The sequence below is a fragment of the Bradyrhizobium semiaridum genome, assembly GCF_020329505.1.
In the GTDB taxonomy this organism is placed as follows: domain Bacteria; phylum Pseudomonadota; class Alphaproteobacteria; order Rhizobiales; family Xanthobacteraceae; genus Bradyrhizobium; species Bradyrhizobium semiaridum.
This window is the reverse complement of the sequence record NZ_JAGKJJ010000004.1, coordinates 1-53,141: the sequence shown is the minus strand read 5'-3', so window position 1 is coordinate 53,141 and position 53,141 is coordinate 1. Positions and strand designations below refer to the sequence as shown.

At 65.8% G+C, this 53,141-nt stretch carries 66 protein-coding genes; 31 read left to right on the top strand and 35 right to left on the bottom strand.

The genetic code is table 11. The annotated features are described in order from the left end of the window. Positions 1–169 precede the first annotated feature (169 nt). A complete protein-coding gene (locus J6500_RS06485) occupies positions 170–1,183 on the bottom strand; it encodes an acyl-CoA desaturase (protein WP_225711859.1) in 1,014 nt (337 codons plus the stop codon). 188 nt (positions 1,184–1,371) lie between these two features. Beyond that, positions 1,372–1,959: an exopolysaccharide biosynthesis protein gene (locus tag J6500_RS06480; protein WP_225711858.1), complete on the bottom strand. Its 588-nt coding sequence runs from the start codon at positions 1,957–1,959 to the stop codon at positions 1,372–1,374. A gap of 89 nt (positions 1,960–2,048) precedes the next feature. Between J6500_RS06480 and J6500_RS06475 the strand changes: the two genes are divergently transcribed. Further along, positions 2,049–2,588, top strand: coding sequence for a hypothetical protein (locus tag J6500_RS06475; protein WP_225711857.1), 540 nt, complete (start codon positions 2,049–2,051; stop codon positions 2,586–2,588). A gap of 146 nt (positions 2,589–2,734) precedes the next feature. Further along, positions 2,735–3,724, top strand: a complete 990-nt coding sequence (locus J6500_RS06470) for an LLM class flavin-dependent oxidoreductase (protein ID WP_225711856.1) — start codon at positions 2,735–2,737, stop codon at positions 3,722–3,724. A gap of 195 nt (positions 3,725–3,919) precedes the next feature. Here the strand turns inward: J6500_RS06470 and J6500_RS06465 are convergent, their stop codons facing one another. The 5 genes from J6500_RS06465 to J6500_RS06445 form a co-directional block, all read right to left on the bottom strand. Beyond that, complete coding sequence (locus J6500_RS06465) at positions 3,920–5,203, bottom strand: cystathionine gamma-synthase family protein (protein ID WP_225711855.1); 1,284 nt, start codon at positions 5,201–5,203, stop codon at positions 3,920–3,922. Positions 5,204–5,424: 221 nt separating this feature from the next. Next, the gene (locus J6500_RS06460) at positions 5,425–6,153 is read right to left on the bottom strand and encodes an ROK family protein (protein ID WP_225711854.1); all 729 of its coding nucleotides are present in this window, start codon (positions 6,151–6,153) and stop codon (positions 5,425–5,427) included. A gap of 142 nt (positions 6,154–6,295) precedes the next feature. Next, positions 6,296–6,556, bottom strand: coding sequence for a PepSY domain-containing protein (locus tag J6500_RS06455; protein ID WP_225711853.1), 261 nt, complete (start codon positions 6,554–6,556; stop codon positions 6,296–6,298). Between the two features lie 420 nt (positions 6,557–6,976). Further along, on the bottom strand, positions 6,977–7,222 hold the full coding sequence (locus J6500_RS06450; RefSeq protein ID WP_225711852.1) for a hypothetical protein: 246 nt from the start codon (positions 7,220–7,222) through the stop codon (positions 6,977–6,979). A gap of 275 nt (positions 7,223–7,497) precedes the next feature. Beyond that, positions 7,498–8,142: an FMN-binding negative transcriptional regulator gene (locus tag J6500_RS06445; RefSeq protein ID WP_225711851.1), complete on the bottom strand. Its 645-nt coding sequence runs from the start codon at positions 8,140–8,142 to the stop codon at positions 7,498–7,500. 457 nt (positions 8,143–8,599) lie between these two features. On the opposite strand from J6500_RS06445, the gene J6500_RS06440 reads away from it, so the two are divergent. The 7 genes from J6500_RS06440 (at position 8,600) to J6500_RS06410 (ending at position 11,773) form a co-directional block, all read left to right on the top strand. After that, entirely contained in the window at positions 8,600–8,773 is a 174-nt protein-coding gene (locus tag J6500_RS06440; protein ID WP_225711850.1) for a hypothetical protein, read from the top strand. Positions 8,774–8,783: 10 nt separating this feature from the next. Next, positions 8,784–9,641 (top strand): pyridoxal kinase PdxY, encoded by an 858-nt coding sequence (gene pdxY, locus J6500_RS06435; protein WP_225711849.1) that lies wholly within the window; start codon positions 8,784–8,786, stop codon positions 9,639–9,641. A gap of 17 nt (positions 9,642–9,658) precedes the next feature. Next, a complete protein-coding gene (locus tag J6500_RS06430) occupies positions 9,659–10,285 on the top strand; it encodes a LysE family translocator (RefSeq protein ID WP_225711848.1) in 627 nt (208 codons plus the stop codon). Between the two features lie 6 nt (positions 10,286–10,291). After that, positions 10,292–10,636 carry a tRNA-binding protein gene (locus J6500_RS06425; RefSeq protein ID WP_225711847.1) on the top strand — a complete coding sequence of 115 codons (345 nt, stop codon included), beginning with the start codon at positions 10,292–10,294 and terminating at the stop codon, positions 10,634–10,636. Between the two features lie 151 nt (positions 10,637–10,787). Next, complete coding sequence (locus J6500_RS06420; RefSeq protein ID WP_225711846.1) at positions 10,788–11,018, top strand: DUF6894 family protein; 231 nt, start codon at positions 10,788–10,790, stop codon at positions 11,016–11,018. A 9-nt stretch (positions 11,019–11,027) separates the two neighbouring features. Continuing rightward, the gene (locus J6500_RS06415) at positions 11,028–11,192 is read left to right on the top strand and encodes a hypothetical protein (protein ID WP_225711845.1); all 165 of its coding nucleotides are present in this window, start codon (positions 11,028–11,030) and stop codon (positions 11,190–11,192) included. A 344-nt stretch (positions 11,193–11,536) separates the two neighbouring features. Then, positions 11,537–11,773, top strand: a complete 237-nt coding sequence (locus tag J6500_RS06410; protein ID WP_225711844.1) for a hypothetical protein — start codon at positions 11,537–11,539, stop codon at positions 11,771–11,773. A gap of 20 nt (positions 11,774–11,793) precedes the next feature. On the opposite strand, the gene J6500_RS06405 is transcribed toward J6500_RS06410, so the two are convergent. The 3 genes from J6500_RS06405 to J6500_RS06395 form a co-directional block, all read right to left on the bottom strand. Next, positions 11,794–13,383, bottom strand: coding sequence for a hypothetical protein (locus J6500_RS06405; protein ID WP_225711843.1), 1,590 nt, complete (start codon positions 13,381–13,383; stop codon positions 11,794–11,796). A gap of 220 nt (positions 13,384–13,603) precedes the next feature. Beyond that, the gene (locus tag J6500_RS06400) at positions 13,604–14,125 is read right to left on the bottom strand and encodes a DUF1993 domain-containing protein (protein WP_225711842.1); all 522 of its coding nucleotides are present in this window, start codon (positions 14,123–14,125) and stop codon (positions 13,604–13,606) included. 148 nt (positions 14,126–14,273) lie between these two features. Beyond that, complete coding sequence (locus J6500_RS06395) at positions 14,274–14,459, bottom strand: hypothetical protein (RefSeq protein ID WP_225711841.1); 186 nt, start codon at positions 14,457–14,459, stop codon at positions 14,274–14,276. 175 nt (positions 14,460–14,634) lie between these two features. Between J6500_RS06395 and J6500_RS06390 the strand changes: the two genes are divergently transcribed. Next, complete coding sequence (locus J6500_RS06390; RefSeq protein ID WP_225711840.1) at positions 14,635–15,363, top strand: class I SAM-dependent methyltransferase; 729 nt, start codon at positions 14,635–14,637, stop codon at positions 15,361–15,363. Between the two features lie 2 nt (positions 15,364–15,365). Here J6500_RS06390 and J6500_RS06385 read toward each other — a convergent pair whose 3' ends face one another. Next, a complete protein-coding gene (locus J6500_RS06385) occupies positions 15,366–15,551 on the bottom strand; it encodes a hypothetical protein (RefSeq protein WP_225711839.1) in 186 nt (61 codons plus the stop codon). Between the two features lie 363 nt (positions 15,552–15,914). Continuing rightward, positions 15,915–16,388, bottom strand: a complete 474-nt coding sequence (locus J6500_RS06380) for a septal ring lytic transglycosylase RlpA family protein (protein ID WP_225711838.1) — start codon at positions 16,386–16,388, stop codon at positions 15,915–15,917. A gap of 884 nt (positions 16,389–17,272) precedes the next feature. On the opposite strand from J6500_RS06380, the gene J6500_RS06375 reads away from it, so the two are divergent. Further along, on the top strand, positions 17,273–18,148 hold the full coding sequence (locus J6500_RS06375; RefSeq protein WP_225711837.1) for a hypothetical protein: 876 nt from the start codon (positions 17,273–17,275) through the stop codon (positions 18,146–18,148). A gap of 51 nt (positions 18,149–18,199) precedes the next feature. On the opposite strand, the gene J6500_RS06370 is transcribed toward J6500_RS06375, so the two are convergent. Continuing rightward, entirely contained in the window at positions 18,200–18,829 is a 630-nt protein-coding gene (locus J6500_RS06370) for a L,D-transpeptidase (RefSeq protein ID WP_225711836.1), read from the bottom strand. A gap of 175 nt (positions 18,830–19,004) precedes the next feature. Between J6500_RS06370 and J6500_RS06365 the strand changes: the two genes are divergently transcribed. Further along, complete coding sequence (locus J6500_RS06365) at positions 19,005–19,385, top strand: hypothetical protein (RefSeq protein ID WP_225711835.1); 381 nt, start codon at positions 19,005–19,007, stop codon at positions 19,383–19,385. Positions 19,386–19,391: 6 nt separating this feature from the next. Here J6500_RS06365 and J6500_RS06360 read toward each other — a convergent pair whose 3' ends face one another. Together J6500_RS06360 and J6500_RS06355 are read right to left on the bottom strand one after the other, a co-directional pair. Beyond that, positions 19,392–20,171 carry an SDR family NAD(P)-dependent oxidoreductase gene (locus J6500_RS06360; protein ID WP_225711834.1) on the bottom strand — a complete coding sequence of 260 codons (780 nt, stop codon included), beginning with the start codon at positions 20,169–20,171 and terminating at the stop codon, positions 19,392–19,394. A gap of 17 nt (positions 20,172–20,188) precedes the next feature. Then, positions 20,189–20,779 carry an NADPH-dependent FMN reductase gene (locus J6500_RS06355; RefSeq protein WP_225711833.1) on the bottom strand — a complete coding sequence of 197 codons (591 nt, stop codon included), beginning with the start codon at positions 20,777–20,779 and terminating at the stop codon, positions 20,189–20,191. 189 nt (positions 20,780–20,968) lie between these two features. Here J6500_RS06355 and J6500_RS06350 point away from each other — a divergent pair, with 189 nt between their 5' ends. The 3 genes from J6500_RS06350 (at position 20,969) to J6500_RS06340 (ending at position 23,958) form a co-directional block, all read left to right on the top strand. Beyond that, a complete protein-coding gene (locus J6500_RS06350; protein WP_225711832.1) occupies positions 20,969–21,208 on the top strand; it encodes a hypothetical protein in 240 nt (79 codons plus the stop codon). Between the two features lie 172 nt (positions 21,209–21,380). Further along, a complete protein-coding gene (locus J6500_RS06345; protein ID WP_225711831.1) occupies positions 21,381–23,462 on the top strand; it encodes a methyl-accepting chemotaxis protein in 2,082 nt (693 codons plus the stop codon). 247 nt (positions 23,463–23,709) lie between these two features. Next, entirely contained in the window at positions 23,710–23,958 is a 249-nt protein-coding gene (locus tag J6500_RS06340; RefSeq protein ID WP_225711830.1) for a hypothetical protein, read from the top strand. 235 nt (positions 23,959–24,193) lie between these two features. Here the strand turns inward: J6500_RS06340 and J6500_RS06335 are convergent, their stop codons facing one another. Further along, positions 24,194–25,069 (bottom strand): MBL fold metallo-hydrolase, encoded by an 876-nt coding sequence (locus tag J6500_RS06335; RefSeq protein ID WP_225711829.1) that lies wholly within the window; start codon positions 25,067–25,069, stop codon positions 24,194–24,196. 186 nt (positions 25,070–25,255) lie between these two features. Between J6500_RS06335 and J6500_RS06330 the strand changes: the two genes are divergently transcribed. After that, complete coding sequence (locus J6500_RS06330) at positions 25,256–25,888, top strand: DapH/DapD/GlmU-related protein (RefSeq protein WP_225711828.1); 633 nt, start codon at positions 25,256–25,258, stop codon at positions 25,886–25,888. A gap of 78 nt (positions 25,889–25,966) precedes the next feature. Here the strand turns inward: J6500_RS06330 and J6500_RS06325 are convergent, their stop codons facing one another. After that, positions 25,967–27,589 carry an ABC-F family ATP-binding cassette domain-containing protein gene (locus J6500_RS06325; RefSeq protein ID WP_225711827.1) on the bottom strand — a complete coding sequence of 541 codons (1,623 nt, stop codon included), beginning with the start codon at positions 27,587–27,589 and terminating at the stop codon, positions 25,967–25,969. A 163-nt stretch (positions 27,590–27,752) separates the two neighbouring features. On the opposite strand from J6500_RS06325, the gene J6500_RS06320 reads away from it, so the two are divergent. Next, positions 27,753–28,196 (top strand): DMT family transporter, encoded by a 444-nt coding sequence (locus J6500_RS06320; RefSeq protein WP_225711826.1) that lies wholly within the window; start codon positions 27,753–27,755, stop codon positions 28,194–28,196. 19 nt (positions 28,197–28,215) lie between these two features. Here J6500_RS06320 and J6500_RS06315 read toward each other — a convergent pair whose 3' ends face one another. Next, positions 28,216–28,923 carry a hypothetical protein gene (locus tag J6500_RS06315; protein ID WP_225711825.1) on the bottom strand — a complete coding sequence of 236 codons (708 nt, stop codon included), beginning with the start codon at positions 28,921–28,923 and terminating at the stop codon, positions 28,216–28,218. A 270-nt stretch (positions 28,924–29,193) separates the two neighbouring features. Here J6500_RS06315 and J6500_RS06310 point away from each other — a divergent pair, with 270 nt between their 5' ends. From J6500_RS06310 to J6500_RS06295, 4 genes are all read left to right on the top strand, one after another. Next, on the top strand, positions 29,194–30,285 hold the full coding sequence (locus J6500_RS06310; protein ID WP_225711824.1) for a hypothetical protein: 1,092 nt from the start codon (positions 29,194–29,196) through the stop codon (positions 30,283–30,285). A 150-nt stretch (positions 30,286–30,435) separates the two neighbouring features. Next, positions 30,436–33,210: a xanthine dehydrogenase family protein molybdopterin-binding subunit gene (locus J6500_RS06305; RefSeq protein WP_225711823.1), complete on the top strand. Its 2,775-nt coding sequence runs from the start codon at positions 30,436–30,438 to the stop codon at positions 33,208–33,210. Further along, the gene (locus tag J6500_RS06300) at positions 33,207–33,731 is read left to right on the top strand and encodes a (2Fe-2S)-binding protein (protein ID WP_225711822.1); all 525 of its coding nucleotides are present in this window, start codon (positions 33,207–33,209) and stop codon (positions 33,729–33,731) included. The genes J6500_RS06305 and J6500_RS06300 overlap by 4 nt, the downstream gene beginning before the upstream one ends. A gap of 41 nt (positions 33,732–33,772) precedes the next feature. After that, complete coding sequence (locus tag J6500_RS06295) at positions 33,773–34,354, top strand: Isoquinoline 1-oxidoreductase subunit (RefSeq protein ID WP_376707760.1); 582 nt, start codon at positions 33,773–33,775, stop codon at positions 34,352–34,354. A gap of 152 nt (positions 34,355–34,506) precedes the next feature. Here J6500_RS06295 and J6500_RS06290 read toward each other — a convergent pair whose 3' ends face one another. From J6500_RS06290 to J6500_RS06280, 3 genes are all read right to left on the bottom strand, one after another. Then, positions 34,507–34,656 (bottom strand): hypothetical protein, encoded by a 150-nt coding sequence (locus J6500_RS06290; RefSeq protein ID WP_092086355.1) that lies wholly within the window; start codon positions 34,654–34,656, stop codon positions 34,507–34,509. A gap of 126 nt (positions 34,657–34,782) precedes the next feature. Next, positions 34,783–35,601, bottom strand: coding sequence for a tetratricopeptide repeat protein (locus J6500_RS06285; RefSeq protein WP_225711821.1), 819 nt, complete (start codon positions 35,599–35,601; stop codon positions 34,783–34,785). Between the two features lie 243 nt (positions 35,602–35,844). Continuing rightward, entirely contained in the window at positions 35,845–36,879 is a 1,035-nt protein-coding gene (locus J6500_RS06280) for a glutamine synthetase beta-grasp domain-containing protein (protein ID WP_225711820.1), read from the bottom strand. 545 nt (positions 36,880–37,424) lie between these two features. Between J6500_RS06280 and J6500_RS06275 the strand changes: the two genes are divergently transcribed. Beyond that, positions 37,425–37,625: a DUF2735 domain-containing protein gene (locus J6500_RS06275; protein WP_225711819.1), complete on the top strand. Its 201-nt coding sequence runs from the start codon at positions 37,425–37,427 to the stop codon at positions 37,623–37,625. A 103-nt stretch (positions 37,626–37,728) separates the two neighbouring features. Here J6500_RS06275 and J6500_RS06270 read toward each other — a convergent pair whose 3' ends face one another. Then, the gene (locus J6500_RS06270) at positions 37,729–38,022 is read right to left on the bottom strand and encodes an MliC family protein (RefSeq protein ID WP_225711818.1); all 294 of its coding nucleotides are present in this window, start codon (positions 38,020–38,022) and stop codon (positions 37,729–37,731) included. A gap of 110 nt (positions 38,023–38,132) precedes the next feature. Between J6500_RS06270 and J6500_RS06265 the strand changes: the two genes are divergently transcribed. After that, positions 38,133–38,876 carry a tyrosine-protein phosphatase gene (locus tag J6500_RS06265; RefSeq protein ID WP_225711817.1) on the top strand — a complete coding sequence of 248 codons (744 nt, stop codon included), beginning with the start codon at positions 38,133–38,135 and terminating at the stop codon, positions 38,874–38,876. Here the strand turns inward: J6500_RS06265 and J6500_RS06260 are convergent, their stop codons facing one another. Further along, positions 38,877–39,080, bottom strand: coding sequence for a hypothetical protein (locus tag J6500_RS06260; protein WP_139484072.1), 204 nt, complete (start codon positions 39,078–39,080; stop codon positions 38,877–38,879). A 105-nt stretch (positions 39,081–39,185) separates the two neighbouring features. Further along, entirely contained in the window at positions 39,186–39,884 is a 699-nt protein-coding gene (locus J6500_RS06255) for an SGNH/GDSL hydrolase family protein (RefSeq protein ID WP_225711816.1), read from the bottom strand. 121 nt (positions 39,885–40,005) lie between these two features. Between J6500_RS06255 and fabG the strand changes: the two genes are divergently transcribed. After that, positions 40,006–40,686: a 3-oxoacyl-ACP reductase FabG gene (gene fabG, locus J6500_RS06250; RefSeq protein ID WP_225711815.1), complete on the top strand. Its 681-nt coding sequence runs from the start codon at positions 40,006–40,008 to the stop codon at positions 40,684–40,686. A gap of 36 nt (positions 40,687–40,722) precedes the next feature. On the opposite strand, the gene J6500_RS06245 is transcribed toward fabG, so the two are convergent. Then, complete coding sequence (locus J6500_RS06245) at positions 40,723–41,418, bottom strand: GrlR family regulatory protein (RefSeq protein ID WP_225711814.1); 696 nt, start codon at positions 41,416–41,418, stop codon at positions 40,723–40,725. A 6-nt stretch (positions 41,419–41,424) separates the two neighbouring features. After that, on the bottom strand, positions 41,425–41,610 hold the full coding sequence (locus tag J6500_RS06240; RefSeq protein WP_225711813.1) for a hypothetical protein: 186 nt from the start codon (positions 41,608–41,610) through the stop codon (positions 41,425–41,427). A gap of 102 nt (positions 41,611–41,712) precedes the next feature. Here J6500_RS06240 and J6500_RS06235 point away from each other — a divergent pair, with 102 nt between their 5' ends. From J6500_RS06235 to J6500_RS06225, 3 genes are all read left to right on the top strand, one after another. Next, positions 41,713–42,396, top strand: coding sequence for a DUF2161 domain-containing phosphodiesterase (locus J6500_RS06235; protein WP_225711812.1), 684 nt, complete (start codon positions 41,713–41,715; stop codon positions 42,394–42,396). A gap of 9 nt (positions 42,397–42,405) precedes the next feature. Then, positions 42,406–42,705 carry a putative quinol monooxygenase gene (locus tag J6500_RS06230; protein WP_225711811.1) on the top strand — a complete coding sequence of 100 codons (300 nt, stop codon included), beginning with the start codon at positions 42,406–42,408 and terminating at the stop codon, positions 42,703–42,705. Between the two features lie 89 nt (positions 42,706–42,794). Next, entirely contained in the window at positions 42,795–43,103 is a 309-nt protein-coding gene (locus J6500_RS06225; protein WP_211985123.1) for a hypothetical protein, read from the top strand. Positions 43,104–43,188: 85 nt separating this feature from the next. Here the strand turns inward: J6500_RS06225 and J6500_RS06220 are convergent, their stop codons facing one another. Both J6500_RS06220 and J6500_RS06215 read right to left on the bottom strand, forming a co-directional pair. Next, the gene (locus J6500_RS06220; protein ID WP_225711810.1) at positions 43,189–43,812 is read right to left on the bottom strand and encodes a GNAT family N-acetyltransferase; all 624 of its coding nucleotides are present in this window, start codon (positions 43,810–43,812) and stop codon (positions 43,189–43,191) included. 144 nt (positions 43,813–43,956) lie between these two features. Beyond that, complete coding sequence (locus tag J6500_RS06215; RefSeq protein WP_225711809.1) at positions 43,957–44,355, bottom strand: PaaI family thioesterase; 399 nt, start codon at positions 44,353–44,355, stop codon at positions 43,957–43,959. 128 nt (positions 44,356–44,483) lie between these two features. Between J6500_RS06215 and J6500_RS06210 the strand changes: the two genes are divergently transcribed. After that, positions 44,484–45,272 (top strand): cobalamin-binding protein, encoded by a 789-nt coding sequence (locus J6500_RS06210; RefSeq protein ID WP_225711808.1) that lies wholly within the window; start codon positions 44,484–44,486, stop codon positions 45,270–45,272. Between the two features lie 42 nt (positions 45,273–45,314). Here the strand turns inward: J6500_RS06210 and kynU are convergent, their stop codons facing one another. The 5 genes from kynU to J6500_RS06185 all read right to left on the bottom strand — a co-directional run bounded on the left by kynU (position 45,315) and on the right by J6500_RS06185 (position 50,431). Continuing rightward, positions 45,315–46,529, bottom strand: a complete 1,215-nt coding sequence (kynU, locus tag J6500_RS06205; RefSeq protein ID WP_225711807.1) for a kynureninase — start codon at positions 46,527–46,529, stop codon at positions 45,315–45,317. A gap of 10 nt (positions 46,530–46,539) precedes the next feature. Next, complete coding sequence (kynA, locus tag J6500_RS06200) at positions 46,540–47,379, bottom strand: tryptophan 2,3-dioxygenase (RefSeq protein ID WP_225711806.1); 840 nt, start codon at positions 47,377–47,379, stop codon at positions 46,540–46,542. A gap of 26 nt (positions 47,380–47,405) precedes the next feature. Continuing rightward, the gene (locus J6500_RS06195) at positions 47,406–48,215 is read right to left on the bottom strand and encodes a hormone-sensitive lipase (RefSeq protein WP_225711805.1); all 810 of its coding nucleotides are present in this window, start codon (positions 48,213–48,215) and stop codon (positions 47,406–47,408) included. Positions 48,216–48,374: 159 nt separating this feature from the next. Then, on the bottom strand, positions 48,375–49,652 hold the full coding sequence (locus J6500_RS06190) for an ArgE/DapE family deacylase (protein ID WP_225711804.1): 1,278 nt from the start codon (positions 49,650–49,652) through the stop codon (positions 48,375–48,377). Positions 49,653–49,705: 53 nt separating this feature from the next. Then, positions 49,706–50,431, bottom strand: coding sequence for a pyridoxamine 5'-phosphate oxidase family protein (locus J6500_RS06185; protein WP_225711803.1), 726 nt, complete (start codon positions 50,429–50,431; stop codon positions 49,706–49,708). 73 nt (positions 50,432–50,504) lie between these two features. Between J6500_RS06185 and pdxR the strand changes: the two genes are divergently transcribed. From pdxR to J6500_RS06170, 3 genes are read left to right on the top strand one after another with little or no spacing between them, the layout of a single operon-like run. After that, positions 50,505–52,004, top strand: coding sequence for a MocR-like pyridoxine biosynthesis transcription factor PdxR (pdxR, locus tag J6500_RS06180; RefSeq protein WP_225711802.1), 1,500 nt, complete (start codon positions 50,505–50,507; stop codon positions 52,002–52,004). 44 nt (positions 52,005–52,048) lie between these two features. Continuing rightward, the gene (locus tag J6500_RS06175) at positions 52,049–52,201 is read left to right on the top strand and encodes a hypothetical protein (protein WP_225711801.1); all 153 of its coding nucleotides are present in this window, start codon (positions 52,049–52,051) and stop codon (positions 52,199–52,201) included. 10 nt (positions 52,202–52,211) lie between these two features. Continuing rightward, entirely contained in the window at positions 52,212–52,457 is a 246-nt protein-coding gene (locus J6500_RS06170) for a DUF6719 family protein (protein WP_225711800.1), read from the top strand. Positions 52,458–52,510: 53 nt separating this feature from the next. On the opposite strand, the gene J6500_RS06165 is transcribed toward J6500_RS06170, so the two are convergent. After that, positions 52,511–52,819, bottom strand: a complete 309-nt coding sequence (locus tag J6500_RS06165) for a hypothetical protein (protein WP_225711799.1) — start codon at positions 52,817–52,819, stop codon at positions 52,511–52,513. 127 nt (positions 52,820–52,946) lie between these two features. Then, positions 52,947–53,141, bottom strand: a 195-nt coding sequence (locus tag J6500_RS06160; RefSeq protein ID WP_225711798.1) for a hypothetical protein, incomplete at its 5' end; no start/stop codon positions are given.

Below are 53,141 nucleotides of genomic sequence, written 5' to 3'. Positions count from 1 at the left end.
TGAATGAGGTCGTGAAAATGCAAGCAAAGAGATGACCAATGTCTTAAGCGCGGCCGCGATCGGCGTGCCGCCTTGCGGGCTTCTGCGACCGGCAATTCCCGGGCATGACCAGGCTATGGGATGTGGCCGACAACCATGTGCGATAGCCCTGCGGAACGTGCAGGCAAATCTACCTCACGCCTGACACATCGAGGTCCTCTGCGGCGGGCTCGACCGGAGTCTTGCTCACGGCCCCGGCGGCAGATACCGGGCTGAGGAAGATGTCGTGCACGAGTCCGAGTTTGCCAAGTCCCAAAATGATCAGGCCGTTGATGTCGATCTCGTACCAGGCGTGCGACAGATAGGCGTCGCGCGGAAAGCGGTGATGGTTGTTGTGCAGCCCCTCGCCGAAGGTGAGGAACGTGGTCACCAGTTCGTTGGTGGTGCCGTCATTGGTCTCGAAGCGGCGATAGCCGTAGCGGCCGTCGCTGTGGCAGACCGAGTTCACCAGCGAGGTGGCCATGGTCATGAGATAGCTGCGCAGCAGGCCGGCAAACAGGACGCAGCCGATCATCGCGTGCACGCCGCCGAACCCGTAGCCGATAACGCCCGGGATGATCACCGCCGACAGCGCGTACCAGTACCAGCGCGTTCGGGTGAAGAACATCGCGATCGGGTCGGCCAGGATATCCTTGGCATAGTATGCGGCATCGGTGGTCTCGCGGTCCCACACCCAGCCGCCTTGCGCATGCGACATGCCCTTGGCGAAGCTGAGGTAGCGATTGCCGGCGCCGTCATAGTAAGGGCTGTGGACATCGCCGGGCTTGTCGGAATGCAGATGGTGCCGGCGATGGTTGGAGACCCATTTCAGCACCGAGCCCTGCACCGCCATCGTCGCCATCGCGGCGAGCAATGTCCGCATCACCGGGCCGCAGCGGAAGCTGCGGTGGACGAAGTAGCGATGCATGAAGCCGATGCCGATCGTGCTCAGCACGAACGTGCCGAGGAAGACGGACACCTCCACCCAGCCGATGCCTTGCGTGAATGTCCAGACCAGCGCCGCGATCGAGCCCGACACCATGATGCCGAACGCGATGTAGGAATCGAGAAACTTGGCGTCGACCTGTGGGCCTTCGAGCAGCACGCCCGGCGGCATTTTCGGCTCCGCGCCATCCGCCGACGCCACGCCCTGAATTTCGGTCATCCCAGCCAGTCCATTCACGAGAAATCAACCATTCCGCAGCGCAGCGTACAGCCATGGGTTGTTGCGAGCAAGCACTCGGCCGCGCGCTGCTTTGCATGGGGTTGTTTTCGTCAAAATGGGAGCGTGCGACGTTGCTTGGTCGCCTCCGCGCGCAAGATGCGTGCAACGCGAGTTGCCGAAACCGCGCGTCAGTGGCCCATCCAGTCCATCACCACGCCGACCGACGCCCACAGCGTCCAGCCGAGCCCGAGCAGGCAGACCAGCGCGGCCGCCATCGCGACCGCGAGCAGCACGCCGTCCTCCTGCAGATAGGCGACCGCGATCAGCACGACCACGATGCCCGGAATGACGTTGACCAGCGGCAGCGGCCAGCCGGCCGAGAACGCCAGCAGGAACACGGCCAGTCCGACCAGGCGGTCGATCACGTCGTGACGCGCGTCCCAGCGCGGCCGGCTGATGCGCTCGATCGCCTGCAGCATCGGGCGGACCAGGATGGTGAACCGCTTGAAGCGCTTGAAGTCGAACTGCCGCTTGGAGATGAAGCGCGGAAACGATGGCGCCCTGCGTCCCAGCATCATTTCGACCGCCGGAAACAGCAGCGCCAGCGTCGCGATCGTCGCGATGCCGGGGATGATCACCAGGAGCCCCAGCAACAGCAGCAGCAACCCGAACGAGCGCTTGTCCAGGTTGCCGAGCAGCCACTCGAGATCGACGGGACCGTCAGGTGCTTTCGCGACGAGATCGTCGAGGATCTGGGAGGTTTGCGGTGGCGGCAATGGGTTTCCGACCGGAGGGGACGTCCTCGCCAAATTGTGCATATGCGGCATCGATTGCAACGGTTGCCGAGGCGGACTAGGAAACTTCAATGAACAGCGATTCCGATCAAGCGTGGCACGGCCATGCACCGTCGAGCCCGATTACCGCCAATCGCCGCCGTTGGCCATGGGTCATCCTGATCGCCATCCTCGTGCTCGCCGGCGCCGGCGCTGGTGGCGTCTATGCCTGGCCCCAGATCGCGCCGCTGGTTCCCTCCTTTAGCAACGCACTCTCTGGCGAAAAAGTGGCCGCGGCCGACAAGGAGGCGTTGCCGGATCTGCTCGCGAGCCAGCAGAAGGTCGAGGATGAGCTCGCCGCGCTCGGCCGCTCGGTCGCGGACCAGCAGGAACAATTGAAGACCCTCGTCGACCAGCTGGCCGCGCTGAGCTCGAAGGTCGATGCGCTGCAACGCCCTGCCCCGCCTCCGGCACCGCCGCCACCAGCCGCCGCCGAATTGCCGGTGGCGCCGGCCGCACAGGGCGCCCCGCGGCCGCGACGGCCGCCGCCGGTTCGTGCGCCGAAGCCGACAGGTCCGGTCTCGATCGGCGGCGCGCCGCTCAGTGCGGCTCCGGCCGGCGCGGCCCGCTGAGCCGCGCGGGGCGGTGGCGATTGACCCGGATGGACACCGTATCCATATGGGACCGGCGGACCGGCTGACGCCGCTTCGCATCAGCCTGGACAGAGCCCGGTACCTTCAGCGGCGAGTCCTTCATCCACCCCCGTTCGGGAGCCGCCGTGGCCGCACTCTCCATCCTCGATCTCGTCCGCGTCACCCAGGACACCGACGCCAGCGGCGCGTTGTATAACGCGCGCGACGTCGCCGTGCATGCCGAGGCGCTCGGCTATCGTCGCATCTGGGTGGCCGAGCATCACAACATGGCCGGCATCGCGAGCGCGGCGACTGCGGTCGTGATCGGCCATATCGCGGCGGGGACGAAGACCATCCGCGTCGGTGCCGGCGGCATCATGCTGCCGAACCACGCGCCCTACGTCGTTGCCGAACAATTTGGCACGCTGGCGCGGCTGTTTCCGAACCGGATCGACCTCGGGCTCGGCCGCGCGCCGGGCACCGATCAGCTGACGCTGCGCGCGCTGCGCCGCACGCCGGAGGCCGCCGAGAATTTTCCGCAGGACGTGCTGGAGGTGCAGGCCTTCCTCGCCGAGGCTGGTCCCAACCAGCGCATCCAGGCGGTGCCCGCCGCCGGTACCAACGTGCCGCTGTGGATTCTCGGATCGAGCAATTTCGGTGCGATGCTGGCCGGCGAGCTCGGCCTGCCCTACGCCTTCGCCTCGCATTTCGCACCGGAGATGCTGCTGCAGGCGCTCGAGATCTACCGCGCCCGCTTCAAACCGTCGGAGCAGCTCGACCGCCCGTACACGATGGTCGGCGTCAACATCATCGCCGCCGAGACCGACGCCGAAGCGCGGCGGCTGGCGACGACGCAGCAGATGTCGTTCACCAACATCTTCCGCGGCGCGCGCGGCCTGAGCCAGCCGCCGATCGACGACATCGAGACCTACTGGTCACCGTCGGAAAAGCAGCAGGCGATGCGGATGCTGGCCCGCTCCATCATCGGCTCGCCCGAGACGGTGCGCGCCGGCATCGACGCGCTGGTCGCGGAGACCGGCGCCGACGAGCTGATGATCGTGTCCGACGTCTACGAGCACGCCAAGCGGCTGCGCTCGTTCGAGCTGATCGCCAAGGCCGCGGGCATCACGGCCTGACCCGCGCCATGCGTAGCCCGCGGGATGAGCAGAGCGCAGCCAAACCCGTCCAAATGCCCGCATTGATTTCGCCGTGAGCCACTGAACGTCACGGGCTAAAGCGCGATGAGATTTGTTGAATCGTCATAGCGCAGTAGCTCTTTGTTTGAGCATGATCTCTTCGGAAAACCGCTTCGCACTTTTCCGGATCATGCCCTAGACTCTGCTCAACGCCTGCGCGATGTCGGCCACCAGATCGGACGGATGCTCGATGCCGATCGACAGCCGGATCGTCGTATCGAGCACCCCGATCCGCTTGCGGATCGCGGCCGGCACACCGGAATGCGTCATCGTCGCCGGCAGGCTCGCCAGCGACTCGGTGCCGCCGAGGCTCACCGCGAGCTTGAAGATCTGCAAACTGTTGAGGAATTTCTCCGCTTCCGCCTGGCCGCCGACGATATCGAAGGAGAAGGTCGAGCCTGCACCGCTGCACTGCGCGGCGAACGCGCGCCCCGCCGGCGACGCGGCGTCGAGGTGGCCGAGATAATGCACCTTCGCGACCTTGGGATGGTCGCGCAGGAAATCCGCGACCAGGAGCGCGTTACGGTCGGCCTTCTCCATGCGCAGGCTGAGCGTTTCCAGCGACCGGCTGATCATCCAGCAGGAATGCGGATCGAGCTGGGTGCCGATCGCGCCGCGTAGCGCCTTGACGTCCTTCATCAGCGCCTTGCTGCCGAGCGCGGCGCCGGCGATCAGGTCGGAATGACCGCCAACATATTTCGTCAGCGAGTACAGCGATAGATCCGCGCCGTGCTCGATCGGCCGCTGAAACACCGGCCCGAGCAGCGTGTTGTCGCACGCGACGACAGGCGTGTGGCCTTGCGCCTTGCCGATCATGTCGGCAACACGCCTGGTCAGCGCGATGTCGACCAGCCCGTTGGTCGGATTGGCCGGCGTCTCGATGAATATCATGGCGACGCGGCCCTGCTTCATCGCCTCCGCCGCGGCGGCGCGCACCACGTTCTCGTCGACGCCGTCGGCAAAGCCCACCGCGCCGATCGAGAGGCCCGCGAGCGTCTTTGTGAACAGCGTCTCGGTGCCGCCATAGAGCGGCTGCGAATGCAGGATGACGTCGCCGGGCCGCGCGAACGCCAGCACCGTGGTCGAGATCGCCGCCATCCCCGAGGCGAACAGCGCGCAGCTCTCGGTGCGCTCATAGATCGCCAGCCGGTCCTCGACGATCTCGCTGTTCGGATGGTTGAAGCGCGAATAGACCAGCCCCGCGCCCATCCCTTCCGGCGGCTCGCGGCGGCCGGCGACGAAATCGAAGAAGTCCTTGCCGTCCTCGGCGGTCCTGAACACGAAGGTCGAGGTCAGGAATACCGGCGGCTTGACCGCGCCCTCCGAGAGTTGCGGATCGTAGCCGTAGTTCAGCATCAACGTTTCCGGATGCACCGTGTGATTGCCGATCTGGGTCTTGGAGGGAAACGGTTTTGCCACGGCCTTTCTCCTTGTCTTGGGGAACGCGGAATCGGCGGCACTCTTCCGAATCTTCCGTCGCAGCGTAGTCCAGCTTTGTGCAATTCACCAAAGCGCCGGTGACGCAGGCAGCCCGGCACGCGTAGCCCGGATGAGCGGCTTGTCCGCCAAAGCTCAAGAGCGACAGCGCAAGCGATATCCGCAGGCTCTTCGAACCACGGTGGACAATTCGCCGATGCAGCCTACCGCCGCAGCGGGGTCCGCTTGACCGCCGTCTTCTTCCAGAGCCGAAAGCCGCCCTCGAACGCATTGGCATTGTCGCCGAACCGCACCTTGGGCGGCGGTGTCTTGACCAGCCTGGCATTGCCGCCGCCGAGCACGATGTAGTCGGGCTCCAGCGCGGCGAACAGGCGCGCGATCACGTCGTCGACCGACTTGCGCCATTTCTTCTTGCCGCGACGCTCGAGCCCCGCGGCGCCGACATAATCCTCGAAGGTCTTGCCCTTGCGGTACGGCAGATGGCCGAGCTCCATCGGTTCGGCCAGGCCGTCGACGATCATGGCCGAGCCGAGGCCGGTGCCGAGGCCGAGGAACAGCATGCGGCCGCCCTGGTAGCTGCCGAGCGCCTGCATCAGCGCGTCGTTCACCACCTTGGTGGGGCAGCCGAAGGCCCTGCGGAAGCTGAACCCGGCCCAGCCATGGCCGAGATTGTACGGCTCCAGCAGCGGCCGGTTGTGCACGACCGGCCCCGGATAACCGATCGAGATCACGTCATAGGACCAGTCCCTGGTCAGCGCCTTGACCTTGCGCACCATCGCGCGCGCCGACAGATGCGGACCGGATTCGAACTCGCGCCTGATGCGCTCGCGGTCGGTCATGACCTTGACGTGCGTGCCGCCGACATCGATCGCGAGGACGATACGTTGCGATGCCCGTTTGGTGCTTTTCTTCCTGCTGCTGGTTTTCGCCATGGATGATGCGTGCGTTGCTCGGCGAGCATAGCACACAAGATCGTAGCCCGGATGAGCGAAGCGACATCCGGGACGAACCCGCATATCGCCCCGCTCATACGGGCTACGTCATTGCGAACGCCGTCAGGCGGCGGATGCGCTGTTACCAGCCGCGATCCACGTTGCGTACCTCGCCGGTCCGCGCGTCGACATGGACCTGCATCCAGCGGCCGGCGCGGTCGCGTCCTTCGACCTCCCACTCGTCGCCGAGGAATTGCGTGTTCGATACCGTCACGATGCCGAAGCTGCTCGCGACGTCGAGTGCCGCCTCCATCGAAGTCTGGTCGCCGGCATCATAGGCCATCGCGGGCGTCGCTGCGCCGAGCGCCAGGGCCGCGACGGCGGGAAGGATGAATTTTCGCATGGGTCACTCCTCTCGGATGAATCGAGCTATCACGGGCCATAGAACGAGCGGCAACCGCATGAGTTCCGATCAAGCGGAGCTGGAACGCGCACGAAATTTGAGCGCTTGCGGCGAACTGATGAAGTTCCCGACGCAATCGCGCCGCAGCTTTGTTCCCCATCCGACTCCATTTTGTTCGCAAAGAACGAATCGGAATCGCGCAAATCACCGCGCAGCAATTCTTAACAACAAGTTCGCCGCGTGCGTATCGCGCGCGATGGTTAACCGCTCGCATGCGCAGGCTCTGTAGGGGAGCAAAGCTTCGTAGCCCGGATGCAGCGAAGCGCAATCCGGGGCGGTCTATCCGCGGAGGCTTTCCCGGATTTCGCTTCGCTTCATCCGGGCTACGAAGCTCCTTTGTCCAGGCGACGAAGTTTCCCCTCAGCAGATCATCGGATCGTCGCCATGATCGCACACGCCTCCCGGCATGCTGCGCGACGACGCGCTGAAATTGGCGACCGCCGACGCCGGCATCCGCGCATGGTTCTCGAGCCACGGCCCTGGCAGCACGATCGCCGCATTGGCTCTCGACGGCTCATAGCGCTCGGGCACACTGTGAGCCATGGCCGAAGTCGTGAACATGGCGACCGCGATCAATCCTGCCGACAGGCATTTGACTGGTTTCATCGAACTTCTCCGTAGTGGATTCAGCGAGCCGGACAGATGACCGGCGCCGAATTTGGTTGGTCCACAGGTGATGACGATTCCAGCGGCGCTTTATTTCTGCAGCAAACGGTTTTGTGATGTGGCGAGAGCAATCGAGAACCGGACAGCGCTGCCAACTTGTTCCATCTCTGACTCCATTTTGTTCGCAAAGAACGAATCGGAATCGCGCAAATCGGCAAGGAGCAATTCTTAACAACACGTTTGCTTTGTAGCCCGGATGCAGCGAACAATCGGCCTTACTCGTTTTCCTCATAACCCAGCGTGGGCCGCAGCGCGCGCATCTTGTGCGCGAGCCGGCGGCTTGCCGTCTCCTCCGCGCGCGCGAGCCGGGTCGCGACCGCGACATGGTCCGCATCGCTCTTGTGCTGGTTGAGCTTCGACTGGCCCTCGATGTCGTCGACGACGATATCGATCACGCGGATCATCGACAGCATCGACTCGCGCTTGCCCGGCTCCATCTGTGTCAGATCCCAAGGCTGCTTCGGCAACCGCGCCTCGGAAACCGCGAGCAGCGCGTCGCCATGGCCGCGGTTCGCGTCCCGCTCACGCAGCTGCGCGACGCCGGACAGATGCACCGCCTCGTAGAGCCAGGTCGAGACGTTGTCCGGCGACGCGTACCAATCGTTGGAGATGTAGGCGTCGTCGCCGGCGACGATCAACAGGAAGCGCCGCTTGCCGTCGGCAAGCTCGACCAGCGGATTTTTCGCGGTGAGGTGGATCTGCACGATCACGCCGTCGTCGCGCCGGTCGATCACGAACGGCACGTGCGAAGCGCGCGGGCCGCGGTCATCGGCGGCGACGATGACGCCGAAGCCGCGCGCGCCCGCGAAGGCCAGCGCGCGCTCCTCGTCGATGCGAAACTGGGGACGCAGGATGTGCATGTTTAGCGCTCGAACGATGGACGCCCCGCAGGGCACGTCAAGAAATCTCGTACACCGACACCTTGTCCGCGATGCCGCTCAATGTCACGGTTTTCTGCGTCGGCTGCAACCCGCGGGCCTCGCGCCTCCCAAAGCTGTCGTCGTCCGGCTTGGTCAGGCGACCCAGTATTCCAGAGACAGTCGTTATTGAGCAGATAGGCCGCGGCGTACTAGGCGCCCGGTCCATGTGCGCAATTGCGCACAGGCCGGGCGACGACAGCGGTGGATAAGGACAAAGCTTCACATCCTCTCAGGATGACGGAACGGACAGCGAAGCAGCACATTCGATGCCGTCTGCTCCCGTGGGCAATCCCGCACCAGGCTGGACGACAAGTTGGACGTGGGGGCAATCCGCCGTTGAACTGCCAGCAGGCGGCGGGTTACCTTTCGCCCACCCTCATCCACGCGAAGGATCATCATGAACGGCGACCGGTATTATGGGGTTCGTGTCGAGGGCGCGAAGTATGGCGTCGGGTTTGGCTCGGCGCTGGCGATCGCGATCTCCTACACCAAGAACCAGTCGATCCTGTGGGCGATCATCCACGGCATCCTCGGCTGGCTCTATGTGATCTATGCGGCGCTGTTCGGATGACGTGGAAGGCATGAGCGTCATCTCCATCCAGTCGCAGGTCGCCTACGGCCATGTCGGCAACAGCGCCGCGGTGTTTCCGATGCAGCTTGCCGGCATCGACGTGACAGCGGTGCCGACCACGCTGCTCAGCAACCGGCCGGGCTATCCGACCATCCGCGGCCGGGTGCTCGACGTGCAGCTGGTCGCGGACCTGCTGCGCGGCATCGAGGAGCGCGGCGCGGTCGAGGGCGCGACGCTGGTGCTGTCGGGCTATCTCGGCTCGGCCGATATCGCCCTGGAGGTCGCCGACTTTGTCGCCCGCGCCAAGCAAGGCAACCCGGCGCTGCGCTATTGCTGCGATCCCGTGCTCGGCGATCGCGACCGCGGCATGTTCGTGCGGCCGGACATCCCGCCGCTGGTGCTGGGCGAGCTGTGCCCGCTCGCCGACATCATCACTCCCAACCATTTCGAGTTCGAGTTTCTGTGCGGCGCGGAGGCGAAGACCACCGGCGATGTGGTCAGGCACGCCGGCACCGTGATGGCACGTGGACCGTCAACCATCGTCGTCACCAGCGCCGAGCTCACCGACACTCCCGACGGCGAGATCGAGACGCTGGCGATCGAGCGCGGCGGCGCCTGGCGGGTCCGCACGCCGCGTGTGCCGATCAGCCCGTCCGGCACCGGTGACCTGTTCGCGGCGCTGTTCGCCTCCGCCCGCGTGCGCGGCGCCGGCACGCCGGATGCGCTCGGCTACGCAGCGTCAGCCATCCACGCCGTGCTGGAGCGCACCGCGCAGCGCGGAACCGAGGAAATGCGCATTGTCGAAAGCGCCGCCGTCATGCTTGATCCGCCCCGCCGCTTCGCGGCAGCAGCGATCACCGCGCCCTGACATCCCGGACATTCCCCATGATCGACCCCACCACTCTTCTCACCTACGCCGCCGTCGTGCTCGGCCTGTTCCTCATTCCCGGCCCGGCGGTGCTGCTGGTGCTGGCGCGATCGGTGACCGGCGGGCCCCGCGTCGGCGTCGCCACCGGCTTCGGCATCGCGCTCGGCGACCTCGTCCACACCGCGATGGCGACCTTCGGCCTGTCGGCGGTGCTGATGACATCGGCGCTCGCCTTCTCGATCGTGAAATATGCCGGCGTGATCTATCTGATCGTGCTCGGCATCCGCGCCCTGTTCGAGAGGAACGAGGAGCTGCATTTGCCCGCCGCGCAGCCGGTCGATGCGCACCGGGCGTTCCGCCAGGCCGTGCTCGCCGAGATGCTCAACCCGAAGACCGCGCTGTTCTTCCTCGCCTTCCTGCCGCAATTCGTCCACCCCGGCCACGGCTCGGCCGTCGCGCAATTCGCCACGCTCGGGCTGATCTTCGTCGTCATGAGCGCGGCCTACACCTCGCTGCTGGCGCTGGCGGCGGGCCAGATCAGCCCATGGATCAGGCGCAACCGGAGCATCGGGCGCTGGCAGGGCCGCGTGGTCGGCACGATCTACATCGCACTCGGCATCCGCCTCGCCTTTCAGGAACGGTGAGAACAGATGCCTGACCTGAAGCCGCAAGCCAGCTACGACGACTTCGCCCGCCTCGATATCCGCATCGGCAAGGTGGTCGAGGTGCAACCCTTCCCGCGCGCCCGCAACCCGTCCTATAAGGTCGGGGTCGACGTCGGCGCTGACAGGATCATGTGGTCGAGCGCGCAGATCACCAATTACGAAGCCACGGCGCTGCTCGGCTCGCTGGTGGTCTGCGTCTGCAATCTCGGTGCGAAGAACATCGCCGGTTTCACCTCGGAACTGCTGATTCTCGGTGCCAGGGACGCGACAGGCAACGTCATCCTGCTTGGTCCGCGCAGCGGGGTTGCAATCGGCGAGCCGATCTTCTGATCACGCGGCCATCACGGCGAGGTGATTCAAATCGTCGGCATTCTCCGTAGTTTTCCGATGGGGGATCACCCGGATTCTCCGCAAGCCTGCACACTGCTATCCCAGCACGCGACGAGTCGACTCGCCATGGAATCAGAACTGGAATCAGCAGATGTCCGCCGTCTATTTCCACTGCTCCGACGAACAGCACGTGCTCCTCGATCGCAACGGCGCCGCGATGGATCTTGCGGAAGCGCGCGTGCATGCCGAGCGCCTGGTGCGCAGCTATGTGATGACGCCGAGCGCCGAGGACTGGCGCAACTGGGTGCTGCACGTCACCGACGATCTCGGCGACGAGCTGTTCGAACTGCCGTTCGCCGCCGTGCTCGGCGAGCTGCACTGAGGGCGTGCCATGGAACTCGTTCCGCACTCGCTGCGCCGCAGCCTCGTCCTGCTCCTCGCGCGCTGCCAGGCGCTGATCGTCGGTGCTTGCCATCCCTATCGCCCGGAACTGCATTACATGCGCGGGCCCGGACCGAAATGGCACGCCAGGCACCAGGCCGCGCTGCGCGACTAAAGTCGTAATCGCGGCGCCACAGCCATTTCACGAGAAAAGGCCGGCGGGCATGACGCCACCGGCCTTCTCCTGCGGCTGCCGGCTCCCGGAGTCCGGTTCCGCCGCAATTCCACGTGAGTTCAAGCGTGCACCGAGATTTTTAATCAAATCTTAACGTCGCGGCGGTGAGCTGGCTCACAAAGCATCGTCGTCGTGCCGCGCATCGCGCCTGCACATCTGCTCATTGCGTGTGACGTGCTGCACATCGTTTCCGCGCCGATCGCCCGACGATTGTGCGTCACGCATCTTAGGGAACACGCGACTCAGTGTTACCCTGTGATGCAAACCGAAACGGGAGCTTCGGAATGCCATACTACACATTCGATCTCGTGGTCGGAGACGAGTTCCGCAACCAGGGCACCATCATCCTCGAAAACATCAGCGTCGCCTCCGATCGCGCCGATCAGCTCGCCAGCGAGCTGGCGCAGGTCAAACCGGAGCTGAAGGCGCGCGGCTGCGCCGTTCGCGTCACCGACATCGATCGCCGCGAGCTCTACCGCACGCCGCTCGATCCGGTGCCGCAGTGGCGCAAGGCGGGTTAGCGCTCATCGCCTGATGCCGCTCACCGCGCGGTCTTGATCTTGCTGCGCGCGGCGATGGGGTCGACGAGGCCCGGCAGGAAGCTGAAATTGGCCGACGTCTTGTTGTCGACCAGCGTCGCGAAGTTGTGGCAGCTGACGCACGAGCCAGGCCCCGGCAGGCTCGAATTGCTGCCGTTGTAGTTCTGGATGTAGGTCTCGAGCGTCATGTTCGAGAGCATGCCGGGCACCGCGTTGGCCGGCACCGGGTTCGGCGGCGTCGGCGGTTCGAGCTGGCCGCCCCACTGCGTACCGATCAGCATATAGTTCTGGAACACGCTCTTCACCGAGCTGAGCGCATTGCGCCACTGCGTGTTGAGCGCGCTCGTCGTCGGATAGATCTGCCAGCAGCGCACCGCCTGCGGCATCGCGGTCGCCGGAGTCGTCCCGCCCTGGGCATAGGGCGGCCGCGGATTCCACGGGAACTGGGTTCTGGCACCGGCCGGTCCCTGCGGGGCGATATTGGTGCCCTGGCCGGACTGCGGCGGGCCGTAGAACGAGTAATGCGCGCCGGACGCCGCCGCGGCCGGTCCGCAACTCGGCTGGTTGATCCAGTAGGTCGGCGTGCCCGGATCGCCGCAGCCGCTCGACACGTTGCACGGCGCCTGCGCCGGCGGCGCGTTGTCGACGTGCTCGAAGGTCGCCCAGATCCATTGCGGCAGCAGCGCCTTGTTCTTCTCGACGAATGGGTTGCGCTGCAGGATGTGCATCCCGACCAGCCCAACCTTCTCGCTGCGGCAGAACGGCTGGCCGTTGCTGACGAGATCACCGGCGACGGCGAGCAGGATGTTCTGGGTATAGAATTTCGATGCATCGTCCTTAGTCGGATCGAGGATGCGCCAGGCCGCCTTGATCTCGATCGAGCCGTTCTTGCCGTCGGGTACCGAGGCCGACGAGGTGAATTCGGCGCCCTTCGGATTGTTCTTGATGAAATTGAGCTGGCCGTTGCGCGTGGTCAGCGTCTGCGACGACAATCCCTGCGGCGCGCGCAGATACGACGCCTCGATCGGATTGACCCGCCGCTCGAACAGCGTCCAGTTGCCGTTGACGTCGATCAGCGGGAGATTGGTCGACGCTTGCAGATACTCCTCGTTGTTCGGCGCCGGCTTACCGTTGCCGTCAGAGCCGATATAGAATTTCGGCAGCGCGATCGCCTGGGTGCAGCCGGCCCGCACCTTGGAATTGCCGAACAGCGCGCTGACCTTGGTATAGGTCTGCCAGACCCGCGGCCCGGGCGCGGTCAGCCCCTGTGCCGGCGGCTTGCCGGTGCTGTCGGCCGCCCAGCTCAGCGCGACGAACATCTGCCAGGCCATGTTGTCGAACGGTGTCTGCACATCCTCCGCGGCGCTGCGCGGCGGCTCGCCATAGAGCCCGTTGTAGCCGACGGTCTGACCCAGCCGCGAATCCGGTCCGATATAGGCCGGCACCTTCGAGCACAGCGTGTTGCTGATGCCGTCGACGCAGAACTGCGCCTGCGGCTGATATTGGGTCTGCGCCGCCGGCCGCAGCGGCTCGGCGACGATCACCGCCGCAATCAGGAACGGCAGCAGGATTGCAGCCAGCCATGTCTTCATGATGCCCCCGAACAAATCCGGCCGACGACTTTCGAGCGCGCGCAAAAATGCGCGATCGAAGCAGCGAGCCGATCACCTGAAATGGAGTTGAGCAACGATAGAGCGCGACTTGGAATCTATAACATCGTTCGGACTGCGACACAACCGATGCAAAAAACTACTATCTAAAATTGAACACGATGACGGCCGCGAACCAGCGCGCAACGGCGATGCGCGGCCCTCACTTCTTCAGGTTCAGGCGGCCGATGAAGTCGCGCTTGCCGAGCGGCGCGCCCTTATGGCGGAGGATGTCGTAGGCCGTGGTGGCGTGGAAGAAGAAGTTCGGCAGCGAGAACGACATCAAGAAGCCCTCGGCGGTGAACGGCAGCGACCGGTCGCCGACCTTGAAGGTGACGTCGCGGCCGATCAGCGCATTGACGGTCTCCGGCGTCAGGCCCGCAAGCTCGCTCTGCGTATCCTTCACCAGCGCCTGTAGTCCGGCATAGTCAAGATCGGGCCTGGCCGATGGCGGCACGAACACGCCGCTCTGCGCCGCCTCGATCGCGCCCCGCGAATGATGTGCGAGCGAGACCACCTGGAAGCGGAACGGCAGCATGTCCGGAAACAGCCGCGTCTCGACGATCCCGGCGGGATCGACGCCGTTCGCCGTGAAATGCGCGAGGCTCTTGTCCATGAATCCGGAGACGGCGCCGACGATCTGCAAATAATTGGCGACGGTCGCGTCGTATAATGAAAAGGCCATGGCGAATTCCCCCTGATCAAATCTTGTCTGCTCACGCCATAGAGTTCCCGCAATTTCCAGGGATGGCAAGCAGCCTCAGAAGGATCTCACGCCGAACGATCCGGCGGAGGCGTCCGCCGGATCGCGCCTCGTCGCCGTCTGCCGGTGTTCAGCCTTGATGCGGTCCGCGCATCATCTTGATGGCGTCCTCGATATGGCGCCAGTCGCGCGCTTCCTCCGCCTCGCCCTTGCTTTCGCAGGCCACGGCGTTCTGCGCGGCCTGGGCGATCGCCTGCAGGCCGTGCTTTTGCAGCATCTGCCGCGCGATGACGTGGATTTGCGTCTCGGCAATCATGGCGCTCTCCTCGACTGTGCAATGCCCGCAGGACAGCGTCGACGACGATCCTGCGGTCGTGCAGCAAAACGGCGGAACGCGATGTCTGGTTCCAGAGCCGCAGCGCAATCAGCGGTTCCCACGGGCCACTTCGGCAGCTACAGAGAATCGCGTACCTCCCGCATGGCGCTGTGACATGGCACAGAACATCTACGACGATCCCGGCTTCTTTGCCGGCTACAGCCAATTGCCGCGGCAGGTCCGCGGCCTCGTCGGCGCGCCTGAATGGCCGGCCATCCGCAGCATGCTGCCGGACGTCTCAGGTAAGCGCGTGGTCGACCTCGGTTGCGGCTTCGGCTGGGCCTCGCGCTGGATGCGCGAGCAAGGCGCCGCCTCCGTGCTCGGCCTCGATCTGTCGCAGAACATGATCGCACGGGCGAAGGAGATGACGCAGGATCCGGCGATCCGCTACGAGATCGCCGATCTCGAAACGCTGCAATTGCCGGAGGCCGCATTCGAGCTGGCCTACAGCGCCCTCGCTTTCCATTACATCAGGGATTTCGATCGCCTCGTGCGCATGCTGCATCGCGCGCTGGTCCCGGACGCCCATCTGGTCTTCACCATCGAGCATCCGGTCTACATGGCGGCCGCACATCCCGACTGGTTACAGGACAAAGACGGCCGCAAGACCTGGCCGGTCAACCGCTACTTCATCGAAGGCGAGCGGCGGACCGACTGGTACGTCCAGGGCGTCCTCAAATATCACCGCACCGTCGGCACGACGCTGAACGCGCTGATCGGCGCCGGTTTTGCACTCCGCCATGTCGAGGAATTTTCGCCGACCGCGGCGCAGATCGCCGCGATGCCGGCGCTGGCCGACGAGCTCGAACGCCCGATGATGCTGCTGATCTCGGCGCAACGCTAGCGCTACGCGGCGACACGCCCCGGCGTCGCCAGCAGTCCGTCAAAGTCTTCCGGCGCATAGGACTTGCCGTCATTGTCGGTGATGACGACCTGCCATCCCTCGCTGGCCCACACCCTTGCCTTGGCGACGATGAGCCAGGTGCTCTCTCGTTCGATTCTGACCGTCTCGTTGTCGCGTTCTGCGATCATCCTGTAGCCCAACGCTGCTTCCTCTTGTCGACTCCTGTCGTGCGCCGTCTGTTGGCAGCGCCGTTAGGCCGCAATTCGCCCGGAGCGTGACAATTTGGTGAAGCGTTCTACGTGAGCCGCGCGAGATTCGGGGCGCCGCGGATTTACCGCCGGAAGCCCAAAAAGAAAAACCCCGCCTTCGGCGCGACGAAGGCGGGGAAGGTTCATTGGGTTGAAATCCACGCGCGGTGAGCGCGGGGAAGTAGCAGCGATGATTCTAGGTGGACCGGCTGCGCCGACAACAGGATTAAAGCGCTGAATGGCCCGGGACTTTTTCCCGATCAAGCCGGCAAAAATCCCGCCGCCCGTCCCGCGCGATGCACTTCACTGCACGACATCCAGCCTGACATTGGCGATGCCCTTGCCGATCATGCCGAGCTCATGCGCCGCCGAATACGAGACGTCGACGATACGTCCGGGCACGTAGGGTCCGCGGTCGTTGACGCGCACCGTCACCGAGCGGCCGCTCTTGACGTCGGTGACGCGCAGCTTGGTGCCGAACGGTAACGTCGGATGCGCGGCGGTCAGCTCGCGCCCATCGAACTTCTCGCCGCTCGCGGTCGGCTGCGCTTCGCTGTAGAAGCTTGCGACCCCGTGCGAGGCGACCTTGGTCTCGCCGGCCGTCTTACGCGACGCATAGGGCGTGTGCCTCTGCGCGACCGCGACACGTGCGCGCGCCGGGGCGGCGCGTGCCGGCTCGATCGAGGCGGTCCGGCTCGCCAGCGCCTGCGAGCGCTCGCTAAGGCCTGAGGATTGCGCGCAGGCCGCAAGCGACCCGGCGCCGATGAACAGCGCCAACAGGCGAAGCGTCGTTCGCGTCCGATCGGAAGAGACCGGGTACGCAACGACAACTGCGCCGCACCTGATGCCGACGTTCGAAGGTACAGCCCCGTCGCATGACATGTTGCATCCCCAAGCCGCAGCCCCCAGCCAAAGCCGAAAATCCAACACCGCCTATCAGCCGAATCCAATCGGGGCGGAACGGTGGCGCGTTTCAGCAAGATGCAACCTGCGCGCGCGAATTTCCGCGCGGTGTGCTGATTTGGCCACAACCGGCGTGTCGCGGATCGGTGCCGTCCGAGTTCCCGACGCCCCTCAGGGATTGGTTTGCTCAACCTGCTCGGTGTCATCGCCCGGCTTGATGTTCAGCCCGGGCGATCCAGTATTCCAGAGACAGTCGTTGAGCAGATGGGCCGCAGCGCCCGGTCCATGTGCGCAATTGCGCACAGCCGGGCGATGACAGCGGTGGGTGAGGACAAAGCTTCACATCCTCTCACGATGACCGGGCATGCTCCCGGAGGTTTGTTCCCGAAACACCCCAACCTCTCCACCCTCTCGCCTTGCTTTGGTCAAACCGGACTGGAGTCGTGGGACAAGGCCAGGAGTCGACAGGTACGAGAATTCGCCGGCCGCCATTTGCGGTTTGACGCTGGACCTGAAAACGGGGACCGCTCATGCAAGCTACAGTTTCGATGAAAGACGCAGATCCGCACGATATTTTCGCGATAGAGCCCAGCTTCGCCCCAGCGCGCCCTGAACAGGCAGCGCCAACGCTCGCGCCCGCCGGCACTGCGGAGCACCGAGAACCCTATTTCGGCCCGAGCCAGACCGCTGCGCCGCCGCCGCCGGTCTCAGCGCCGGCAGCAATTGCGCCGCCGCCACCGGCCCCGTCGGTCGCCCCGATGTATCGCGCCAGCGCGCCCCATGACGTCAGGCTCGACGACATCAAGCTCGACCGCGTGCCGCCATCCACCAACAAATGGGCGATCCGCATTTTCTGGTTCCTGTTCGCGATCCTCAGCGCGATGGGCGCTGCGGCGTGGCAGCATTACGGTGACCGCACCAAGCAGCTGGCCGCCGAGTGGATGCCACAGGTGACGCAGCTGACATCGCAACTGTCGTCGCTGATCCCGAGCAAGGAGGCGCCGGCCGCCGACCAGGCAAGCCAGCCGGCTTCACAAGCCGCTGCCGCCGAGCAGCCCGCGGAAGCGGCAACGCCGGCGGTTGCCCAAGCGCAGGACGTCGCGGCAGCAGCCCCGGCTGCGCCCGCAGCGGCACCGGTCACTTCCTCGACCGCGGTCGCATCGGCGCCACCCACAGCGCCGGTTGCGGCCGTCGTTTCACCTGAGCAGTCGCAACTGCTGCAGTCGATGGCGCACGATCTGGCCTCGGTCGGACAGCAGATCGAGCAACTGAAGGCGAGCATCGATCAGCTCAAGGCCAGCCAGGAACAACTGGCGCAGCGCGTTGCAAGGGCGACCGAGACCAGGGCTGTCGAGCCGCGCCCTGCTCCGCCGCGGCCGCGCGCCGCGACGCCATCGCCGGCCTCAGTGCCGCATGCGACTGCGGTTCCGCCGCCGGTCCGTCGGCCGGCACAGGCCTACGTGCCGCCGCCACCGTCCGCGGCACCGGCCACAACCCTGCCGCCACGCACGTCATCGGCACTGCCGCCACCGACGACAGCGGCGCCGATGCCGCTGCCATCGCAGCAGCAATCCAATGTTGTCGACGCTGATGACGGCGGCCCCGTGGTGCGGCCGCCCATGCCGGTGCGGTGAGAAGCGAGGGCGGATGAGCGCTAGGCTGATCCGCCCTACGCTGTCCGGACCTTACGCGCTCTGCCCCGGCGGCAATACGACCACCACGGCGCCCGGCTTGACCCGCTGATAGAGGTCGATGACATCGGCATTGGTCATGCGGATGCAGCCCGACGAGATCGCCTGCCCGATATATTCGGGCTGGTTGGTGCCGTGGATGCGGTACAGCGTGTCCTTGTTGCCCTGGTAGAGGTAGATGCCGCGGGCGCCGAGCGGATTGGCCGGCCCGCCGGCAACCCGCGCCGGATACGGCCCGAGCCGCTCCTGAATGTCCTTGGTCGGAACCCAGTCCGGCCACTCCGCCAGCCGGCCGACGGTGGCGACGCCGGAGAAGGCCATCGCCTCCTCGCCCACGGCGACCCCGTAACGGATCGCCTTGCCGCCCGGCAGCACGTAGTAGAGATAGCGCTTGTCGGTATCGACCAAGATCGAGCCGGGCTGCTCCCGGCGGGTATAGTCGACGATGTGACGCTGATACTGCTGCGGGATCGCGGCTTCCTTGTATGGCGCATGCGCCAACAATTGCCGATCACGCGGCGTCATCGCGGCATCCGTCACCGGCGACAGCGTCGCCTGCATACAGCCGCCAAGTGCAAGCGTTCCCACCAGCACCGCGGCAAGCCCCAACTTCGACACGATCATTCTCCCCTGCGTCAACTTGTACCACATGCTGCCGAAATCGTGCAGAAATCGTGGCAGAGGCGCCTGGAACACGTCTGTTTGATCGGTTCTTTCCGCGAGTGTGTCCTGACGGTTGCAGTCGGTTCCCTCGGACGCTAGCCTTGCGGAAAATAGTCAAAGCTCGGGAGGACTTCGAATGCGTTATGCTCTGGTGGCGGCAGGCCTGATTGTCGCGGCAACGCCGGCCCATGCCGACCCACGCGCGGCCTATGTCACCATGGTGCTGCAGGCGTTCGCCGCCAAGGTCGAATGCCCCGGCACCGATCTCGTCTATCAGGACCTCGTGCAGAAGGCGCAGGAGATGAAGCTGCCCGACGGCACCACCGAGCAGGTGCGCAAGGCGATCGCCTATCTGCACACCGGCGGCAAGATGGGCGAGAAGCAGTCCGACGAATTGATGACCGAAGTCGCGATCGCGACCCAGTCGACCGACCTCGACCAGCGCCGCCAAGGCATGCAGACCTGGTGCAAGGACCAGAAGTCGCGGCTCGCGGGCTACATCAGGTCCAAGGAATAATCCTTATTAGAACTCCGGCGGCGCGAACCAGTTGGTCAGCGACAGCCCGCCATCGATCACGATCGACGCCCCGGTGACATAGCCGGAGAGCTTGTGCGACAGCACGGCGAGCGCCATCGGCGCGAGGTCGTCCGCCTGGCCGAGCCGGCCGAGCGGAATGTGCCGCGCGAGCGCGGGATCGGCGACGAAGCCGCCGGCCGCGATCGCGCCGGGCACCAGCGCGTTGACGCGGATGCCGTAGCGGCCCCAGCTTTTCGCGAGCTCCTTCACCAGCATCGCCATGCCGGCCTTCGCCGTCGAGTAATGCGGCAGGTTGCGCGGCGTGCCGGCGTGCAGCGAGGTCAGCAGCAGGAACGAGCCCGGCATCTTCGCCGCGATCAGGCGGCGTGCAAGCTCGCGCGACAGATGAAAGCCGGCCTCGAGATTGACCGCGTGCATCTGCCGCCAAATCTCGTCGTCGACGGCCATGGCGTGGTCGGCCTCGCGGCGTGGCGGCGAGGCGCTGTGAACGAAATGCGTCACCTGCCCTAGCGCCGATTGCGCGTCCGCCAGCAGCGCATCGCAGGCATCGCGACGCGCGAGATCGCCGATCCAGGGCACCGCAAGCTCGGGACGCGGCGCGGCCTTGATCGCAGCCAAAACCCTGTCCTCGTGCAGGTCCGCGAACACGGTGCGGACGCCCTCGCCGACCAGGGCCTGCGCGATGGCGCGGCCGATGCCGTTGCCGGCGCCGGTCACCAGCGCGGCTTCGCATGCGGGATCGAAGGGAGAACTGAACATGCTCATATCGCGCGGCCTCGTGGTCAGTAGGGCGGCGCCTTGCGCGCCCGCTGCGCGCTGGCGGCTTCCATCCACCAGGCGAAATCATCGGCAAATCGCGGGAAGGCGCGCTCCAGCGACTTGCCGGCCTCGCCGATCGGCTTACCGTCCTCCGATAAGGTCTGCGCGATCGGCCCGGCGCCGATCGTGCTCGACACCACCACCATGCCCATTTCCGAGAGCGTGCCGTGCCAGGCGGTCGCGGCACGCGCGCCGGCGAAGCGGCCGGCCGAATAGCTCGCGATCGCGGCGGGACGCCAGAACCATTCCTCGAGGAAATGGTCGGTGAGGTTCTTCAGCCCGGGCTGGATGCCCCAATTGTACTCGCCGGTGACGAACAGGAAGCCGTCGGCGCCGCGGATCTTGCCGGCCAGGGTTTCCAGCGCCGCCGGCGCCTGCCCCTTGGGATATTCCTTGTACATCCGGTCGAGCATCGGCAGGCCGACCTGCTTGGCGTCGATCAGCTCGACATCGTCGCCGCGCGCGCGAAAACCGTCGACCACGAAATGCGCGAGGCGGATGCCCATGCGGTCGGAGCGGTAGGAGCCGTAGAGAACGAGAATGCGGTGGGTCATGATGACCGATCCTAGCATTCCGCGGCGGCAGCGTCCTGCGGCGCAGCGCGCGGGAAGTCACAGTCGTTAACCGCCCGCGCCGCCTGTTGTCGGCGCATTAAGCAATTGGTCGATGGTGCTCCGGCATGGCGCAAAATCGCCAAATTCCTTTCCTGGATATCGGATCGCTTCGAGAAAGGAGAACCCGACATGCAAATCGCAAGGCTGGTTTTCGCAGGCGCGCTCGCGGCGATGACCGTCGTTGCCGCCCCTGCGCTGGCGAAGAGTTCCGACCGGCAGAAGACCGACGACAAATCCGCCACCACCTCCGTGGGCTGCCAGGCCTACCAGCAGGCCGCCGACGGCACCTGGACCCAGCTGCCCTGCGGCGAGGCGGGCTCGAGCGCAGCTACCCAGCGCAGTTCGGCCAAGGGCGCGGATGCGCGCTGAGCGCTCGGGAGCGTTCCGCCCTGCTGGCACGCCTGGCGGCCGCTTCCGAACCGGCTTCGACTTTCGGACGGCCCTGGCAAAACGCCACCGCGCGGCATCGTAAACCCTCGCTTAATGCGCACCCTGTACGAGTGGGGCCCAATCCTCTCTCGTCCAGAATGGCGCGCATCACATGAAAATCGGCACTCTCCTGACCGCGGCGATCGTCTCCCTGTCCGCGGTCGGCGGCGGACTCGCGGCCTATGTCGCGGTGACCAAGTACGAGACGATGGACAAGATCTCGACTGCGCAGAGCCGGCTCGAGATCGTGCGCGCCGTCGGCGACATCCCGCGCTACATGAATTCCGAGCGCGGCATGGCCACCAATTTGCTGTTCCAGAGCGGCACGATCGAGCAGACGCAGATCGCCGATCTCGACAGGCTGCGCGCGCTGACCGACGGCGCGCTCGCCAGGGTCAACCAGGTCCGCGCCGGCCTGCCTGGCGCACTCGACGACGGCGCTGCGGTGGCCAGCGCCATCGATGCGCTGAAGGCGAAGTTCACCGCGCTGCGCGAGGCGATCGCGACCGCCATCGCGGGTCCGGTCGATGGCCGCCGACCGGCGGCCACCAGGATCGTCGCCGACAATTCCGTGTTCAACGCCGGCGTCACCACGCTGCTCGACGAGCAGGTACGCCGGCTGGCCGGCCTCGACGGCAATGCCTATCGCCAGGCCAGCTACGCCAACGTCGCCTGGACGCTGCGCGACATCGGCGGCCACAATGCCAGCCTGCACAAGGCGCTGGTCGGCGCCAAGCGCCCCGCAACCGAGCAGGAGAAGCAGGACCTGTTCCGCAGCACCGGCAAGACCGAGCAGATCCTGTCGACGCTGCAGGAGCTACGCAACAATCCGGCGACCTCGGCCAACGTGCTCTCCGCCCTCGGCAAGATGCAGGCCGACTATGTCGAGCGGTTCGGCAAGGCGCTGAAGCTCGGCAAGGAAGGCGCCGTTTCGGGCAAATACGAGATGGACGTCGAGACCTATTACACGGAATCACAGGTCGGCCTCGCCTCGATCATCGGCGTGCGCGACGCCTTCTACGAGAACGCCGAGCAAGGGCTCGGTGCGGCCTATTCGTCGGCGCGCTTCAGCTTCCTGGTGGCGCTGACCGGACTGATCGCCGTGATCGCGCTGAGCGCAGGCCTCATCATCATGGTCCGCCGCCGCATCCTCAATCCGATCGCGGCATTGACCGGCCGCATGTCGCGCCTCGCCGCCGGCGACGTCGCCGAGGAAATTCCCGGCGCCGACCGTAACGACGAGATCGGCGCGATGGCTGCCGCAGTGCAAGTGTTCAAGGACAACCGGATCGAGGCCGATCGCCTCGCTGCCGAGAAGGAGGCCGAGAACGACATCAAGATGCGCCGCGCCCGCGTGCTCGACGACCTCACCCGCAGCTTCGAGATCAAGGTCACCGAGCTGGTCGGCGGCCTCTCCGCTGCATCGGGGGTGATGGAGCAGACCGCGCAGACGATGTCGGCGACCGCGGCCGCCACCAACCGCCAGGCCTCGGTGGTTGCCGCAGCCTCGGAGCAGACTTCGACCAACGTGCAGACGGTGGCGAGCGCGACCGAGGAGCTGACCTCCTCGATCTCCGAGATCGCGCGCCAGGTCTCGACCTCGACCGAGATCGCCGCCCGCGCCGTCGATCATGCCCGCCGCACCGGCGACACCGCCCGCTCGCTCGCCGAAGGCGCGCAGAAGATCGGCGACGTCGTGACGCTGATCCAGTCGATCGCCGCCCAAACCAATCTGCTCGCGCTCAACGCCACCATCGAGGCTGCCCGCGCCGGCGAGGCCGGCCGCGGCTTTGCGGTGGTCGCCTCCGAGGTGAAGTCGCTCGCCGGCCAGACCGCCAAGGCCACCACCGAAATCTCCGAGCAGATCACTGCGATCCAGACCGCCAGCGACGAGACCGTGACGGCGATCAGGAACGTCGTCGACGTCATCACCGAGATCGACCAGATCGGCACCGCGATCGCGGCGGCAATCGAGGAACAGGGCTCGGCCACCAAGGAGATCTCGCGCAGCGTCCAGGAAGCCGCGCGCGGCACCCAGGAGGTCAATTCCAACATCTCCGGCGTGCAGCGCGCCGCCGACGACACCGGCGCCGCCGCAACCCAGGTGCTCGGCGCCGCCGAGCAGCTCGCGACGCAGTCGAAGGATCTCGCCGGCCAGGTCAACCGCTTCCTGTCCGACGTGCGGGCGGCGTAATCGAGCGTAGCACGCTCTCGTGGTCGCAGGCCTCATAGGCCCTCTCGGTGGCGAACCCGCGCACGCCTTGGCGTGCCGGCGTCTCGAATCCCATTTTGCGCGTGTCCCCGATTTTGTTCCGCAGCGCACGCGGAATTTCCCGCGGCAGGTCGTGCTATTTTATCGCCAAAATCCGCCACGGGAACTTGATCGGACCAAGAATCCGATATCCAATCCGCAGCACTGTTTGGTTCAGGGAGACACCCAGATGAAGCGGATTTTCTTGGCGGCCGTCATCGCGACCTTCGCCGCCGGCTCGGCATTTGCGCAGGACGCCTCCTGCGAGACCAAGGCCGTCGGCAAGGACGGCAAGCCGCTGGCCGGCGCGGCCAAAACCTCGTTCATGAAGAAGTGCACCACGGACGCCTGCGCATCCAAGGCTGTGAGCGCCGACGGCAAGAAGCTCTCCGGCGCCGCAAAGACCTCGTTCATGAAGAAGTGCCAGAGCGGCGCCTGATCCCGGCGCCAGCCTCACGACCTCGATCCCGGCACGCCGTCGGGCCGCGCAAGCGCGGCTCGAGCCGCGGCGATTGATCGGCGCTCGACGGTCGATGAAACATTCCGAAACATTCGGACCGGCTGATAACGCCGCCTGGAGCATGATCCGGAAAGTGTGAAGCGGTTTTTCGAAAAGATCATGCGCAAACAACGAGCTAAAGCGCGATGACGATTCAACCCAATCTCATCGCGCTTTAGTCGCGCTTGAAGCGATAGTCGAAGCGGTCGCCATCCGCCTTGATCAGGCCGACGGTCGGCGTCGGGAAATGGATCGGCAGGATCAGCGTGTCGGTCTCGGCGACCGAGGCAAAGAATTTCCGCCGCGACACCGCCGACTCTTTCGGATCCCAATCCGGTTTGGCCGACCATTCCACCTCGCGGCACTGGATCACGTGATGCATCAGGTCGCCGGCGACCACGGCGCGCTGGCCCTTCGAGAAGATATTGACGCAGCAGTGACAGGGCGAATGGCCCGGCGTCGGCGTCAGCGTGACGGTGTCGTCGAGCGCATAGTCGTCGTCGACCAGCAGCGCCTGCCCGGCCTCGACGATCGGCAGGCAATTGTCACGAAACACCGTGCCTGGCGGATTGGCGCCCTTGGCGTGCTCGGCCTCCCAGGCGGCATATTCGCGCTTGTGGAAGACGTATTTCGCATTCGGAAAGGTCGGCACCCAGCGGCCGTCGCGCAAGGTCGTGTTCCAGCCGGTGTGGTCGATATGCAGATGGGTGCAGAACACGTAGTCGATCTGCTCGAAGGAGACGCCGAGCGCGAACAGCTCGTTGCGCCAGCGCTCCTTGCCCGGGAAGTCGAACGGCGGTGGATGGCCCTTGTGCTCGCCGGTGCAGGTGTCGACCAGGATGGTGTAGCGCGGCGTGCGCACCACGAAGGTCTGGTAGGTGATCACCATCATGCCGCTGATGGCATCGAACACCTCGGGCTCCATCGTCTTCAGGTGATGCTTGAAGACGGCGTCGTCATAGGCCGGGAAGAAATCCTGCGGCCGCCGCCACGGCCCCTCGCGTTCGATCACCGCGTCGATCGTGATGTCGCCGATCCTGATCTGCTTCATGGCCGTTTCGCTCCCGTTTTTTGACAAAGCTAACGGGCGGCTCAGCGCGCCACAAGGCGAGCGCCACGTGGCGTGCCATGCGCCATTGCATTGCTGGGCGGGATGCGAGCCGCCGCGGTTTATCCGGACGCCGCACGTGCTATACGCACGCCGGCTGCAACCGGCCGCCGGACCAGGGACATTCATATGACTGACACGAAGCCGCCTCACCCCAAGCTCGCCGAAACCGTCATCGCGCCGACGGTCAAGCTGCGCGAGGTCTCGGTCGGCCGCTGCTGCGAAATCCTCGGCGACACCGCGATGGAATACACCGAGCTCGGCGATTTTTCTTACCTCGCCAGCGGCTGCATCGTCGCGGACGCAAAGATCGGCAAGTTTTGCGCGATCGCGGCCAATGTGCGGATCGGCGCGCCCAATCATCCGCTCGAGCGCCCGTCGCAGCATCGCTTCACCTACTGCCCCGAATATTACACGGCCTCGGCGCAGCGCGATCACGCCTTCTTCAGCGACCGGCGCGCCGATCGCGTCGTGATCGGCAACGACGTCTGGATCGGCCACGGCGTCATCGTGCTGCCCGGCGTCACCGTCGGCGACGGCGCCGTGCTTGCCGCCGGCGCGGTGGTCTCGCGCAACGTCGCCCCCTACACCATCGTCGGCGGCGTGCCGGCGCGGCCGATCAAGGAACGTTTCAACCGCCGCATCGCCGCCCAACTTGCGCAGATCGCGTGGTGGAATTGGCCGCCCGAAACCATATGGGAGCGCCTGCCCGAATTCCAGTCCGGAGACGTCGAGAGCTTCTGCGCACGCTGGAGCGCGTGAGCGCGGCCCGCTTGGGTTGTGCGGATAGACTCTCCCGGATTACGCTTCGCTGCATCCGGGCTACGAAGGCGCGCTCCCCTAGTTCCGCAATCCCGGCGCCTCCTGCCCGGTGCGGGCGACGTATTCGGTGTAGCCGCCGCCATATTGGTGGATGCCGTCGGGCGTCAGCTCCAGCACGCGGTTGGAGAGCGCGGCGAGAAAATGCCGGTCGTGCGACACGAACAGCATGGTGCCCTCGAACTCCGAAAGCGCATTGATCAGCATCTCCTTGGTGGCGAGGTCGAGATGGTTGGTCGGCTCGTCCAGCACCAGAAAGTTCGGCGGGTCGAACAGCATCTTCGCCATCACGAGGCGCGCCTTCTCGCCGCCTGACAGCACCCGGCACTTCTTCTCGACATCGTCGCCGGAGAAGCCGAAGCAGCCGGCGAGCGCGCGCAAGCTGCCCTGCCCGGCCTGCGGGAAGGCGTCCTCCAGCGACTGGAACACGGTGCGCTCGCCGTCGAGCAGGTCCATCGCGTGCTGGGCGAAATAGCCCATCTTGACGCTGCCGCCGATCGCGACTGAACCGTCATCGGGCTCGGCCGAACCGGCCACCAGCTTGAGTAAGGTCGACTTGCCGGCGCCGTTGACGCCCATCACGCACCAGCGCTCCTTGCGGCGGATCATGAAGTCGAGGCCGTCATAGATCCGCTTGCTGCCATAGGCCTTGTGCACGTTCTTCAGGCTGGCGACATCCTCGCCGGAGCGCGGCGCCGGCTGGAACTCGAACGCCACGGTCTGCCGCCGCCGCGGCGGCTCGACGCGCTCGATCTTGTCGAGCTTCTTGACCCGGCTCTGCACCTGCGCGGCATGCGAGGCGCGCGCCTTGAAGCGCTCGATGAACTTGATCTCCTTGGCCAGCATCGCCTGCTGCCGCTCGAACTGCGCCTGCTGCTGCTTGTCGGACAGTGCGCGCTGCTGCTCGTAGAATTCGTAATTGCCCGAGTAGGTGGTGAGCTGGCCGGCGTCGATCTCGACCACCTTGTTGATGATGCGGTTGATGAACTCGCGGTCGTGCGAGGTCATCAGCAGCGCGCCCTCATAGCCCTTCAGGAACTGCTCGAGCCAGATCAGGCTTTCGAGATCGAGATGGTTGCTCGGCTCGTCGAGCAGCATCACGTCTGGCCGCATCAGGAGGATGCGCGCCAGCGCGACGCGCATCTTCCAGCCGCCGGAGAGTTTGCCGACGTCGCCGTCCATCATCTCCTGGCTGAAGCCGAGGCCTGCGAGGGCCTCGCGCGCGCGGCCGTCCAGCGCGTAGCCGTCGAGTTCCTCGAAGCGGTGCTGCACCTCGCCATAGCGCGCGATGATATCGTCCATCTCGTCGGCCTTGTCGGGGTCGGCCATCGCGGCCTCGAGTTCCCGAAGCTCGGCAGCGACGACGCTGACCGGCCCAGCCCCGTCCATCACCTCGGCGACCGCACTGCGGCCGCTCATCTCGCCGACGTCCTGGCTGAAATAGCCGATCGAGACGCCGCGGTCGACCGAGACCTGGCCCTCATCGGGGATCTCCTGCCCCGAGATCATCCGGAAAAGCGTGGTCTTGCCAGCGCCGTTCGGGCCGACCAGGCCGATCTTCTCGCCCTTCTGGAGCGCCGCGGAGGCTTCGATGAAGAGGATCTGGTGGCCGACTTGCTTGGAGACGTTATCGAGGCGGATCATGCGGCTGCTTGAGAAAACGGAGAATTTGCGGGCCTCTTAGTCGATCCGGAGCCTTGGTGGAAGGGCGTTCCCTGCGTTTCGCGACATGGGCGCATGCAGGCGTCTTATTGCCAAGCGAATGTGACCGGGAATACTTCGGCGGTCGATTTCTTTGGGGCGTCACATGCAAGCCTGGCTTCTCTATCTGCTCGCGCTCGGTGCGGGCATTGCCGTCGCAGTCCAGCAGGTCCTGAACGGCAATCTGCGCTCCGCTTTGAATTCGCCGGGCTGGGCCGGATTCATCAGCTATCTCGGCGGCCTCCTGACGATGGCGGTCGTGCTGGTCGCGACCCGCGAGCCGGTGCCGTCATGGAAGCTGGTCACGGCCGTGCCGTGGTGGGCCTGGAGCGGCGGCATTCTGGGCGGCGTGTTCATCCTGCTGATGATCCTGCTGCTGCCCTCGCTCGGCGCCGCCACCCTGCTGGCGCTGGTGGTCGGCGGCCAGATGCTGGCCGGCGTAGCGATGGATCATTTCGGCGTCTTCGGGCTGCCGCCGCATCCGGTGTCGGTGTCGCGACTGGCCGGCATCGCGCTGGTGATCGGCGGCGTTCTGCTGATCAAGGATTGAGTCCGGCCCGCGGGCCCAATCAAACGGTCCGCATCAACCGCAGCGTCGCCACCAGGCGCAGGCTGCGCTTGCCGGCCAGCGCAATGCCCTCGAGCTCGGCGCGGTCGCCGGAGCAGGTGCCGCTGAAGCCGATGCCGACCTCATGGCCGCCGAACACCGGGTTCTCGCCCTTGGCCGGCGTGTGTTCCTGATTGATGATCTCGCCCTTCCAGCGGCCGTCCGCGGACGAATACGAGCCGAGATAATAAAAGTAAGCGTCGCCGCCGAGGATACGTCCGTCCAGCAGCAGCATGACGCCGGAGAGGCCGGCATCGACGCCGTCGAGCGCACGGGTGTGCATCGCATAAAGCCCGTTGACGATGCCGTCGGGCCCGACCGTGCCGCGCGGCGGCAGGGCCTGATCGTCGAGCGGCGCGAGGTTGGCCCAGAACACGCCGTCCGGCATCGCATCCGCCCGGCCCTCCATCAGGATGGTCGAGCCTTCGGTCCGGCCGCGCGCCTTGATGACGGTGACATCGGCGCCCATCAGCGGCTTGTAATGCGGATCGTCATTGTGCCGTTCGGTGATCACCTCGGCGGCAATCTCGCCGCCGCCGATTTCCTGATAGGTGCCGAGATGGGCGAACGCCGAATTGCCGCCCAGCATCCGGCCGTCATGCATGCACATGATGCTGCGGCCGAATGCGCCGTTGATGCCGTACTCGACCTTGTAAAGTCCGTTCAGCAACGCAAAAAATCCAATAAATGAAACGAGTCCTCATGCGGCATAGCATCGGCGCCACGCCCGCGCCATTGCGTCTTTTGGCGCAGTCGCGTCCGCAATGTCCGGGAGTGGACACGGCCCGATTCGTCCCTTAGCTGTAGGCGCGCCCGCCCCCTTTTTCATGCCGCGTCGCGCGGGCCGTCCATCCAGTTGCAATTTGCGTCAAATCCCGCGCGCCCGCTAACGCCACGGCGATGTGCGTCCGGCTCCATGAGAGGCTTCGAGGAGCACAATATGACCGCTCGTTTTCGCCTGGCCGTTGCCGCGACCCTGCTGCTCGGCAGCAGCGGTGCCGCACTGGCGCAGGCCCTGCCTGATTACATGGGACCGATTTCCGGCAAGACCGCATCGACGGCGGCTGACGTCGCCACCAAGGACATGCTGGCGCTGAACACCGGCATGTTCGAGCTCTACGGCGATGCCGCGCGGATCTTCCAGAAGAACATCCTCGACAAGCATCCGGTGATCCTCGGTCTGTTCTCCGGCGCCGGCGGCCGGCTGATCCTGTACCGGCCGGGCAAGCCGCCGACCGAGGCTCCGCAGGTGCCGATCGTCTATCAGTTGCTCAAGTCGGTGGGCCACAGCACGATGGCGCTGGCCGAGGTGGTCGGTCCCTATGTCGACAATGCCGACGACAAGTCGTGGCGCGGCTCGATGGCGGCCTATCGCAGCCGGATGCAGTCGGCGCTCGACGGGCTCGACAAGACGCCGATGCAGGCCGACTGGCGCGACAACAACCGCGCCATCCTGCAGAACAACCTCGCCTTCATGGACGAGTGCCTCGCCGCCGGCGCAATTCCCTTTGCCAGGCTCGAGGCGTTCGGCAAGCAACAGGCGCCGCTGCTGGCCAGGAACGTCGCCTGGGCGGCGCAGACTCAGGTCGCGCATTGGATGACCGTGATGGCGGACTGGAAGAGCCAGCTCGGCGCCGACTGGGACAAGACCTATGCCGCCAGCAACACCATCTATGTGGCGCGGCAGAACAACGTGATCTTCAGCGTGCTGGCGCAGTTCTTCGGCCCCGAGGCCATCAACTCCCGCCTGATGCTGATCGAGACGATCTCCTTCACCACGACGCCGCAGGACATGCTGGAGTCGCTGACCCGGATCATCGCCGACCGCTCGGTCGGCGCGCTGTTTTTCGGCAGCTATCATCTGATGGACTTTGAGCTGATGGGAGGCGACGCGCGCGAGGCGATCATCGCCGAGACCAGGAAGCGCGGCATGACGCCGTTCCTGCCGCCGCTAGTGCCGTTCGGCTCCAAGCAGTGGCCGACGCTGGTCACGCCGGGGCCGGGACCGGCGTCGATCGCCGACCTCAAGTGAGGCGGCGCTGAGCTCAAGTAAGGCAGCGCCGACCACCCATCGTAGGCGTTGCGAATCATGGCGGCTTTGCCGCAACACTGCGGCGTGTGTCGTGGCGTGCGATAAACCCCGGCGCGACACGCGGTTGAAGCGTTGATGAGGGATCAGGGCATGCGGCCTTCGCGACGCGAATTCGTGAAGTGGTTGTCGGCGGGCGGCATCTCGGTCAGCCTGTCGCAGCTTGCGCTTGCGCAGCGACCGGAGTTCGCGAGCCGCGAGACCTTGCCCGGCCGCGGCCAATTCAATCCCGCCGCCTACGGCGCCGGCCGCGTCGACGGCGTCGCCAAGGTCACCGGCGCGAAGCTCTACGCGTCCGATTTCCGCGCCGCTGACATGCCGGGCTGGCCGGCGACCACCTCGCACGCCATCCTGGTCCGCGCCAATGACGCGACCCATGTCTATGCCGGCATGGACCTCGCGCGCCTCGACGGCGCGACCAAGCCTTCGGTCATCGTCACCGCTGCCGATCTCGACCGGATCGGCACGCGCGTTCCGACGTTTTACACCGGCGACCTGTTCTGCCCGGTCGGCAAGACCCCGATCTATCTCGGGCAGCCGGTGGCGCTGCTGATCTTCGAGCAGTTCGACGCCTTCGACCGCGCGCGCATGGCGCTGCGCGACGGCACCTTCGTCAAGTTCGGCGACGAGACCGGCCCGGTGACGCTGCCGGACTATGGCGCCTATCGCTTCACCCGCGTGGCCGGCGCCACGCCCGACGCGCCCGATGTCTATTCGCCCATCATGGCCGGCTGGGTGTCGCCGAGCCGCATCCAGAACGCGCCGCTGCCGGTCTGGCTGCCGCTCGCCAAGGAGACCAAGCCCGACTACGCCAAGGCCGCGACCTATGGCGAAGCGATCCGTGCCGAGTTCGCGAAGGACGATCCGTCCCAGCTCGTCCTCGACCGCGAGTTCGAGACCCAGTCGGTCGATCCGATGTTCCTCGAACCGGAGAGCGGGCTCGCCTGGTACGACGGCAAAAGCGGCAATCTGGAGCTGGTGCTCGGCGTGCAGTCGCCCTATGAGGCGATCGAGTCGATCGCGCATCTACTCGGCAAGGCGCGCGCCCCGTTCAGGCCGGCGCACATCAACGCCCAGTTCGCCCATGTCGGCGGCGGCTTTGGCGGCCGCGATCATACCCCGTTCATCCTCTATGTCGCGCTGTGCGCGATGTTCTTCCCGGGCAAGCCGGTGCGGCTAGCGCACGACCGCTACCAGCAGTTCCAGGCCGGCATCAAACGCCACCCGTTCAAGATGCGCTCGCGGATCGGGATCGATCGCAAGAGCGGCAAGATCACCGCGTTCGCCGCCGACCATGTGCTCGACGGCGGCGGCCTCGCCAACTTCTCCGCCAATGTCGCGACGGTCGGCGCGACCGCTGCGATCGGCATCTACGACATCCCGAAGGTCGACGTCACCACGGTCGCGCTGCATTCGCGCGGTGTCACCGCGGGCTCGATGCGCGGCTACGGCACGCTGCAGACCATGACCGCGCTCGAAGTGCTGATCGACGAAGCGGCCAGCGAGCTCAAGGTCGACCCGGTCGCCTTCCGCCGCAACAACGCGCTGAAGCAGACCGGCCGGACCATGACCGGCAATCCCTACATCGTGTCGGTGCGCACGCCCGAGATCCTCGACAAGCTCGAGCAGCATCCGATCTGGCAGCAGCGCGCCACGTTCAGGCAGAACGCGCCGGAAGGACGGCTGGTCGGTACCGGGCTTGCCTGCGTCACCAAGGATTACGGCGCCGGCGCGGACTGCTCGCTCGGCCGGGTCGAGATCGATCCCGAGGGACGGATCGCGATCCATTGCGACCACGTCGAAATGGGCAACGGCATCGGCACCGCGCTCGCCAACCGCGTCGCCGGCCATCTCGGCGGCATCGCCGACGAGGTCGCTGTGTCCCGCGTCGACAGTTACGACGCGCTCGGGCTCGTCACTTCCGGCGATCCCTACACGATGGATCAGAAGACCCAGGACCTCGCCGAGAAGAACCCGCGCTGGGTGCCGGCGATCAGCTCGCCGACCAGCGCCTCGATCGGCGCCCATGTCGGCACCCATTCGTCGGCCGAGGCCGCCCGCATCATCTTCCGCTTCGGCCTGTGGCCGGCGGCGCTCGAGCTCTGGCGCATTGGCAAGGCCGATCCCCGCGCGGGCCAGTGGGACAAGGCACGCTGGAACGACGGACAACTCACGCTCGATAATCTGGCGCCGCTGCCGCTGGCAAAACTCGCCGCGACCGCGCATGCGGGCAACCTCGTCACCGGCGCGATCGCGCACAGTTTCTCGCGCTGGGCGTGGTCGCGGGCGCGCTTTCCGCTGTTCGGCGAACAGTACCGCGCCGAGATCGACGCGCTGGCGATCCGCCGCGGCCGCAGCGACTTCGAGCGGATCGACCGCGTCAGCGTCAAGTTTCCGCCGACCGACAACAACCGGATCGGCACCGCCTACACCTCGATGTGCGGCACGCTGGTGCGGGTCGAGATCGAGCGCGCCAGCGGGACGCTCCGCATTGCCAAGGCCTACAGCGTGTTCGAATGCGGCCAGGCGCTGGTGCCCGAAGTGGTGCTGGGCCAGTCGCATGGCGGCTTCGCCATGGGCGTCGGCTACGCGCTGCTGGAAGCCCTGCCGCCGTATGAAGGCGGCCCCGGCAACGGGCAATGGAATCTCGGCCAGTACCTGGTTGCGCGCGGCTCCGATCTGCCGCTGCGCGACCTCGAGATCGAGATGCTGCCGCCGCTGACGGCGGACGAGCCGCCCAAGGGCATGGCCGAGGTGGTGATGATCCCGATCGTGCCGGCGCTGCTCAACGCCATCTTCGATGCCACCGGCAAGCGATTCCGCTCGCTGCCGGTGACGACAAGCCTGCTCAAGGGAGCGCTGACGTGACGACGCTCAGCCTGACCATCAACGGCCGAAAGCACGGCCCGTTCGATGTGCGTGACGACCTCACCATGAACGATTTCCTGCGCGAGACGCTTGGCATGACCGGCACCAAGTTCGGCTGCGGCGCCGCGCAATGCCTGAGCTGCGCCATCATCGTCGACAATCCCGATGGCACCAGCTACACCAGCCCGACCTGCATCGTCTCCGCCGTGACCTTTCACGACAAGACGATCCGCACCGTCGAGGGCCACGCCAAGGACGGCGAGCTCTCCGCGCTGCAAAAGGCCTTCGTCGCGCATTTCGCGTTCCAGTGCGGCTACTGCACGGCGGGTTTCCTCAACGAGAGCCAGGTGCTGCTCGAACGCCTCGCGCGCGCACCGGTGCCGCGCGACGACCTCGAGCAGACCATTGCCGATGCGCTCGACGGTCATCTCTGCCGCTGCACCGGCTACATCAAGTATCACGAGGCGGTGCGCGACGTGATCCTCGCCGACGCCAAGCGCTATCTGATCGCCAACAAATGAGCGCGATGATGTCGGAGGCGAAGTTTCGGATCATTGTGGGGATGACGGCGCTCGCGGCCAGCCTGTGCGCCGGCTATGCGGCGTCGGAGACCGCGAGCCACGCCCTCGCCGCGCCGGAAAGTTTTACTGCGATCAGCGATACCGAGAAGCGCTCGGCAGCGATCTTCACCGAGCTCGGCAAGGTGCTGACGCATCCGCGCTGCACCAACTGCCACCCCGCCGGCGACACTCCGCGCCAGGGCGATGTCAGCCGCATCCACCAGCCGCCGGTGACGCGCAGCGCCGACGGCCACGGCAGCCCGACGATGCGCTGCGCGACCTGTCACCAGCACGGCAATTTCGAGCCCGGCCGCGTCCCCGGTCATCCGGAATGGCATCTCGCGCCGCGCGAGATGACGTGGGCCGGCAAGACCATCGGCGAAATCTGCGAGCAGATCCGCGATCCCGCGCGCAATGGCGGCCGCAAGGTCGAGGAGCTGATCGAGCATATCGGCAAGGACACGCTGGTGGGCTGGGCCTGGTATCCCGGCTTCGGCCGCTCACCCGCGCCGGGTACCCAGGCGCAGGCCGGCGCGCTGGTCGAAGCCTGGGTCAAAACGGGCGCAGCCTGCCCCGCGCCGTAGACCGCGGCCGCCAGCTCCTGCGGATTTCGGAATAATGGAAGATTACGCCTGAGTTGCCCGACGTGTCAAGGGTCTTGCTCAGGTGCCGGCGACCGCCGGCTCCTTTGCATGGGGTTGTTTTCGCCATTTTGGCAGCGGGCCCGCGCTGCGCCCTAGTGCCGCTTGAAATACTGCACGTCGCGCTCGTGCTTCTCTGCCGCCGCGCGTGACTTGAAGGTGCCGAGATTGCGCCGCTTGCCGGTCTTCGGATTGACCTTGCGGGAATACAGGCGGTACTCGCCGGAACTGAGCTTGCGGATCATGACGTTGCCTCTCCGATCGCGTTCGTCTGTCAACGATCCGACACGGCGAGCGTTCCAGTCGGTGACGGAGGTGGGGCAGCAGGTCCGCTGCACCCCTCCCGCTAAATCACTTCCAGTGCCGCTGTGCTAGAAGCAGAGATCGGTCACCGCATTGCCGCGCTTGTCCTTGATCACGAGCGGGCAGCGTGCCCGCGCCAGCGCCTTCTTGGCGTCCTCGTCGCCGAGCGCCGCGGCGCGCTCGTAGTAGCCTTTGGCCGCATCGCTGTCCTTCGGCCCACCGCGGCCGGCCTGTGCGAAGGCGCCCATCCGCTCCAGCGCGCCGGGATGGTTCTGCGCCGCGGCCTTCTCGAACAGCGCGCGCGCCGCAACGTCGTCCTGCGCGCCGCCCTTGCCTTCCGCCAGCATCATGCCGAGCTGGTATTGCGCCTCGGCATTGGTCTCGGCAGCCTTGGCCAGCAGGTCGCGCGCCCGCGCCGGATCGGAGGCAGTGCTGCCGCCGAGCGCCGCGAGGTTGCTGACGCCGCGCGCATTGCCGGCCTGCGCCGCGCGCTCGAACAGTTTGCGCGCCTGCGCTTCGTCCTTGGCGACGCCGGCGCCGGTGCCGTAGAGCACGCCGAGTTCGACCATCGCCGAGGTCGAGCCCTTGTCGGCCGCCTTGCGCCAGGCGGCGGCCGCTTCCGCGGCCTGCCGGTTGGCGGCGTAGGCGCGGCCGAGCTGATACATCGCCCGGCGCGACGACTTGGCCGCCACCGCGCAATATTTGATCGCAGTCGCGATGTCGGACGATGCGATCTCCGGCACGCCTTTCACGTCGGCCGGCTTGTCGGGATCGGACGGATCGGCCGCGACGCGGTCGCACAGCACGAGGTCGGCCGATTGCGCATGCGCCACCGCGGGCGCGACCAGGACGACGGCAACGATGATGGCTTGGAACGGTTTCATCATGCGCGGCAGGTTGCGTCGCGGTGCCGGCAGATTCAAGGCTCGACGTGACCTCATCGGACGACAGTAATGCAGCAGTCTGTCGGCGGGCTCAGTGCGTTGCGAGGCCGTCATGCGGCCGGCGCCCTGAGCACGGCGCGCTATTGTCTAGCGCGGTTCATAGCGCAACGAAACCGCTCTCCAAAACGCAAAAGTCCGCCAGGGCTGTCGCCCTGGCGGGCCTGATTTGCAGGGTTCGAAAGACGGTTAGGCCGCAGCCTTCGCGCCGGTCGGGACCTCGGCGATCGTCTTCAGGATCTGCGAAGCGATCTGGTAGGGGTCGCCTTGCGAGTTCGGACGGCGGTCCTCCAGATAGCCCTTGTAGCCGTTGTTGATGAAGGAGTGCGGGACGCGGATCGAAGCGCCGCGGTCCGCCACGCCATAGCTGAACTTGTTCCAGGGCGCGGTCTCGTGCTTGCCGGTCAGGCGCTTGTCGTTGTCGGGGCCATAGACCGCGATGTGGTCCATCAGGTTCTTGTCGAACGCCTTCATCAGGCTCTCGAAGTACTCCTTGCCGCCGACTTCGCGCATGTACTTGGTCGAGAAGTTGGCGTGCATGCCCGAGCCGTTCCAGTCGGTGTCGCCGAGCGGCTTGCAGTGGAATTCGATGTCGATGCCATAGCTCTCGGTGAGGCGCAGCAGCAGGTAGCGGGCCATCCACATCTGGTCAGCGGCGGTCTTGGAGCCCTTGCCGAAGATCTGGAATTCCCACTGGCCCTTCGCCACTTCGGCGTTGATGCCTTCGTGGTTGATGCCGGCGGCGAGGCAGAGATTGAGATGCTCTTCCACGATCTTGCGGGCAACGCTGCCGACGTTCTTGTAGCCGACGCCGGTGTAGTACGGGCCCTGCGGCGCCGGGTAACCGGATTCGGGGAAGCCGAGCGGGCGGCCGTCCTTGTAGAAGAAGTATTCCTGCTCGAAGCCGAACCAGGCGCCTTCGTCGTCCAGAATGGTGGCGCGCTTGTTCGAGGCGTGCGGGGTCTTGCCGTCCGGCATCATCACTTCGCACATCACCAGCACGCCGTTCTCGCGCGCGGCGTCGGGATAGCAGGCGACCGGCTTCAGCACGCAGTCAGAGCTGTGGCCTTCAGCCTGATTGGTGGACGAGCCGTCGAAGCCCCACAGCGGAAGCTGTTCGAGGGTCGGAAACGACGCGAATTCCTTGATCTGCGTCTTGCCGCGCAGGCTCGGCGTCGGCGTATATCCGTCGAGCCAGATATACTCGAGCTTGTACTTGGTCATTGAACCTCTCTGTTGATGATGCAAAACCGCGAGGAACCGAAAGCCAGTCGGTCGCCCCACGCGTACCCGGCCACCATCGGCCGTTTCCTTCTAAGCAATTAAAATGCCAGTCGCTGCACTGCGGCACCGAGCCTTTCCGCCGATGTCCACAGCGGACATTGCATTTTTGGCTGCGGCATAGGAGCGCGGCTGGCATGCGCCGCAGGCGGCCGGAATCCGCCTTCGGCAGCCGCCGACCGCCCGATTCTCCGGCAAATCCCGCTTGCGCCACCCTCTCCGATTAAAGCTGCGGCACCGTCGTGTGACAGTTTTGGTCCCGAAGGTCGCTCGCCGGCAACCATCGTGCCCGCTCAAGCGTTGGTCAGGTGCTTCCTGCCTCGCTGGATGCAAACCGTTATTTGCACAAGGATTGGACAGAAACTGCCTCCTTCTTGGTCAGCTTGCGCGCCCGCGGGCGTCGGCCGATATCAAAATCTGGGTAACCACACGCAAAAGAGTCGGGCGCACCATGGAGGCTCGCGTTTCCGGCCAAGGAGACTTTTGAAATGATCACCACGGGCCAAAATCAGGGATCTGCCAAGATCTATCAATTCCCGGCCGGGGGCCGCGCCGCTCTCGGCGGGCGCCGTTACGGCGAGGCACGGACGGCGCTCGAGCTTGCCACCCAGGTCGAGACCAGCCTGTGCAGCGAGAGCTGGTATCATCAGGCAGCCATCGACGACGCCAAGCCGGGCCGCGACCACTGATGCCGATGCAACAGCGGAGCGGAATGCGACATCGTCAGACGGCGTCACAACAATAAGGAAGGTCGAAACGCAGCGTTTCGGCCCTTTTTTCATGGCATTGCGTTTATGCCGGCTCGCAAGCCGTCCACGGCTGCTTGCCATGCTTCAGCCGGGTCGCCCCGGCCCGGGTGATCTGGAGCGTAACCCCGCCCCCGCCATAGCGGGCGCCGGTCAGCGCGAACCGCTTCTTCAGCAGCACCGCCTTGCCGTCGAGTTGCAGATTGGCGCGTGAACTCCCAATGAACAATGCGACGAACTGCGTGCCGTCGGCGCAGCGATAATTCCGGAAGGCGGATTGCGCCGATGCCGCGGAGGAACCGAGGACAGCGAACAGAATTGTGCCGGCGGCAATGGCCATCCCGCGATAAGTCATATTCTCCCCCTCACGCGCCCGTTATAGACCTTGCTGCATCAAGTTATGCGCCAGTCCTTGCGCCAAGACCTCGTCCGCTGCAACAGGCCCGCCCCATGTCCGAAGCCCCTGCCCGTCATCTCAACCTCGCCGGCGCCAGCAATTTTCGCGATCTCGGCGGCTACCGGACGCAAGACGGACGCACGGTGCGCTGGCGCCAGATCTTCCGCTCCAACCACCTTGCGCATCTCACCGAGCAGGACGTCGCCGTCGTCCGTGCGCTCGGGATTAAGAGCGCGTTCGACTTCCGCGGCGTCGCCGAGCGCGCCGAGGCGCTGTGCGGCATGAGCGACGTCACCGTGCATTCGCTGCCTGTCGAGCCGACGGTGGTTGCCGCGCTGCGCGCGATCGCTGCGACGCGGGATCTGTCGAAGGACGATGCGGTCGAGGTGATGCGCGACTCCTATCGCGGCTATGTGCGCGACAACACGGAGCGCTACCGCACGCTGTTCGCCCATCTGCTGGAGGATCGCGCGCCGCTGGTGATCCACTGCACCGCCGGCAAGGACCGCACCGGCTTTGCCTGCGCGCTGATCCTGCATGCGCTCGGCGTGCCCACCGAGGTGATCGCCGAGGACTACATGCTCACCAACCAGTTCTACAAGCGCGATCCGGCCCACAGCACCGACCTTCCCGATGAGGTGAAACAGGTGCTCGGCACGGTTCAGGCGGCGTTCCTGAATGCCGCATTCGAGGCGATCGACGCCGAATACGGCAGCCTCGACCGTTATTTCCGCGACGGCCTCGGTCTCGGACCGGCCGAGCGCAAGGCCTTTGAAGGCCGCTACCTGCAGGCCTGATTAAGCCGCAGCCTCGAGCTCGAGTTCGGCATCGAGATCGGCGATCACGTCTTCGAATGCCGAGATCGCCTGCTGGATCGCTGCGATCTGCATCAATTCCCAGCTGCTCACCGGTCCTTTGCGATTCTGCAGCGCCACCACGAGATCGCGCCGCTGCTCCTTAAGCTGAACGAGCGGTAAACCGTGGTCCGGAAGATTTCCCATGCACAAACCCCTGCCTTGATCGGAGTCCGCTTCTACGGGACAGGATTCTGCAATCGACTTACGGAACTGCCGCAAATTTTATCCATCCCGGCCACCCCCGTAGTCTTACGTAGATTGCGCGACGCCTTCCGCCTCCAGAGCTGCATCGGTCGCATCGAACAGGGCCCAGCTGATGCAACCGGTTGCCCATTCGCTGGTATGGAGCTGCCCGCCATCGTCGAGCTCGGCGCGCGGAATGCCGTCGTCGACCCAGCGCTTCATCAGCGCAAAGCGGCGAAACAGGTTGACCCGTCTGACGGCAGTGACCTCGGCGATCATCGACATGATCGTGTTGGCGAAGGCAAGCTTGTCGGGCGTGCCGACGATGGCTTCGGTGTACTGGGAATCCATCACCACGACGTCGAGCGGAAGCGCGGCAAGCATGTCGAGCCCCGCTTCCAGCGTGGCGCGCACCTCGGCCGGATTGTAGCTCTTGTAGACGGCATTGGTGCCGACCTGCCAGACCACCAGCACCGGCTGTTCGGCGACCACGTCGGACTCGATGCGCGCGAATTCCTCCGGCGCCTCCTGCCCGCCGATGCCGCGGTTGATCACGTCGATCATCCGCGCAAAGAAGCGTTGCCGCAGCAGCATCTCGAGGCGCGGCGGATACGGCAGGATGTTGTCGGCGCCCGCGGTCGACGACGATCCGAGCGCCACCAGCCTGATCTTGCGCTGATGCTTGAGTGCCCGCGCGAAATGCGGCAGTCCATAGTCGAACCTGACGATATCGGGATGGGTTTCACATGGCCGGGGCGCGGACATCACGGACATCCTTTGCGCGAATTGATCTGATGCCAGCACTAGGACGCGAAATTCGCGGCGTTGCAAATGAATTCCGCCTGATCATAGTGAGTGCCTGCCTGTTGCGCGGACGGAGACTGCCATGAACGGAAAAGCCATCGTCATCACCGGCGCCCTCGGCGCGCTCGGCAAGGTCGTTGCCGAAGAGGCGCTGGCACGCGGCGCGCGGATGGCAGGCATCGATCATGCCACATCGTCTGGGGCGGCGACGGCCGAGCGCATCGAGTTGGGTGGCGTCGATCTTACCGACGCCGAGCAGGCCAAGGCGGCGATCGACAAGGCGGCGGCGCATTTCGGCCGGCTCGACGGGCTGATCAACATCGCCGGCGGCTTCACCTTCGAGGCCGTCAGCGACGGCGATCCGAAGACCTGGCAGCGCATGTATGCGATGAACGTGATGACCGCGCTGAACACGTCGCAGGCCGCCATCCCCCACCTCACGAAGAGCGGCGCCGGACGCATCATCAACATCGGCGCGCTGGGCGCGCTGCAGGCGGCGTCCGGCATGGGCCCCTACGCGGCCTCGAAGGCCGGCGTGCACCGCCTCACCGAGTCGCTCGCGGCCGAGCTCAAGGGCAAGGTCACGGTCAATGCCGTGCTGCCCTCGATCATCGACACCGCGGCCAACCGCGCCGCGATGCCGAAGGCCGACGTCTCCAAATGGGTGACGCCGAAGGAACTCGCCGACGTGATCCTGTTCCTCGCCAGCGACGCCGCCAGCGCCGTCACCGGCGCATTGCTGCCGGTGAACGGGCGGGTTTAAGGCGCAGCCAGGTGAGTAACGACACGCGCTAACTAACTAGATCGCGACCAGTTTCCTGAGCACCGCCTTGAACCGGATGCTGCGCTTGCCGGCGAGCGCAGTGGCTTCACCGACTGCGCCGTCGCCGTCGTAGCTGCCGGAGAAGCCGATGCCGACTTCCTTGCCGCCGAACACCGGGCGTTCGCCCTGGCTCGGCGTGTGCTCGTGGTTGATCAGTTCGCCTTTCCAGCGGCCGCCGGCGCTCTCATAGGCGCCGAGATAGGTGAAGAACGCGTCGCCGCCGCGGATGCTGCCGTCGTGCAGCAGCATCAGGCCGGTGTTCGCGGCATTGATGCCGTCGAGCATGCGGATGGTCAGGGAATAGAGGCCGTTGACGATGCCGTTAGGGCCGTTCCGGCGCGCCGGCGGCGCCGCCTCCTCGCTCAGCGCGGTCATCACGGCAGTGACATCGCCGCCGAGCAGCGGCGTGTGCCCGTCGAAGCGATGGTCCGCGCTGTCGCACCGCCCCTTCAGCGCGAACGGCTTCACGCCGTCGAGCGGTGCGTAGTCGCCGCCGACATTGCGCAGCACGCTGTTGATCTCGAGAACAGGCTCCGCGTCCGATCCTGCAACGCGCCCGGCAAAGGCATAGCCGCCATTGCCGCCAAAGATCCTGCCGTCGCGCACAACGGTCACGCCGCGGCCAAAACCGCGCGTGCTCGTCACCTCGACCTTGTAGAGCCCGTTCCGCATTGGCGCCTAATCGGGGATCAAGAGCCGCAGCTTCGACCTGAAGCGGATGCTCTGCTTGCCGGCGAGCGCGATGCCTTCGGTTTCGGCGGTATCTTCGGTATAGGTGCCGGTGAACCCGATGGTGACGACTTTGCGTTCCCACACCGGGCGCTCGCCATAGGTCGGCGAGTGCTCCTGGTTGGTGACCGACAATAGCCGGTGGACCGCGGCCCGGGCAAATTCCGCCTAGGCGGGGTCATCCGGGCTATGCTGCTGCAATGAGTCGCGGCCTCGGCCGCCGCCGGAGCCTGCCTCTTGGAAACCACGCTCTATCTGCCCGTCAAACGCTTCCTCGAAAAGCTCGGCTTCACGGTCAAGGGCGAGGTCGGCGGCTGCGATCTGGTGGCGCTGAGTGACGGCGACCCGCCTGTTGTCGTGATCGGAGAACTCAAGCTCGCCTTCAATCTCGAACTGATCCTGCAGGCGCTCGACCGTGCCGGCGCCGCCGACGAGGTCTGGATCGCGGCCAAGATCTCCGCCCGCGGCAAGGGCCGTGAGAGCGATGCGCGTTATCGCAACCTGTGCCGCCGGCTCGGTTTCGGCATGCTCGGCGTCAGTGATCGCGGCGATGTCGAGGTGCTGGTGGCGCCGCCGACCACAGCGGTCAGGCGCAATCCGAAGAAGCGCTCGCGCCTGATCGCCGAGCATCGCAAGCGCAAGGGAGATCCGGTGCTCGGCGGCTCGACCCGCGCGCCGATCATGACCGCCTACCGGCAGCAGGCGCTGGCCTGCGCCTCGGCGCTGTCGGACGGTCCGCGCCGGGTGCGCGACCTGCGCGAAGGCATTCCCGACGCCGGCAAGATCCTGCTGCATAATGTCTATGGCTGGTTCGACCGTGCCGAGCGCGGTGTCTATGTGCTGACTGATGCGGGCCGCGCCGCGCTGAAGCGCTGGCCGCAGCAACCGACCGACGTTTTGGCAGTGGAAGCCTCAGCTTAGGGGGACACCATGATCGTGGTCACTGGAAGCGTTACCGCCCGCCCCGACAGCGTTGATGAGGTGCGGCGCCTCAGCCTCGAGCATGTCCATCGCTCCCGCGGCGAGCCCGGCTGCATCTCGCATGCCGTCCATGTCGACTGCGAGAACCCGCTCAGGCTGGTGCTCTTCGAGCAATGGGCCGACCGCGCCGCACTGGCGGCGCATTTCGCCGTCCCCGCGTCACGCGACTTCGTCCGCGCGCTGCAATCCCTGACCGACGGCACGACGGCCATCGAACTTTACGACGCTCACAAGATTGAGAGGCTCTAGCTGCATGGCTGGATTGCCACGCCACATTCATATTGCAATGCAACATTGGGGCGCTTAGGTATCTCCCGCGATTCAAGAACGAGGCGGCGATGAGCGGCGATTGGAACACCAAGTATGGCACACGGCGCGTGCGGCATGATCCGCCGACGCTGGAGGAAGCAATCTTCGCCGCCGTCGGCATCACCGATGACGTCGAGGCCCAGGCGGAGATCGCCTCGGCGCTGATGGGCCTGCCCTACGAGGACGTGCTTGCCGAGGTGAAGAAGACCGCGCGCGTCAGCGCCCGCACCGGCACCGCGACCCGCGTGATCGCCGGCGAACAGGGCGCGCAGCGCTCCGTCGTGGTCGAGCGCCGCGTGGTGCGCAAGGTCGTGCTCGGCAAGCGCACCGGTACGTGAAATTCGCCAGCCATTAGTTCAAAACAAAAGGGCAATCCGCTGAGCGGATTGCCCTTTTTGCTGTGGCTCTCATTCAATCCGAATGTCAGGCCGCGCGGCCCCAGCCCGACATCTGCATCACCATGCGCCAATAGGCGCGGTTCATGTCGACGATCGCGCGTGCGGCCTCGACCGGCGTGATTGCGGCTGCGGCTGGCGCCGGCTCCTTCCGGGTCTGCTCGGTCAGGTCGATGCTGCCGGTGGACTCGCCGTGGCGGAAAGTCAGCTGCGCACCGAACTTGGTGGCGAGCGCCCGCATCGCATCGTTCTGCGCGCCGGTGGTGATGCGCAGGCTGGTGTAGCCCTTGGCATGCGCCTCGGCGATCAGCTTGCGGAACAGGATGCTGCCGACGCCTTTGCGCCGTACCGACCGCTCCACGCTGAACGCGATCTCGGGCTGGGCGTCCGGCGACTGCTCCGGCGGATGCAGCTCGGCTGCCCCGCGCACCACGCCATCCTCGAAATAGGCGATGATGACGGTGCCGTCATTGGCGCAACGCTCGGCGTAGCGGCGGATAAAATTGTCGTCGATGAAGCCATGAAAGCGATCGTGGCGGCTGGTTCGGTCCAGTCGCAACAGGTGATCGCGCAGCAGAGGAAGCTCCTCCTGCTGGCTCAGCGTCCGCACGGTGCCCTTGGCGGTCGTCGAACGAATAGAATCATTGTTCATTTCATAACTCCTCGTGGTAGCCCTCGAGGAGGCGTCGAGTCCCTAGCAAGCCCTATATTGTGCGTCGCACCATAAAATTCAAGTGTCGAGATTCATTTGAATGCCTCATGAGGTGATCGCTAAATCACATCATGGTTACCCTCACTATAGTACCATCTGCGTCTGGGTCACGATCGCGACCAGCTTGCCGTCCTCGGTCTCCAGCCGGGTCTGCCAGACCTGGGTGCGCCGCCCCCGATGCACCGGGGTCGCGGTGGCGATGACGGTGGTGCCCTCCTTGGCGCCGCCGATGAAGTTGGTCTTGCTCTCCAGCGTCGTGGTCCCCTTGGCGTCCTCGGGCAGGTTGATCACGGTGGCGGCGGCTCCGACCGAATCGGCGAATGCCATGACGGCGCCGCCATGGATGGTGTGATGCAGGGTACAGAGGTCCGGCCGCACCACCATTTTTGCGACGACGCGATCCTTGTCGGCCTCGGTGAAGGTGATCCCCTTCAGTTCCGCAAACGGCATCTTCATCGACTGGATTTTTTCGAGCGGCGTCATCCGTGTTTCTCCCGGGCATCGCGTTCTTATGACTGCCGCCAAGCATGGACGCGCGGGGTAAATCAGGCAATGACGTCAGAGGTAATGGCCGTCGTGACAACGCACCGCCGAGGCTGCATAGCTTCACCATGCGCGACTTCCCTCCCCGCCGGATCGTCTGCCTGACCGAGGAGACGGTCGAGACGCTCTACCTGCTGGGCGAGCAGGACCGCATCGTCGGCGTCTCCGGTTATGCGGTGCGGCCTCCGCAGGTCCGCCGCGAGAAGCCGCGGGTCTCGGCCTTCATCTCCGCCGATATCCCGAAAATCCTCGCGCTCGAGCCTGACCTGGTGCTGGCCTTCTCCGACCTGCAAGCAGACATCGTCGCCGATCTCGTCCGCGCCGGCGTCGCCGTCCACGTCTTCAACCAGCGCGACGTCGCCGGCATTCTTGCGATGATCCGGACCCTCGGCGCGATGGTCGGCGCGGCGGATCGCGCGGAGCGGCTCGCACAAGGCTTCGCGCAGCGGCTCGCGGGGATCGCAGCCGCGCCGCGCCCGGCGCCGCGGCCAAAAGTCTATTTCGAGGAATGGGACGATCCCTTGATCAGCGGCATCGGCTGGGTTTCCGAATTGATCGAGATCGCCGGCGGCGAGGACGCGCTGCCGCACCTGCGTACGCAGCAGGCGGCCAGGGATCGCATCGTCGCGGCTGACCTCGTGCGCGCGGCCGCCCCTGATGTCATCCTGGCATCCTGGTGCGGCAAGAAGGTCGTGCCCGACCGCATCAGGCAGCGCGATGGCTGGAGCGAGATTCCGGCCGTGCGCAACGATCGCATCGTCGAGATCAAGTCGCCGATCATTTTGCAGCCCGGCCCCGCCGCGCTGACCGACGGGCTCGACGCGATCGTGAACGCGTTGTGGCCGCAGCGCCCGTGACGGTTCAAGGCGAGCGCAGCAAGGCCATTGAACGTCGGCTGCTCACGTCACCGCGTTCACGACCTGATATTCCGGCCGCCGCCACACCTCGCCATTGATCACCTGCTCGATAATCTCGACGGCCTTCATGACCTCGGTTTCGCCGACATAGAGCGGCGTGATGCCGAAGCGCATGATATCAGGCGCCCGGAAATCGCCGATCACACCGCGGGCGATCAGCGCCTGCATGGCGGCGTAGCCTCCTGCGAAAGCGAACGAGACCTGCGAGCCGCGCTGCGCGTGCGCGCGCGGCGTCACCAGCTTGAGCACCGGGCAGCGTCGAGCGATCTCGGCTATCAGCAAGTCGCCGAGCGCGAGCGAACGCGCGCGGACTTCGGCGAGATCGACGCGATCCCAGATGTCGAGCGATGCCTCCAGCGCGGCCATCGCCAGCACCGGGGGCGTGCCGACCCGCATGCGCTCGACGCCGCCGGCGGGCTGATAACCGAGATCGAAGGCAAACGGCCTTGCGTGCCCCATCCAGCCCGAGAGCGCAGCGCGCGCCCGATCGGCATGACGTGGCGCGACGTAGAGAAACGCCGGCGCGCCGGGGCCGGCGTTGAGATATTTGTAGGTGCAGCCGGCGGCGAAATCGGCGCCGACGCCGGCGAGATCGACCGGCAGCGCGCCGGCCGAATGCGCGAGATCCCAGACCGTGACGATACCGAGCGCACGCGCGTTCGCCGTCAGCGCTCGCATATCGTGGCGGCGGCCGGTGCGGTAGTCGACCTCGGTCAGATAGAGCACCGCGATGTCGTCCGACAGCGACGCCTCGATCTCCTCCGGCGCCACCAGCCGCAATTGGTGGCCGCGCCCCAGCGTCGCGATCAGCCCTTCCGCCATATAGAGGTCGGTCGGAAAGTTGCCGGTGTCGGAGAGCACGACCTTGCGCTCCCGATTCATCTCGAGCGCGGCCGCAAGCGCCTGGTACACTTTCAGCGACAGCGTGTCGCCGATCATCACCGTACCAGGCTCGGCGCCGATCAGCCGGGCGATGCGATCGCCGACGCGGCGCGGCTGCACGTACCAGCCTGCGGTGTTCCAGGCACGAATGAGCTGATCGCCCCACTCGGCCGTGATGACATGCGCGACGCGTTCGGCAACGCCGAGCGGCAGCGCGCCGAGCGAATTGCCGTCGAGATAGATGACATCCGCGGGCAGATGGAACAGCGCCCTGGTGTCGTCATAGACCCGCAGTCGCGATTTCGGCTCGATCATGGCTCCACGCTCAAAGGATGGTGCGCACGCGCCACAGTTCGGGAAACAGCTCGACCTCGAGCATCCGCTTGAGATAGCTGACTCCGCCGGTGCCGCCGGTGCCACGCTTGAATCCGATGACGCGCTCCACCGTCGTCACGTGGTTGAAGCGCCAGCGGCGAAAGTAATCCTCGAAGTCGACCAGTTTCTCGGCGAGCTCATACAGCATCCAGTTGACTTCGGGAGCCTCGTAGACGCGGCGCCAGGCTTGCAGCACGCCCTCGTCGAGGCGATGGGTCTTGCGGACGTCGCGCATCAATACGGCCGCTGGCATCGTGAGGCCCTTGCGGTCGGCAAGCCGCAGCACCTCGTCATAGAGGCTCGACGTGTCAAGCTCGGTTTCGAGCAGCGCCGTCACCTCGGCGTCGTGCGCGTGCGGCTTCAGCATCGCTTCGTTGCGATTGCCGAGGAGGTATTCGATCAGCCGGTACTGAAACGACTGGAAGCCCGAGGACTGTCCGAGCCGTGAGCGGAAATGGGTGTACTCGCTGGGTGTCATGGTGCGCAGCACGTCCCAGGCGCTGTTCAACTGCTCGAAGATGCGGGAGACACGCGCCAGCATCTTCATCGCCGGCGACACGTCCTCGCGGGCGATGGCGCGACGGGCTGCGCTGAGCTCGTGGATGGCGAGCCGCATCCACAGTTCGGAGGTCTGATGCTGGATGATGAACAGCATCTCGTCATGGGCGTCCGAGATCGGGTGCTGCGCACCGAGCAGCGCATCGAGGTGCAAATAGTCGCCATAGGACATCTTCCGGGTGAAATCGGTCTCGACGCCCTCGGCCGTGGGATCGTAGTCGTTGCCGCTCATGACGTCCTCCCGGTCGATCCGCCTCCTCAGACGAGGCCGACAAGGCATCTGGTGATGTCGGAGGATGGATCCTTCAGCCCGTCGATGACAGTAAAATGGTTATGTCCGCCATCGACGACGAGGCGCGTCGGCACGTCGAAGCCGGTCCAGACGTTGGCCATCAGCTGGGCCTGGCGGATGAATTCGGGACGCTCGCCCCCGCCGACCCAGGCGGTGAGCGGCGAGGTTCCCTTCGGCAGCTGCAGGGCGGCGCTTTCGCGCGTGGCCTCGTCCATGGTCATGCCGAGTGTATCGTTCATCGCGGTCTTCAAGAGCGGCCGCAGATCGTGCAGGCCGCTGATCGACAGCGTCGCCACGATCCTGTCGTAGACCTCGGGTTCGAGCGGGCTGTCGCCACACAGCATGCGCGTGACGAGATGGCCGCCGGCGGAGTGGCCGGCGAGTCGGATCGGGCCGGAGACCTCGGCGGCAGCCGCAGCCGTCGCGGCCGCGATCTCGGCGGTGATGTCGGAGATGCGCGCGGCCGGCGCCAGCGTGTAGCTCGGCAGCGCCACCGTCCAGCCATGGCTTCGCGCACCTTCTGCGAGATCGGTCCACGCCGATTTGTCGAAGCGCATCCAGTAGCCGCCATGCACGAAGACGACGAGGCCCTTGCTGGCGCCGTCCGGCAGAATCAAATCGAGACGCTGCCGCGCCCCGGCTCCGTAAGCGATATCAGGCCTGAACCGTTTGAGCCCGGCGCGATAGGCCGCCGCGCGCTCCGCCCACAGCGCCGGCAGCTTGTCCGCCCCGGGCACATGGGCCGTATTTGCGTAGGCATCATCCCAATCGCGCATGATGGCTCCCCGACGATTCACCGGCCGTCGGACGGCACTTTGCCACCGACGGGGCGCTCCGCCCAGCCCTTATTTTAAGTTTAAAGTATTCGGCGGCCCGCGTGTCAGACAGGTGGTCCGTCCAACGGAGCGACCGGGCGCCGCGCGATGCCGGATCGGCTACGCCTTCTCCACCCCGCACCATTCCGCGATGAACAGCGCGGTGGCCTTGGTCGACTGCCGCAACGAGTCGAGCTCGACATATTCGTTGAAGCCGTGCATCGCCGCACCCGTGGCGCCGAAGCACAGGCTCGGGATGTCGTAGTTCAGCCCGTAGAACCGGGTGTCGGTCAGCGCAGTGAAGGCGCGATCTTCCACCGCGGTGCCATAGACCGTCTGATGCGCCTTGGCGAACGCGGCCTCCGGCGCCGCTGAGTTCACCAGCTCATAGCCTTCCGACAGGAAGCCCGACCATTCCACCTGCGGCGGATTGTTGGAGAGGAAACGGTGATCGCGCGCCGCCGCCGAGACGCAGGCCAGAATCTCCTTCTGGCATTCGGCGATCGACCAGCCCGGCAGCACCGCGATCCGGCAGTCGACATCGCACCAGGCCGGCACGCTGGAGGCCCAGTCGCCACCCTTGATGATGCCCGGATTGAAATTGATCGGATGGTTGACGTCCTTGAAATGGCGGTCCGCCTTGGCCCGCTCGTTCCAGGCGATCTCGAGCTTCTCCAGCGCGTGCACCAGATGGTACGCCGCCATGATCGCATTCGAGCCGGCGCCGGCCTCGAACACATGCACCGGGAAGCCGCGCACCTTCAGGCGGAACCAGATCACGCCGACCTGCGAGCGGATCATCTTGCCGCTGGTCGGCTCCGGGATGAAGCAGGCATCGGCGCGGTAGCCGCGCTGCAGGGTCGAGAGCGCGCCGACGCCGGTGCTCTCCTCCTCGATCACCGATTGGAAATGAATCCGCGCCGTCGGCTTCAGCCCGGCCGCCTTGATCGCATCCAGCGCATAGAGCGCGGCGATGGTGCCCGACTTCATGTCGCAGGCGCCGCGGCCATACATCTTGCCGTCCTTGATCACAGGCGAGAACGGCGGCGTCTCCCACATGTCGAGCGGGCCGGTCGGCACCACGTCGCAGTGGCCCTGCAGGATCAGCGATTTGCCGGCACTGGTGGCCGGGCGATAGGTGCCGACCACGGTGCGAGCCTTGGAGAAATCATGCTCGATCGGGCCGAAGCCGCGCAGGTCCTTCAGGTCGTCGAGATTGATATGCCAATCGTCGACCTCGTAGCCGCGTTGGCGCAAGAGGTCGCCGATCATGTCCTGGCACGGCCCCTCGGCGCCGCGGGTCGAGGGGATCGAGACGAATGCCTCCGTCGTTGCAAGCTGCGCATCGAACGCGTCGTCGATGGCATCAAGGATTCGTCGTTGCGTCTCGGCAGTCATGCGGCAGCTCCATCGGCAAATCAAACGGGCGGGAGCTGCAGCGTAACCCGATTTCAGCCCGCCGGGTAATGCGCAAAATAGGCATCCCGCAATGCATCGTCGAGCAGCCGGCCCTCCGAATAGCCGTCGAGTGTCGCCGGGCGGGTGACACCGTCGAGCAGCCGCGGGCACGGTTCCGGCGCGCCGAGCACGGTGCGCACCGGGATGCGCTCGGCATAGATCGGCAACTCGTAATCCTCGTCGTCATCGGCGACTCCCTTGGCGCGAATTTTCGCCGAGGCCTCCTCGATCTCCATCGCGATGAACGAGGTCGCCTTGATCTCCTGCTTGCTGCTCGCCCTTAAAGTCGCGGTGCGGTCCGGGAAGAAGCGGTCGACCATCGCGACGATCGCGCGCTCCTTCTCCTGCGGATCAGTGACGAGACGAGCGGTGCCGAACGCCATCACCGCGCGGTAGTCGGCCGAATGATTGAAGCCGCAGCGCGCCAGCACTAGGCTGTCGAGATGCGCCACCGTCAGGCAGACGCGCTGGCCCTCCGACTGGTGCTCCAGCATCCGGCTCGCGCTGGAGCCGTGCCAATAGAGCTTTGTCCCCTCGCGCCAGAAGAAGGTCGGCGTGCAATAGGGCTGGCCGTCGATCACGTAGGAGACGTGGCACAGCATCGAGGCGTCGAGGATCCCGTGCACCGTGGCATGGTCGTAGAAGCCGCGGTCGTGGCGGCGCTTCACCCGGTTGCGGGACGATGTCGGATAGGACGGGGTGGATGCGCCTTCGGTCACGGCAGTGCCTCGCGAAATCTGGAATCTGTCGACAGTTGTAGCCGGCCATTTGGTCTGCGATAGTGCCAATTCCATGCGAATTATTCCGACCAATCCGCCGAAGGCCTCCGCGCGCAGGACCGAGCTGCCGCTCGATCTCGCAAGTCCGCATGTGACGCAGGGCGCCGCCTCGCAGCACCGGCTCTATCAGGCGCTGTGCCACGCCATCATCGGCGGCATCGTCAAGCCGGGCGAGCCGTTGCCGCCCTCGCGCGCGCTCGCGAAGCAAACCGGCTTCCGCCGCAACGCGGTTACGACGGCCTATGAGCGGCTGATCGCCGACGGTTTTGCCGAGGCGACGGTCGGCTCCGGCACTTTCGTCGCCGCGCGGATTCCGGCGCAGGCCGCTAGCCTGCGGCGCGCGAAGATCATGGTCGAGCCGCCGCAGCACTCTCCGCTGTCGCTCGGCTGCACCAATATCGACCAGCGCGCGCTGCAGCGCTTTCGCGCGTTTGCCGGACGCAGGCTGCGCGCCTTCGGGCCCGAGCACCTCCACTACGGCGATCCCCGCGGCAACCGCGAACTGCGCGCCGCGATCGCGGACCATTTGCTCTCGGCACGCGGGCTGCGCTGCGACCCCGATCAGATCATGCTGGCGTCGGGCACGCTGCACGCGCTGCGCATCGTGCTCGGCGCGATCCTCAAACCCGGCGACCAGGTCTGGTGCGAAGATCCCGGCTATCCGGCGGCGCGGCGTGCCATCGAGCATTGCGGCTATCGCCCGGTGTCGGTGCCGGTCGACGGCGCGGGCATGCGCGTCGATAAGGGACGCGCCTCGGCACCGGCGGCGCGCGCGGCCTATGTCACGCCGTCGCACCAGTTTCCGCTCGGCGTGCAGATGTCGATGCCGCGCCGGCTCGAGCTGCTCGACTGGGCCCGTGATGCCGATGCCTTCGTATTCGAGGACGATTACGACAGCGAGTTCCGCTACGACGGCGCGCCGCTGCTGTCGCTCGCCGGCATCGACCAGCTGCGCCGCGTGATCTACATGGGCACCTTTGCCAAGACGCTGTTTCCCGGATTGCGCATCGGCTACTGCGCCCTGCCCGAGCAATTGATCGGCCCCGTCACCGCGGCGCGCGCCGCACTCGACCGCTTTCCCGCGACGCTGATGGAAGGGGCGGTTGCCGACATGCTGAACTCCGGCGCCTTCGCGGCCAATTTGCGCAAGGCGCGAAAACTCTACCGCGAGGCGCGCGACGTGCTGGCCTCGACGCTTGCGACCGCATCCGAAGGCGAACTCACGGTTCCCGTACCCTCGCAGGGCCTGCACCTCGTCGCGCGGCTCGATCCATCGATCGATCCGCTCGCGGCCGCGCAGGCGAAAGCCGCTGCCGGCGTCGGCGGCTGGCTGCTCGCCGAAACCTATCACCGCGCGCGGCCGCTGCCGGGTTTCGTGCTCGGCTTCTCCGGCCATCCGGTTCCGCAGCTCGTCGCATCGGCGGAACGATTGGCGAAGGCAACGCTCACCGCGCTGCGCGCGATGCGCAAGGCATCAAAACCGCGGCGCCCTATGAGAATCGCGGCCACCTGACTAAGGTCGGCCGCGTTCAGTCAGTGTAGCTACGGAGATACCGGATGCCCGCCAATCGCAACGTCCTGTATCTCGTGATCGGCGGATTGATCCTCATCGTCGGCCTGCTCGGCTACAAGCTCCATGAGGCCAACAGGCAGCCCGAGGGCTTGCAGATCAATGTCGGCCCCGACGGGCTGAAGATCCAGAACAAGTGAGGAGACCGGGATGCCGCGCATCGCCTTCGCCGCACTGGCGGGTACCGGCGTACTGATTGCCGTCACCGCATCCGCGACGGCGCAGCAGACCCTGATGCGCGAGGGCGACATCGTCGATCTGCGCGTCGGGCAGCGCGTGCTGGTCGACGACGGCTCGTGCCCGGCCGGGCAAATCAAGCAGGTCGTCGGCTCCAAGCTGAGCCAGAACGGCGTGGTGCGCACCCGCTCCTGCGTGCCGCGACTCGCCAGGAAATAGAAAGGCCCCCGCTTTCGCGAGGCGTCCATATCATCATTCTGAAGAGCTGCCGTTCAGTTCGCCGCCAGCGGCTCGAACATGCATTGCAGCGTCGGCTTGGCGATCTTGGTGAAGGTCGGGCCGATCTCGGACTGTTTCGCCTCCGGCACCCAGGCGGTCTCGATCGTCGGCACGCCGGTCTCGCTGATGCCGCGCAGCAGCGCCTGGCGCAGGTCGGGGTCGTCCACCGTCGCAGCCGCATGATCATGCAGGCAGCCGCAGACGGCCTCCGGATGCGACCAGCGGCCCAGCATATGCGGCGCGCACTGACGCACGAACTCGTCGCGCGGCTCCGGCATCTTGAACAGCGAGCGGATCTGCATCGATTCGAGGGGAAGTTTTGACTGAGCCTGCGCGGAGCCGGCCAAAGCGAACGATGCAAGCATCGCGAGGAGGACGATACGGAGCGACATGCGGAGCCTTACCGGCATTTCTCTTTGGGTGTCGGCATCAGTTGGCGGCAAGAACCATCGGGGCGACGGTCACAACGGGCGAGCCGTTATAGGAGAAGGTGCCGATCCCGGGCAAACCGGTGTCTGCGGTCCCGGCCAGCGACGTGCCGCCCATCACGAAGACGAAGGCGAGGATGAAGCTGATGGTCCGCATGTGGTCGTCTCCGCTGGTCCTGATCGGCGTCCGCCGCCG

Bases quoted from the DNA above. Each gene is read 5' to 3' on its own strand.
- J6500_RS06325 (WP_225711827.1), bottom strand. From the start codon at position 27,589: ATGATCCGCCTCGATAACGTCTCCAAGCAAGTCGGCCACCAGATCCTC.
- J6500_RS06420 (WP_225711846.1), top strand. From the start codon at position 10,788: ATGTCCGCCGTCTATTTCCACTGCTCCGACGAACAGCACGTGCTCCTC.
- J6500_RS06260 (WP_139484072.1), bottom strand. From the start codon at position 39,080: ATGGGAAATCTTCCGGACCACGGTTTACCGCTCGTTCAGCTTAAGGAG.
- J6500_RS06245 (WP_225711814.1), bottom strand. From the start codon at position 41,418: ATGCGGAACGGGCTCTACAAGGTCGAGGTGACGAGCACGCGCGGTTTT.
- J6500_RS06275 (WP_225711819.1), top strand. From the start codon at position 37,425: ATGATCACCACGGGCCAAAATCAGGGATCTGCCAAGATCTATCAATTC.
- J6500_RS06360 (WP_225711834.1), bottom strand. From the start codon at position 20,171: ATGAGCATGTTCAGTTCTCCCTTCGATCCCGCATGCGAAGCCGCGCTG.
- kynU (WP_225711807.1), bottom strand. From the start codon at position 46,529: ATGATCGAGCCGAAATCGCGACTGCGGGTCTATGACGACACCAGGGCG.
- fabG (WP_225711815.1), top strand. From the start codon at position 40,006: ATGAACGGAAAAGCCATCGTCATCACCGGCGCCCTCGGCGCGCTCGGC.
- J6500_RS06190 (WP_225711804.1), bottom strand. From the start codon at position 49,652: ATGACTGCCGAGACGCAACGACGAATCCTTGATGCCATCGACGACGCG.
- J6500_RS06455 (WP_225711853.1), bottom strand. From the start codon at position 6,556: ATGCGAAAATTCATCCTTCCCGCCGTCGCGGCCCTGGCGCTCGGCGCA.
- J6500_RS06195 (WP_225711805.1), bottom strand. From the start codon at position 48,215: ATGCGCGATTGGGATGATGCCTACGCAAATACGGCCCATGTGCCCGGG.
- J6500_RS06430 (WP_225711848.1), top strand. From the start codon at position 9,659: ATGATCGACCCCACCACTCTTCTCACCTACGCCGCCGTCGTGCTCGGC.
- J6500_RS06400 (WP_225711842.1), bottom strand. From the start codon at position 14,125: ATGGCCTTTTCATTATACGACGCGACCGTCGCCAATTATTTGCAGATC.
- J6500_RS06395 (WP_225711841.1), bottom strand. From the start codon at position 14,459: ATGATTGCCGAGACGCAAATCCACGTCATCGCGCGGCAGATGCTGCAA.
- J6500_RS06390 (WP_225711840.1), top strand. From the start codon at position 14,635: ATGGCACAGAACATCTACGACGATCCCGGCTTCTTTGCCGGCTACAGC.
- J6500_RS06215 (WP_225711809.1), bottom strand. From the start codon at position 44,355: ATGACGCCGCTCGAAAAAATCCAGTCGATGAAGATGCCGTTTGCGGAA.
- J6500_RS06290 (WP_092086355.1), bottom strand. From the start codon at position 34,656: ATGATCCGCAAGCTCAGTTCCGGCGAGTACCGCCTGTATTCCCGCAAG.
- J6500_RS06165 (WP_225711799.1), bottom strand. From the start codon at position 52,819: ATGCAGATCCGCTCGCTGTTCAAGATGCCGGAGCCGCGCGACGAGTTC.
- J6500_RS06375 (WP_225711837.1), top strand. From the start codon at position 17,273: ATGTATCGCGCCAGCGCGCCCCATGACGTCAGGCTCGACGACATCAAG.
- J6500_RS06385 (WP_225711839.1), bottom strand. From the start codon at position 15,551: ATGATCGCAGAACGCGACAACGAGACGGTCAGAATCGAACGAGAGAGC.
- J6500_RS06210 (WP_225711808.1), top strand. From the start codon at position 44,484: ATGCGCGACTTCCCTCCCCGCCGGATCGTCTGCCTGACCGAGGAGACG.
- J6500_RS06170 (WP_225711800.1), top strand. From the start codon at position 52,212: ATGCCGCGCATCGCCTTCGCCGCACTGGCGGGTACCGGCGTACTGATT.
- J6500_RS06220 (WP_225711810.1), bottom strand. From the start codon at position 43,812: ATGAACAATGATTCTATTCGTTCGACGACCGCCAAGGGCACCGTGCGG.
- J6500_RS06255 (WP_225711816.1), bottom strand. From the start codon at position 39,884: ATGTCCGCGCCCCGGCCATGTGAAACCCATCCCGATATCGTCAGGTTC.
- J6500_RS06320 (WP_225711826.1), top strand. From the start codon at position 27,753: ATGCAAGCCTGGCTTCTCTATCTGCTCGCGCTCGGTGCGGGCATTGCC.
- J6500_RS06475 (WP_225711857.1), top strand. From the start codon at position 2,049: ATGAACAGCGATTCCGATCAAGCGTGGCACGGCCATGCACCGTCGAGC.
- J6500_RS06355 (WP_225711833.1), bottom strand. From the start codon at position 20,779: ATGACCCACCGCATTCTCGTTCTCTACGGCTCCTACCGCTCCGACCGC.
- J6500_RS06230 (WP_225711811.1), top strand. From the start codon at position 42,406: ATGATCGTGGTCACTGGAAGCGTTACCGCCCGCCCCGACAGCGTTGAT.
- J6500_RS06350 (WP_225711832.1), top strand. From the start codon at position 20,969: ATGCAAATCGCAAGGCTGGTTTTCGCAGGCGCGCTCGCGGCGATGACC.
- J6500_RS06425 (WP_225711847.1), top strand. From the start codon at position 10,292: ATGCCTGACCTGAAGCCGCAAGCCAGCTACGACGACTTCGCCCGCCTC.
- J6500_RS06265 (WP_225711817.1), top strand. From the start codon at position 38,133: ATGTCCGAAGCCCCTGCCCGTCATCTCAACCTCGCCGGCGCCAGCAAT.
- J6500_RS06335 (WP_225711829.1), bottom strand. From the start codon at position 25,069: ATGAAGCAGATCAGGATCGGCGACATCACGATCGACGCGGTGATCGAA.
- J6500_RS06440 (WP_225711850.1), top strand. From the start codon at position 8,600: ATGAACGGCGACCGGTATTATGGGGTTCGTGTCGAGGGCGCGAAGTAT.
- J6500_RS06450 (WP_225711852.1), bottom strand. From the start codon at position 7,222: ATGAAACCAGTCAAATGCCTGTCGGCAGGATTGATCGCGGTCGCCATG.
- J6500_RS06175 (WP_225711801.1), top strand. From the start codon at position 52,049: ATGCCCGCCAATCGCAACGTCCTGTATCTCGTGATCGGCGGATTGATC.
- J6500_RS06305 (WP_225711823.1), top strand. From the start codon at position 30,436: ATGCGGCCTTCGCGACGCGAATTCGTGAAGTGGTTGTCGGCGGGCGGC.
- J6500_RS06445 (WP_225711851.1), bottom strand. From the start codon at position 8,142: ATGCACATCCTGCGTCCCCAGTTTCGCATCGACGAGGAGCGCGCGCTG.
- J6500_RS06310 (WP_225711824.1), top strand. From the start codon at position 29,194: ATGACCGCTCGTTTTCGCCTGGCCGTTGCCGCGACCCTGCTGCTCGGC.
- J6500_RS06295 (WP_376707760.1), top strand. From the start codon at position 33,773: ATGACGGCGCTCGCGGCCAGCCTGTGCGCCGGCTATGCGGCGTCGGAG.
- J6500_RS06345 (WP_225711831.1), top strand. From the start codon at position 21,381: ATGAAAATCGGCACTCTCCTGACCGCGGCGATCGTCTCCCTGTCCGCG.
- pdxY (WP_225711849.1), top strand. From the start codon at position 8,784: ATGAGCGTCATCTCCATCCAGTCGCAGGTCGCCTACGGCCATGTCGGC.
- J6500_RS06280 (WP_225711820.1), bottom strand. From the start codon at position 36,879: ATGACCAAGTACAAGCTCGAGTATATCTGGCTCGACGGATATACGCCG.
- J6500_RS06270 (WP_225711818.1), bottom strand. From the start codon at position 38,022: ATGGCCATTGCCGCCGGCACAATTCTGTTCGCTGTCCTCGGTTCCTCC.
- kynA (WP_225711806.1), bottom strand. From the start codon at position 47,379: ATGAGCGGCAACGACTACGATCCCACGGCCGAGGGCGTCGAGACCGAT.
- J6500_RS06485 (WP_225711859.1), bottom strand. From the start codon at position 1,183: ATGACCGAAATTCAGGGCGTGGCGTCGGCGGATGGCGCGGAGCCGAAA.
- J6500_RS06365 (WP_225711835.1), top strand. From the start codon at position 19,005: ATGCGTTATGCTCTGGTGGCGGCAGGCCTGATTGTCGCGGCAACGCCG.
- J6500_RS06410 (WP_225711844.1), top strand. From the start codon at position 11,537: ATGCCATACTACACATTCGATCTCGTGGTCGGAGACGAGTTCCGCAAC.
- J6500_RS06330 (WP_225711828.1), top strand. From the start codon at position 25,256: ATGACTGACACGAAGCCGCCTCACCCCAAGCTCGCCGAAACCGTCATC.
- J6500_RS06370 (WP_225711836.1), bottom strand. From the start codon at position 18,829: ATGATCGTGTCGAAGTTGGGGCTTGCCGCGGTGCTGGTGGGAACGCTT.
- J6500_RS06460 (WP_225711854.1), bottom strand. From the start codon at position 6,153: ATGGCGAAAACCAGCAGCAGGAAGAAAAGCACCAAACGGGCATCGCAA.
- J6500_RS06415 (WP_225711845.1), top strand. From the start codon at position 11,028: ATGGAACTCGTTCCGCACTCGCTGCGCCGCAGCCTCGTCCTGCTCCTC.
- pdxR (WP_225711802.1), top strand. From the start codon at position 50,505: ATGCGAATTATTCCGACCAATCCGCCGAAGGCCTCCGCGCGCAGGACC.
- J6500_RS06340 (WP_225711830.1), top strand. From the start codon at position 23,710: ATGAAGCGGATTTTCTTGGCGGCCGTCATCGCGACCTTCGCCGCCGGC.
- J6500_RS06405 (WP_225711843.1), bottom strand. From the start codon at position 13,383: ATGAAGACATGGCTGGCTGCAATCCTGCTGCCGTTCCTGATTGCGGCG.
- J6500_RS06225 (WP_211985123.1), top strand. From the start codon at position 42,795: ATGAGCGGCGATTGGAACACCAAGTATGGCACACGGCGCGTGCGGCAT.
- J6500_RS06285 (WP_225711821.1), bottom strand. From the start codon at position 35,601: ATGATGAAACCGTTCCAAGCCATCATCGTTGCCGTCGTCCTGGTCGCG.